Origin of the sequence: Acidithiobacillus sp. IBUN Pt1247-S3 (genome assembly GCF_041146875.1) — a bacterium.
In the GTDB taxonomy this organism is placed as follows: domain Bacteria; phylum Pseudomonadota; class Gammaproteobacteria; order Acidithiobacillales; family Acidithiobacillaceae; genus Igneacidithiobacillus.
In genome coordinates this window covers 1-55,831 of record NZ_JBFRXP010000001.1, presented here as the reverse complement: position 1 = coordinate 55,831, position 55,831 = coordinate 1, and the positions used below count along the sequence as shown (strand labels likewise).

61 protein-coding genes, 1 tRNA gene and 1 other RNA gene (1 of these 63 cut by a window edge) are annotated in these 55,831 nt (G+C 58.2%); 21 read left to right on the top strand and 42 right to left on the bottom strand.

The window, feature by feature from the left end; translation table 11 throughout:
• The 11 genes from AB4090_RS00315 to AB4090_RS00265 all read left to right on the top strand — a co-directional run.
• Positions 1–993, top strand: partial view of an efflux RND transporter permease subunit gene (locus AB4090_RS00315; RefSeq protein ID WP_369571859.1) — the 3' portion only. 2,523 nt of this gene lie to the left of the window's left edge; 993 of the gene's 3,516 nt are visible here — the last part of the coding sequence; its start codon lies off the left edge, out of view; its stop codon occupies positions 991–993.
• A gap of 20 nt (positions 994–1,013) precedes the next feature.
• Positions 1,014–2,114 carry a hypothetical protein gene (locus AB4090_RS00310; RefSeq protein WP_369571858.1) on the top strand — a complete coding sequence of 367 codons (1,101 nt, stop codon included), beginning with the start codon at positions 1,014–1,016 and terminating at the stop codon, positions 2,112–2,114.
• Between the two features lie 55 nt (positions 2,115–2,169).
• Positions 2,170–2,703, top strand: a complete 534-nt coding sequence (locus tag AB4090_RS00305; protein WP_369571857.1) for a hypothetical protein — start codon at positions 2,170–2,172, stop codon at positions 2,701–2,703.
• A gap of 63 nt (positions 2,704–2,766) precedes the next feature.
• Positions 2,767–3,372 carry a tetratricopeptide repeat protein gene (locus AB4090_RS00300; RefSeq protein ID WP_369571856.1) on the top strand — a complete coding sequence of 202 codons (606 nt, stop codon included), beginning with the start codon at positions 2,767–2,769 and terminating at the stop codon, positions 3,370–3,372.
• Between the two features lie 17 nt (positions 3,373–3,389).
• Positions 3,390–3,938: a hypothetical protein gene (locus tag AB4090_RS00295; RefSeq protein WP_369571855.1), complete on the top strand. Its 549-nt coding sequence runs from the start codon at positions 3,390–3,392 to the stop codon at positions 3,936–3,938.
• The gene (locus AB4090_RS00290) at positions 3,938–4,468 is read left to right on the top strand and encodes a DUF948 domain-containing protein (protein WP_369571854.1); all 531 of its coding nucleotides are present in this window, start codon (positions 3,938–3,940) and stop codon (positions 4,466–4,468) included. The genes AB4090_RS00295 and AB4090_RS00290 overlap by 1 nt, the downstream gene beginning before the upstream one ends.
• Positions 4,465–4,980, top strand: a complete 516-nt coding sequence (locus AB4090_RS00285; RefSeq protein ID WP_369571853.1) for a hypothetical protein — start codon at positions 4,465–4,467, stop codon at positions 4,978–4,980. Before AB4090_RS00290 ends, AB4090_RS00285 begins: the two co-directional genes overlap by 4 nt.
• Positions 4,977–6,098 (top strand): sigma-54 interaction domain-containing protein, encoded by a 1,122-nt coding sequence (locus AB4090_RS00280; protein ID WP_369571852.1) that lies wholly within the window; start codon positions 4,977–4,979, stop codon positions 6,096–6,098. The genes AB4090_RS00285 and AB4090_RS00280 overlap by 4 nt, the downstream gene beginning before the upstream one ends.
• Before the next feature lie 95 nt (positions 6,099–6,193).
• Positions 6,194–6,514 (top strand): hypothetical protein, encoded by a 321-nt coding sequence (locus tag AB4090_RS00275; protein WP_369571851.1) that lies wholly within the window; start codon positions 6,194–6,196, stop codon positions 6,512–6,514.
• A gap of 8 nt (positions 6,515–6,522) precedes the next feature.
• On the top strand, positions 6,523–7,338 hold the full coding sequence (locus tag AB4090_RS00270) for a DUF692 domain-containing protein (RefSeq protein ID WP_369571850.1): 816 nt from the start codon (positions 6,523–6,525) through the stop codon (positions 7,336–7,338).
• A complete protein-coding gene (locus tag AB4090_RS00265; protein ID WP_369571849.1) occupies positions 7,316–8,086 on the top strand; it encodes a putative DNA-binding domain-containing protein in 771 nt (256 codons plus the stop codon). The genes AB4090_RS00270 and AB4090_RS00265 overlap by 23 nt, the downstream gene beginning before the upstream one ends.
• Here AB4090_RS00265 and AB4090_RS00260 read toward each other — a convergent pair.
• From AB4090_RS00260 to AB4090_RS00245, 4 genes are read right to left on the bottom strand one after another with little or no spacing between them, the layout of a single operon-like run.
• Positions 8,037–8,762, bottom strand: a complete 726-nt coding sequence (locus tag AB4090_RS00260; protein WP_369571848.1) for a PspA/IM30 family protein — start codon at positions 8,760–8,762, stop codon at positions 8,037–8,039. The two genes, AB4090_RS00265 and AB4090_RS00260, sit on opposite strands and share 50 nt — an antisense overlap.
• A gap of 18 nt (positions 8,763–8,780) precedes the next feature.
• The gene (locus AB4090_RS00255; RefSeq protein ID WP_369571847.1) at positions 8,781–9,599 is read right to left on the bottom strand and encodes a heavy metal-binding domain-containing protein; all 819 of its coding nucleotides are present in this window, start codon (positions 9,597–9,599) and stop codon (positions 8,781–8,783) included.
• The gene (locus AB4090_RS00250; protein WP_369571846.1) at positions 9,596–10,564 is read right to left on the bottom strand and encodes a heavy metal-binding domain-containing protein; all 969 of its coding nucleotides are present in this window, start codon (positions 10,562–10,564) and stop codon (positions 9,596–9,598) included. The genes AB4090_RS00255 and AB4090_RS00250 overlap by 4 nt, the downstream gene beginning before the upstream one ends.
• 10 nt (positions 10,565–10,574) lie before the next feature.
• Positions 10,575–10,955 carry a hypothetical protein gene (locus AB4090_RS00245; protein WP_369571845.1) on the bottom strand — a complete coding sequence of 127 codons (381 nt, stop codon included), beginning with the start codon at positions 10,953–10,955 and terminating at the stop codon, positions 10,575–10,577.
• Between the two features lie 144 nt (positions 10,956–11,099).
• Between AB4090_RS00245 and AB4090_RS00240 the strand changes: the two genes are divergently transcribed.
• Together AB4090_RS00240 and AB4090_RS00235 are read left to right on the top strand one after the other, a co-directional pair.
• On the top strand, positions 11,100–11,300 hold the full coding sequence (locus AB4090_RS00240; RefSeq protein WP_369571844.1) for a type II toxin-antitoxin system VapB family antitoxin: 201 nt from the start codon (positions 11,100–11,102) through the stop codon (positions 11,298–11,300).
• Entirely contained in the window at positions 11,297–11,677 is a 381-nt protein-coding gene (locus tag AB4090_RS00235; protein WP_369571843.1) for a type II toxin-antitoxin system VapC family toxin, read from the top strand. Before AB4090_RS00240 ends, AB4090_RS00235 begins: the two co-directional genes overlap by 4 nt.
• Here the strand turns inward: AB4090_RS00235 and AB4090_RS00230 are convergent.
• Together AB4090_RS00230 and pabB are read right to left on the bottom strand one after the other, a co-directional pair.
• Positions 11,671–12,687 (bottom strand): lysylphosphatidylglycerol synthase transmembrane domain-containing protein, encoded by a 1,017-nt coding sequence (locus AB4090_RS00230; protein ID WP_369571842.1) that lies wholly within the window; start codon positions 12,685–12,687, stop codon positions 11,671–11,673. The two genes, AB4090_RS00235 and AB4090_RS00230, sit on opposite strands and share 7 nt — an antisense overlap.
• Positions 12,688–12,705: 18 nt before the next feature.
• Positions 12,706–14,076, bottom strand: a complete 1,371-nt coding sequence (gene pabB, locus AB4090_RS00225) for an aminodeoxychorismate synthase component I (protein WP_369571841.1) — start codon at positions 14,074–14,076, stop codon at positions 12,706–12,708.
• 138 nt (positions 14,077–14,214) lie between these two features.
• On the opposite strand from pabB, the gene AB4090_RS00220 reads away from it, so the two are divergent.
• Complete coding sequence (locus tag AB4090_RS00220; RefSeq protein WP_369571840.1) at positions 14,215–14,658, top strand: N-acetyltransferase family protein; 444 nt, start codon at positions 14,215–14,217, stop codon at positions 14,656–14,658.
• A gap of 48 nt (positions 14,659–14,706) precedes the next feature.
• Entirely contained in the window at positions 14,707–16,050 is a 1,344-nt protein-coding gene (locus AB4090_RS00215; RefSeq protein ID WP_369571839.1) for a TolC family outer membrane protein, read from the top strand.
• Here the strand turns inward: AB4090_RS00215 and AB4090_RS00210 are convergent.
• Positions 16,032–16,154 carry a hypothetical protein gene (locus tag AB4090_RS00210; protein ID WP_369571838.1) on the bottom strand — a complete coding sequence of 41 codons (123 nt, stop codon included), beginning with the start codon at positions 16,152–16,154 and terminating at the stop codon, positions 16,032–16,034. The two genes, AB4090_RS00215 and AB4090_RS00210, sit on opposite strands and share 19 nt — an antisense overlap.
• Before the next feature lie 22 nt (positions 16,155–16,176).
• Here AB4090_RS00210 and AB4090_RS00205 point away from each other — a divergent pair, with 22 nt between their 5' ends.
• Entirely contained in the window at positions 16,177–16,911 is a 735-nt protein-coding gene (locus AB4090_RS00205; protein WP_369571837.1) for a hemerythrin domain-containing protein, read from the top strand.
• Positions 16,912–16,931: 20 nt separating this feature from the next.
• On the opposite strand, the gene AB4090_RS00200 is transcribed toward AB4090_RS00205, so the two are convergent.
• The 31 genes from AB4090_RS00200 to rpsU form a co-directional block, all read right to left on the bottom strand.
• Positions 16,932–17,789, bottom strand: coding sequence for an Hsp33 family molecular chaperone HslO (locus tag AB4090_RS00200; protein ID WP_369571836.1), 858 nt, complete (start codon positions 17,787–17,789; stop codon positions 16,932–16,934).
• On the bottom strand, positions 17,786–18,559 hold the full coding sequence (locus AB4090_RS00195; RefSeq protein ID WP_369571835.1) for an ATP-binding protein: 774 nt from the start codon (positions 18,557–18,559) through the stop codon (positions 17,786–17,788). The genes AB4090_RS00200 and AB4090_RS00195 overlap by 4 nt, the downstream gene beginning before the upstream one ends.
• Positions 18,552–19,514 (bottom strand): D-glycero-beta-D-manno-heptose-7-phosphate kinase, encoded by a 963-nt coding sequence (rfaE1, locus tag AB4090_RS00190; RefSeq protein WP_369571834.1) that lies wholly within the window; start codon positions 19,512–19,514, stop codon positions 18,552–18,554. The genes AB4090_RS00195 and rfaE1 overlap by 8 nt, the downstream gene beginning before the upstream one ends.
• A complete protein-coding gene (locus tag AB4090_RS00185; protein WP_369571833.1) occupies positions 19,495–20,817 on the bottom strand; it encodes a UDP-glucose/GDP-mannose dehydrogenase family protein in 1,323 nt (440 codons plus the stop codon). Before AB4090_RS00185 ends, rfaE1 begins: the two co-directional genes overlap by 20 nt.
• Positions 20,814–21,221, bottom strand: coding sequence for a holo-ACP synthase (acpS, locus tag AB4090_RS00180; RefSeq protein ID WP_369571832.1), 408 nt, complete (start codon positions 21,219–21,221; stop codon positions 20,814–20,816). Before acpS ends, AB4090_RS00185 begins: the two co-directional genes overlap by 4 nt.
• Complete coding sequence (gene pdxJ, locus AB4090_RS00175; RefSeq protein WP_369571831.1) at positions 21,218–21,943, bottom strand: pyridoxine 5'-phosphate synthase; 726 nt, start codon at positions 21,941–21,943, stop codon at positions 21,218–21,220. Before pdxJ ends, acpS begins: the two co-directional genes overlap by 4 nt.
• Positions 21,940–22,674: a DNA repair protein RecO gene (recO, locus tag AB4090_RS00170; protein ID WP_369571830.1), complete on the bottom strand. Its 735-nt coding sequence runs from the start codon at positions 22,672–22,674 to the stop codon at positions 21,940–21,942. The genes pdxJ and recO overlap by 4 nt, the downstream gene beginning before the upstream one ends.
• Positions 22,664–23,572, bottom strand: a complete 909-nt coding sequence (gene era, locus AB4090_RS00165) for a GTPase Era (RefSeq protein WP_369571829.1) — start codon at positions 23,570–23,572, stop codon at positions 22,664–22,666. Before era ends, recO begins: the two co-directional genes overlap by 11 nt.
• Entirely contained in the window at positions 23,562–24,257 is a 696-nt protein-coding gene (rnc, locus tag AB4090_RS00160; RefSeq protein WP_369571828.1) for a ribonuclease III, read from the bottom strand. The genes era and rnc overlap by 11 nt, the downstream gene beginning before the upstream one ends.
• A 54-nt stretch (positions 24,258–24,311) precedes the next feature.
• Positions 24,312–25,181, bottom strand: a complete 870-nt coding sequence (locus AB4090_RS00155; protein WP_369571827.1) for an efflux RND transporter periplasmic adaptor subunit — start codon at positions 25,179–25,181, stop codon at positions 24,312–24,314.
• A complete protein-coding gene (locus AB4090_RS00150) occupies positions 25,178–25,378 on the bottom strand; it encodes a DUF1656 domain-containing protein (protein WP_369571826.1) in 201 nt (66 codons plus the stop codon). Before AB4090_RS00150 ends, AB4090_RS00155 begins: the two co-directional genes overlap by 4 nt.
• A complete protein-coding gene (locus AB4090_RS00145) occupies positions 25,368–27,551 on the bottom strand; it encodes an FUSC family protein (RefSeq protein WP_369571825.1) in 2,184 nt (727 codons plus the stop codon). The genes AB4090_RS00150 and AB4090_RS00145 overlap by 11 nt, the downstream gene beginning before the upstream one ends.
• The gene (locus tag AB4090_RS00140) at positions 27,548–28,993 is read right to left on the bottom strand and encodes an efflux transporter outer membrane subunit (protein ID WP_369571824.1); all 1,446 of its coding nucleotides are present in this window, start codon (positions 28,991–28,993) and stop codon (positions 27,548–27,550) included. The genes AB4090_RS00145 and AB4090_RS00140 overlap by 4 nt, the downstream gene beginning before the upstream one ends.
• Complete coding sequence (miaA, locus tag AB4090_RS00135; RefSeq protein ID WP_369571823.1) at positions 28,990–29,925, bottom strand: tRNA (adenosine(37)-N6)-dimethylallyltransferase MiaA; 936 nt, start codon at positions 29,923–29,925, stop codon at positions 28,990–28,992. Before miaA ends, AB4090_RS00140 begins: the two co-directional genes overlap by 4 nt.
• 4 nt (positions 29,926–29,929) lie before the next feature.
• Positions 29,930–31,726, bottom strand: a complete 1,797-nt coding sequence (gene mutL / locus AB4090_RS00130; RefSeq protein ID WP_369571822.1) for a DNA mismatch repair endonuclease MutL — start codon at positions 31,724–31,726, stop codon at positions 29,930–29,932.
• Between the two features lie 2 nt (positions 31,727–31,728).
• Positions 31,729–32,199 carry a tRNA (adenosine(37)-N6)-threonylcarbamoyltransferase complex ATPase subunit type 1 TsaE gene (gene tsaE, locus AB4090_RS00125; RefSeq protein WP_369571821.1) on the bottom strand — a complete coding sequence of 157 codons (471 nt, stop codon included), beginning with the start codon at positions 32,197–32,199 and terminating at the stop codon, positions 31,729–31,731.
• Entirely contained in the window at positions 32,196–32,657 is a 462-nt protein-coding gene (locus tag AB4090_RS00120) for a CBS domain-containing protein (protein ID WP_369571820.1), read from the bottom strand. The genes tsaE and AB4090_RS00120 overlap by 4 nt, the downstream gene beginning before the upstream one ends.
• Complete coding sequence (gene bioA / locus AB4090_RS00115) at positions 32,654–34,003, bottom strand: adenosylmethionine--8-amino-7-oxononanoate transaminase (protein ID WP_369571819.1); 1,350 nt, start codon at positions 34,001–34,003, stop codon at positions 32,654–32,656. The genes AB4090_RS00120 and bioA overlap by 4 nt, the downstream gene beginning before the upstream one ends.
• A complete protein-coding gene (locus AB4090_RS00110) occupies positions 34,000–34,839 on the bottom strand; it encodes an NAD(P)H-hydrate dehydratase (protein WP_369571818.1) in 840 nt (279 codons plus the stop codon). Before AB4090_RS00110 ends, bioA begins: the two co-directional genes overlap by 4 nt.
• A gap of 5 nt (positions 34,840–34,844) precedes the next feature.
• Complete coding sequence (locus AB4090_RS00105) at positions 34,845–36,065, bottom strand: ammonium transporter (protein ID WP_369571817.1); 1,221 nt, start codon at positions 36,063–36,065, stop codon at positions 34,845–34,847.
• 47 nt (positions 36,066–36,112) lie between these two features.
• The gene (gene recR, locus AB4090_RS00100; protein WP_369571816.1) at positions 36,113–36,715 is read right to left on the bottom strand and encodes a recombination mediator RecR; all 603 of its coding nucleotides are present in this window, start codon (positions 36,713–36,715) and stop codon (positions 36,113–36,115) included.
• A 3-nt stretch (positions 36,716–36,718) separates the two neighbouring features.
• Positions 36,719–37,045 (bottom strand): YbaB/EbfC family nucleoid-associated protein, encoded by a 327-nt coding sequence (locus tag AB4090_RS00095; RefSeq protein ID WP_369571815.1) that lies wholly within the window; start codon positions 37,043–37,045, stop codon positions 36,719–36,721.
• A 13-nt stretch (positions 37,046–37,058) separates the two neighbouring features.
• Entirely contained in the window at positions 37,059–38,675 is a 1,617-nt protein-coding gene (gene dnaX / locus AB4090_RS00090; RefSeq protein ID WP_369571814.1) for a DNA polymerase III subunit gamma/tau, read from the bottom strand.
• A 23-nt stretch (positions 38,676–38,698) separates the two neighbouring features.
• Positions 38,699–38,795: signal recognition particle sRNA small type (ffs, locus tag AB4090_RS00085), an RNA gene on the bottom strand.
• Between the two features lie 362 nt (positions 38,796–39,157).
• Positions 39,158–40,045, bottom strand: a complete 888-nt coding sequence (locus AB4090_RS00080; RefSeq protein ID WP_369571813.1) for a phospholipase D-like domain-containing protein — start codon at positions 40,043–40,045, stop codon at positions 39,158–39,160.
• A 431-nt stretch (positions 40,046–40,476) separates the two neighbouring features.
• Positions 40,477–40,553 (bottom strand) — tRNA-Ile (locus tag AB4090_RS00075).
• Between the two features lie 39 nt (positions 40,554–40,592).
• Entirely contained in the window at positions 40,593–42,494 is a 1,902-nt protein-coding gene (gene rpoD, locus AB4090_RS00070; RefSeq protein ID WP_369571812.1) for an RNA polymerase sigma factor RpoD, read from the bottom strand.
• 77 nt (positions 42,495–42,571) lie between these two features.
• Positions 42,572–44,308 (bottom strand): DNA primase, encoded by a 1,737-nt coding sequence (dnaG, locus tag AB4090_RS00065; protein WP_369571811.1) that lies wholly within the window; start codon positions 44,306–44,308, stop codon positions 42,572–42,574.
• Positions 44,309–44,311: 3 nt separating this feature from the next.
• Positions 44,312–46,651: a Smr/MutS family protein gene (locus tag AB4090_RS00060; RefSeq protein ID WP_369571810.1), complete on the bottom strand. Its 2,340-nt coding sequence runs from the start codon at positions 46,649–46,651 to the stop codon at positions 44,312–44,314.
• Positions 46,652–46,653: 2 nt separating this feature from the next.
• Positions 46,654–47,103 carry a GatB/YqeY domain-containing protein gene (locus tag AB4090_RS00055; protein ID WP_369572158.1) on the bottom strand — a complete coding sequence of 150 codons (450 nt, stop codon included), beginning with the start codon at positions 47,101–47,103 and terminating at the stop codon, positions 46,654–46,656.
• Positions 47,100–47,315 carry a 30S ribosomal protein S21 gene (gene rpsU / locus AB4090_RS00050; RefSeq protein ID WP_215871904.1) on the bottom strand — a complete coding sequence of 72 codons (216 nt, stop codon included), beginning with the start codon at positions 47,313–47,315 and terminating at the stop codon, positions 47,100–47,102. Before rpsU ends, AB4090_RS00055 begins: the two co-directional genes overlap by 4 nt.
• Before the next feature lie 267 nt (positions 47,316–47,582).
• Here rpsU and AB4090_RS00045 point away from each other — a divergent pair, with 267 nt between their 5' ends.
• Complete coding sequence (locus AB4090_RS00045) at positions 47,583–48,461, top strand: RNA polymerase sigma factor RpoD/SigA (protein ID WP_369571809.1); 879 nt, start codon at positions 47,583–47,585, stop codon at positions 48,459–48,461.
• On the opposite strand, the gene rdgB is transcribed toward AB4090_RS00045, so the two are convergent.
• The 4 genes from rdgB to AB4090_RS00025 all read right to left on the bottom strand — a co-directional run bounded on the left by rdgB (position 48,458) and on the right by AB4090_RS00025 (position 51,838).
• Positions 48,458–49,069: an RdgB/HAM1 family non-canonical purine NTP pyrophosphatase gene (gene rdgB / locus AB4090_RS00040; protein ID WP_369571808.1), complete on the bottom strand. Its 612-nt coding sequence runs from the start codon at positions 49,067–49,069 to the stop codon at positions 48,458–48,460. The two genes, AB4090_RS00045 and rdgB, sit on opposite strands and share 4 nt — an antisense overlap.
• Positions 49,048–49,782, bottom strand: a complete 735-nt coding sequence (gene rph / locus AB4090_RS00035) for a ribonuclease PH (protein WP_369571807.1) — start codon at positions 49,780–49,782, stop codon at positions 49,048–49,050. The genes rdgB and rph overlap by 22 nt, the downstream gene beginning before the upstream one ends.
• Positions 49,783–49,792: 10 nt before the next feature.
• Complete coding sequence (locus tag AB4090_RS00030) at positions 49,793–50,455, bottom strand: YdiY family protein (RefSeq protein ID WP_369571806.1); 663 nt, start codon at positions 50,453–50,455, stop codon at positions 49,793–49,795.
• 192 nt (positions 50,456–50,647) lie between these two features.
• Positions 50,648–51,838, bottom strand: a complete 1,191-nt coding sequence (locus tag AB4090_RS00025; RefSeq protein ID WP_369571805.1) for a carbohydrate porin — start codon at positions 51,836–51,838, stop codon at positions 50,648–50,650.
• A 519-nt stretch (positions 51,839–52,357) separates the two neighbouring features.
• On the opposite strand from AB4090_RS00025, the gene AB4090_RS00020 reads away from it, so the two are divergent.
• The 4 genes from AB4090_RS00020 to AB4090_RS00005 form a co-directional block, all read left to right on the top strand.
• Positions 52,358–53,002, top strand: coding sequence for a Plug domain-containing protein (locus tag AB4090_RS00020; protein WP_369571804.1), 645 nt, complete (start codon positions 52,358–52,360; stop codon positions 53,000–53,002).
• Entirely contained in the window at positions 52,912–54,663 is a 1,752-nt protein-coding gene (locus AB4090_RS00015) for a TonB-dependent receptor (protein ID WP_369571803.1), read from the top strand. Before AB4090_RS00020 ends, AB4090_RS00015 begins: the two co-directional genes overlap by 91 nt.
• Positions 54,664–54,720: 57 nt before the next feature.
• Complete coding sequence (locus AB4090_RS00010) at positions 54,721–55,461, top strand: tetratricopeptide repeat protein (RefSeq protein ID WP_369571802.1); 741 nt, start codon at positions 54,721–54,723, stop codon at positions 55,459–55,461.
• Positions 55,458–55,831, top strand: a 374-nt coding sequence (locus AB4090_RS00005; protein ID WP_369571801.1) for an alkaline phosphatase family protein, incomplete at its 3' end; no start/stop codon positions are given. The genes AB4090_RS00010 and AB4090_RS00005, both read left to right, overlap by 4 nt.

The window sequence follows — 55,831 nt, the reverse complement described above, 5'->3', positions numbered from 1 at the left end:
CAGCGCGTCGCCGCCAAGGCACCCATCTATCAGCAGGATCTGCGACCAGTGCAATACGTGATGGGTGATAGTCAAGGCCGCCTGGATGCACCCATCTATGGCATGCTGGAGGTGGAATCCGCGCTTAGTCATTATCTCGCGCCCACTGGCAAGGCTCTGGGCATCGACTGGATCAGCCAACCCAGCGGTGACAACGCCACAATCAAATGGGGCGGCGCGTGGACGGTCACCTATCGCACCTTCCGTGACATGGGCGCCGCGTTCATGGTCGCCCTGGTGTTGATCTACATGCTGGTGGTCTGGGAATTCGGCAATTTCATCATCCCGGCGATCATCATGGTACCGATCCCCCTCACCCTCATCGGCATTCTGCCCGGACACTGGCTCTTTGGCGCCAGCTTTACGGCCACCTCGATGATTGGTTTTATCGCCCTGGCTGGCATTATTGTGCGCAACTCGATCTTGCTGGTCGACTACTCACAGCAGAAGGTAGCCGAGGGCTATCCCGTCCTCGATGCCCTGATCGAGGCCTGTGCTACGCGTACCCGGCCCATCGTGATCACTGCCTTGGCGTTGATGCTGGGCTCGGCGGAAATCATCACCTCGCCGATCTTCCGCGGCATGGGAATTTCACTGCTCTTTGGGGTGATGGTGTCGACCATCCTCACCCTCCTGGTCATTCCCATGGGCTGTGTGAGCGGACGACGCGCCTTTTGCCCCGCCAGCATCGATCTGGGCGATGCCAGCCATGCCGGTCAGGCGCCCTTCCCCATGAGCCAGCGTAACTGGATTGTCGTAACCCCCGGCGAGATGCCACTGACCCGCAGTGAAGTGGCGGCCCCCAACAGTAGTCGTTCGCAGCCCGCGCGGAAAAAATCGTCCGCTGCTTCCCCCGTCACTCTCATCGCCTTGGTGTTACGGAGCTTTTGGGAAGATCTCTGTGTCTTTTTCGCGGCTTGGCGCCGTTTTCTGTCGCGCCGATTTGGCAAGTAACCATCCTGAGGAGAACATTCATGATCCAAAAAGTTTCGCCGTATCGCCTACGCGCACTCACTCTGACCTTCACCCTCTGTTGCTTTGCCAGCGGCAACGCCGTTGCAGCGCCATACTTTGCCGCAAACCTCGCACCCTCGGGTGACAATCCTGGCGTTGGCGATGGCGCAGCAAGCGGCACTGCTAACGTTGAGATGATTTCCTGGCAAGGCAGTCCTGGGCAAATAACGACTTCGGAGATGCCTACACCGAATGTCAATCCAGGACCTGCACCTGCGTGGCCCGAGGGATATGCCCCCAGGCCCGCCCCACAATTACCGTATGGCGCTTACGGGCAGATGCAACCGCCACCGCAAGCGGAGCCTGTGGCTTACGTTCCACCGCCACCGGGCCCTTATCCGGTATCACCGCAAGAATTGAGTCAGGGTGCCAGCGGTGCACCACAGGCAGAACAACACCAGGCCTACGGCGCAGCTGCGGGTCCCATGCCTTATCCCGGCTGGGGAGCGCGGCCCGGGCCCGGCATGCCGAGCGTACCAGCTGGGTACGGGCCACAAAGTCCTTATCCGCCGATGCCACAGGGCAATCCATACGGTCCCACGCCCATGCCGCATCCCGGAATGATGCCACCAGGCTATGGTCCGCAACCGGGGCCGGCAGGGTACGGACCCCTGCGGCCAGCACCCTATCCCATGCCCCCGCATTGGGCAGGGCCGCAGCCTTATGGTCCACCGCCAGAGGCCTATGGTCCGCCACCGCGCGGTCCTTATCCGCCCATACCAGAGATGAACGGTCCAGCTCCGTATCCTGCCGGAATGCCACCAGCACCTGGTTATGGACCCATGCCTGAGCAGTACGGGCCACCCCCCGAAGGTCCCTATCCACCGGTACCCGAAATGCGTGGAAACCCTGGCGGCGGCTGGTCAGGACCAGTTGCGGCCACACCTCCGCCCGTGCCTTACGGGCCCCCAGCTACGTATGGGCCGGGGCCTGTCTACGGACCACCGCCCGCCTATGGACCAGGACCGGCGCAGCCAATGCCCTATCCACCTAGCCCCCCCATGGCCAGCGGACCGTATGGACCACCCCCTTGGGTAAATGGTCCCTGGGGACCGAGATAGAAGCACAGCAATGCAAAAATGCATTACTGGCCTGAACACGAAGAGGTGAATGATCATGAAGAAGACAAGAGTAGTCGTAGCAATCGCTGGTGCTTTGACTTTGGCTTTGCCCCTGAGCGCCCTGGCCTGGGGACCCTGGGGCGGCGGCGGAATGCCCTGGTCTGGAGGTGCTCCGTGGGGCGGTGGCGGATACAGCAATCCCTGGGATAGCGAGTCTGGACCCTGGAGCGGCTATGGTGGACCGGGCAATGGCAGCTTTGGCCCTTGGAGCATGGGTAGTTTCAACATGCACTTTCCGCATGGCGGACCGATGAATTTCTCTGGTGGGCCTTGGAATGGCTGGGGTCGCCCTTGGTCCGGAGAAGGCGGTTCGCCTTGGTCTAGTTGGGGTGGCGGTGGGATGCCTTGGGGTGGCGGTGGTGGAATGCCTTGGGGTGGCGGCGGGATGCCTTGGGGTGGCGGCGGGATGCCTTGGGGTGGCGGCGGGATGCCTTGGGGTGGCGGTTCACCCTGGGGCGGTAGTCCGTGGTCAGGTTGGGGTAGCCCGATGTCACCGTGGGGGGCGATGTCACCCATGGGTTGGTGGTAAGACATCCCACCCCCTTCTAGTCCTTTTCAGCCATGAAACTGACAGCCGGCGAGGAGTGCTGATATGCGAGCTTTTATTGCGCGTTTGATTTTTCTCGTGATTCTGGTGGCCATCGTACTATTTGGCATCGTCGCCATCCAGCATCCAGATACCTGGCAACACGACTGGAAGGTCGTGCGCAGCTTCTTCGTGCGTCATTGGGAGGGGCTGCAGGGTCAAGTGCCCAACCACGAAGAAGCAGTAGCGGCGAAAACGAGCACCCAGTCGAAAGTGGCTCCCCCGATCGCGGTTACCCCCACAATGCCTACAATATCGGTGGCGCCAGTCTACCTTCCGCCGCCAGCTCGCCCGCAAAGCCGACTGAATGACCGGCAACTCACCCTGCTCATGGCAGCAAGACGGGCATTTTGGATAGGCGATTTTCCTGTTGCCATCGGCGATTATCGGGCGCTGATTACAGCCGACCCGGACCAAGCGGAGCTGTATGGCGAGTTAGGGAATGTGCTCTGGCGCTCTGGACAGCGTATTGCCGCTGCCACTGCCTATGCCCACGCCGGGCATCTGTTGCTAGCGCAAGGGAATTATAGCCAGGCAGCGGCGCTCATTCCCATCCTCACGCGTCTTGACCCCGAGGCCGCCGAACATCTGCAGGAGGGCCTTGCCCGATGAGAGTACGGAGAATACACATGGCACATCCAATAGTCTTTCGCTTTACGCAGCTCGCGGTTTTGCTGAGCCTCGCGACTGGCTCAGCGACGGCGTTGGCCGCAGAGCCGGCAAAAACAACTCCGGCGAAGCCAGCTGCAGAGACCACGCCAACCGTGCATCCGGCGGCGCCAACAAAGAAACCCGTGCCCGTAAAAAAAGCAGCGCCAGTACAGAAAGTGGCTCCCGCCAAAGCCGCCCCGAAAGTAAAAAATGCCACTATCGAAGCCTTGGTGAATCAGACACGGGCGGCGTACTGGCATGGCAATATCGCGGGCGCCATTGCAGGGTATCAGAAACTGATCAAGCAACACCCACAGCCACGCTGGTATGGCGAACTGGGCAACGTTTATTTGCAAAAGGGGCGTCCGCGCCAGGCCGCTGAGAATTATTACCATGCTGCCCGCGCGCTCATCGCCGCTGGTCGGCCGCTGGAGGCTGGGGCACTGCTCCCAACCCTCCAGCGTCTCGACCCGCCCCTCGCGGCCAAGCTGCTAGCTAGCGAATCCCACCATAAGGAGCCTCACTGATGGCGCAGGAGCCACAACAAAACTCGCTGGAACATCACAATCTCGCCGGCCTTTCCGATCGTCAGCTACGCATGATCGTTTTTGCCGGCTTGACCGCGTTTCTGGTTTTGGCCGCCTATGAATTTTACCTCGCGGTAGAGATGAGCAGTGACTTACGCGCCATGACTAAGCAGGTACAGGCCCTAAGCCCCAATGTGCAACGGAATATGGACAGCATGGCGCAAAATATGCGGCAGATGACGGCCTCCACCAACTACATGGCACAAGCCACCGGGCAAATGCAGGCCGATTTCTGGAGCCTGAACAAGAACGTTTCTCCGCCATTCTCCTTCTTCTCTGGTCTGGTACCCTGGGCGGGACAGCGTAGCCCATATTCAGGACCCGCGCGTCCTTTGCCATTGCCGCCGCGGCCGGACTATGCTGGTCGGTATGGTTCGCCGTCCAACAATTATCCCAGCCCAGAATATGCGCCGTATGGCTCCTACGGTTATGGGATAAACCGTGGCGCTCCCGGCCCGGAGGGAAGATGACAGACCTCGATAGCAAAGCCTTTGAAATCGTCTGCGCGGTCATGCCGCAAATCATGGAGGGCATGACCTTTGGCATGATGGTGGCGGATCCGCAAGGTAAACTCCTGTATCACAATCCAGTAGCGGACCGCTTTCTCGGCATCAATTCCGCGGCGCAGTTGCGCGACATTCCCAACCTGCAATTACAGAAGGAAATAGTGCGTGCCGCCATTTCTGCTGGCCATGACGATGCCGTAAGCCGCCCAGCCGAGAGTTGCATCAGTTGGGATCGTGTTGTCACCGTCAACAACGAAACGCGCATCCTTGCTCTTCGCACGCGGATGGTGCGGCAACGCGACAAAAAATACCGCGTTTTTTTCCAGGAGAGTCGGCGTGCTCAGCAGGCCTTTTCGCGCGTCGTTGCGCGATCGGCCTTGCGCTGCCGACCAGATAATAGGCCCCAGCCGTCCCGGTCACCGGCGCACCGTCACGCCCTCGTTGGGGCGCAGACGGCGCACTCGTCTCCCGAATGACTTATCGGCAACCATGCGGCACAGCACGCGCCTGCACTCCCAGCTTCGCGGTCGTTTCGGCGGATGCAGTTCGCCGCGTTGCCTACTGGGGACTACTCGCCCCCGCTTCGCTCTCCAGGCTCGCAGCGATAGAAGACGTGACCACCTTGCGGCAGGCAGAACGCAGCCTGTCGGGTGAGGCGCGTGCCGGAATCCACAGCAAGGATCCACAGATGTTGCGGGCGATCGATCTGATCGAGCAGGTGGCACCCAGTGACGCCAGCGTGTTGATTCAGGGGGAGTCTGGCACAGGCAAGGGGATGCTCGCGCGGCTGTTACACGACAGTAGCCAACGCTCGCGCAAGCCGCTGGTGGAGGTGAATTGTGCTGCCATTCCGGAAAACCTCTGGGAGGCAGAATTTTTCGGTGCTGTGAAGGGTGCCTATACCGGCGCCGTGGGTGACCGCATGGGACGTTTTGCTGCCGCCGACGGCGGGACGTTATTTCTTGATGAAATCAGTGAATTATCCAAGCCGCATCAGGCCAAGCTCTTGAAGGTATTGGAAGAACAGGCCTTCGAGCCAATCGGTTCGATGAAGACTTGCAAGGTCGACGTGCGGGTGGTGGCAGCCACCAATCAGGGTCTGAAAGAGGCGGTCGAACGCGGAGACTTCCGCGCGGATCTTTTCTACCGCCTGAATGTGATTCCCGTGAATGTGCCGCCGCTACGCGAGCGTCGTACTGACATTATCCATCTAGCGGAATACTTCCTCGCCAAATTTGGCGGTCGGGACGCGCGTAAGCTGCGCTCGGAGGTTAAACACTTGTTATTGGATTATCCCTGGCCGGGGAACGTACGGGAGCTGCGCAACATCATGGAATACGCCAACATCTGTGCGAACGGGCCAGAGCTAGCAGTGGCTGATCTACCACAGGATTTTGTCGAGCGGGCGCAAAAACGGGCGCCCGCACCCGGTACCAGCGAGCAAAATGGTGAAGAAGAGCGCGACCTGCTCGTCAACCTGCTACAAAAACACAGCAATAACCGCAGTGCGGTGGCACGCGAGTTGGGCATCGATCGCGTTACCCTGTGGCGGCGCATGACTCGCTTGGGCTTGAGTAACGTCAGCGAGGTTTAACTGGATTCCTCCCTACATCCGTGCTACCCTTGGTAAGCGCATGGCCCTGGTATTAGGTATTAGGCTTGAGATTCATACGACGTGGAGGAGATAAAATGAACAGTTCGACAAAACTCGGTTTGGCTTCGCTCTTTGCTCTGAGTCTGGGGAGCTTGCCCCTGGCGGCCGACGCCACGACCGCAGCCCCCATGAACGGGCAACAACAGATGTCCGCAAACGGCATGCAAAAGAGTGAGGGAAACTGCTCGCGGAAAATGGGTGAAGGCAACTGTTCCCGCAAGATGGGTGAGGGAAATTGCTCGCGTAGTAAGGGCAAGATGGGGGAGTCGCATTGCACCAGCAAGGCACAGATTCGCGCCCACGACGGTAAGTGCGGCAAGGCGCAGATGAAGAAAATGCAACAGGGAAGCATGTAAAATTTTCCGTGACGAGCTGGGGACTGGGCCTACGGCGCGAGTTTTTGACGGAGTTTGCCGAGCGCTGCACGTCCTTACCCGTAGACTTTGTCGAGATCGCCCCGGAAAACTGGTTGGATTTTGGTGGGCGCGCGGCGACGGAACTGCAGCGCGTACTAGAGCACAAGCCTCTATTTTGCCACGGACTCTCCCTGTCGATAGCCGGCCCCGAGCCGATCAACTGGGACTTTTTGCATAGGCTACGCGGTTTTTTGCGCGAGCATCATTCCATAATGTACAGCGAGCACCTTGCGTACTGCCAAGACGCTCAAGGCTATCTGCACGATTTGCTGCCCATCCCCTTTCACGAACAAAGCCTGCGTTGGACAGTGGAGCGTATTCAACAGGTACAGGACTTTCTTGGCCAGCCTTTGGTTCTGGAAAATACCGCTTTTTACGGCAGCTTTCCCGAATCCGACCGCAGTGAGCTGGATTTCCTCTTGGCGGTGCTGCAAGAGAGCGGCTGCGAGTTGCTGCTCGACCTCAACAACCTTTTTGTCAACAGCCGCAATCATCAATATTCTGCTGCAGATTTTCTCGCGGCGCTGCCCGCCGAGCGCATCCGCTACTATCACATCGCTGGTTTCTATCAACACCCGAAGGGGTGGTTGATAGATACCCACGACAGCAGCGTCAGTCTTGAGGTAGTTTCGTTGTTGCAAAAGGCTCAGAAACGATTCGGTCCGCGCCCAACCCTGCTGGAGTGGGATAACGACATCCCGCCCCTGGATACGCTGCTCGCCGAGCTGCAACGCTTACGCCATGGACTCGAAGACTCCCACTGAGTATTCGGCGCGGCTGCGGGAGATCGCAGGCAGACTGCGGCAGTTGGAGGGATCCGCTCCGCCAGGGATGACGGCGGACATTTTCACCCTGTATCGCGAGATGTTTCGTGCCAGCTTTGCCGCAAGCCTGGTCGATGCGTTCCCCGAAAGCTGTCGTCATCTTTCTCCCGAGATCTGGGAGGCTCTAGTCGATAATTTTTTGGCCGGCGGTGAATGCCCGAACCCCAGTTTTCACGCCGTACCCGATGCCTTCTTTCGCTTCGTGATACAACACTTTGCCGACGACCCCCCGCTACCGGATTATCTGCCCGCATTATTGCATTGGGAATGGCTCACCCTGACTTTGGCGATTGCCCCCAATGATATAGAGGAATGCTGCGCAGCAGACCTAGAACAGTTACCAATGCAGTTAGCCAACACGGCGCGTCTACAGCACTATCCCTTTGCCGTTCATCTGGCCGTAGAACCCCCACAAACACCTAGCCAACGCGATTGCTATCTACTGGTCTACCGCCATCGCGACGGCGCAGTGTTCAGTCGAGAACTGGAGCTACCTGAGGCGCGCCTCGCTGCTGCCCTGGCTAATACCGCACGCACAGCAACCGACGCTCACGCCCTCGCCTTCCCCGCAGGCGAATATGCCGTGGCGTGGGCGCGCAAACGGCTACAAGAATGGTGCGCTGCAGGGATTCTTCAGACTACGACCCCGAACTCTTGTCCGCCTCCGGCTTCGCCATCTCCGCCTTAAGGCGCGCCAAGTCGGCATCGACACCACCTTGTTCGCGTAGCTGCGCCATCTCCTTATCGGTGTGACTGCGATGGTCCAGGGGGTCGTCAATGGCGCCGGAGTCCATCAGCGACTCCATCGCTTCGGCTTTGCTTTGCGACTGAGCCACGCGATCCTGAACACGCTGCATCGCCTCACCGGCATCATTCATGCCCTTGCCCAGACCCGAGAGCGAGTTTTCCGCCTGAATCTCTGCCTGCGACGCCGCCAGTTCGCCTTTCATCACCTCTTTTTGGGTGCGGAAGGATTCGATTTTGTCCTGTAACTTGGTCTCAAAATCTGTGAGTTTATCTACCTGTGCGGCAATTTTTTCGTGAGCATCCTGCAGCGACTGCAGCTTCACCAAGGCCGTCTGCTTTTGCGCCAGCTCGGCCTTGGCCAAGTCTTCGCGATTGGCCTGCAGTGCAGTACGCGCATCTGCATCTGCTTGATCGGCAGTCTTTTTTGCATCGGCCATTTGATGTTCCAAGCTGAGTTTTTCCGTGGCGACGTCAGCCAGATGGCGCTTGGTATCCTGCAGATTGCTCATCATCTTCTCATACGAGAGATCCAGTGTTTCTGACGGATTTTCTGCATTGTCGAGAAAATGATTGATGCGCGCCTGCATGATTTCTGAGGCGTGTTTGAATAATGACATGGTCACTCTCCTGCAAATTTAATCGTTGACGGGCAATACCAATTGCGGCCGCAAGGCGTCCACTCGCGTATCGGCATCATCCATGGCCTTTACCGCCGTACCCACGGCAAAAAACTCGATTACGTGCGGCTTCCAGTTATGACTGCCCTCATGCAATTGCACACCGGTAATGCCATCGGCTTGTGCATCCGCTGCTTCCTGCTGCATACGTTCCATCGCCAGCTCGCGGGCGTCATACATGGCCTGGGTGAACTGCTCTAGCTCCGTGTTGCGGCCGATGTTCCCCATGCTCCGCAGCACGCCTTGGTGCGCAACATGGTAAACGCAGGAACCCATCACCATTTCCATGGGGCGGTAGCCCGCCTCCAGCAGCATCCAGAAATCCTGCCCGGATAGGTCGCTGGTGAAGGGCTTGCCACCCACACCCTTAAAACCTGTTTGGCCAGAGCGATGGGCAATGGCGGTGCCAATCGCCATAAATTCGAGGATGTCTTGGTCCCATTCCATGCGCTTGACCTCCAGGCGCACCCCCACCACCCCATCAGCCTGCAGAATGATGGCTTCCTGCTCCATACGGCTCATCGCCAGCTCACGAGCCTGATACATCGCCTGAGACAGGACATCCATCTCCATGTTCTGATTCCAATTACCATATTGGATACCCATGTGATAGATGCAGGAGCCAACAACCAGGCCCAAGGGCTCGAATTCGGCCTTGCGCACCATGACGAATTCATTGACCGACAGGTCGGAGGTAAAGATACCTTCATGGCTGCCTTGCGAGCGCAGACCCTTGAGGCGTTCAACGGCGTGGGGGGCAATCACTTCTTCAGTCATAACAGATCCTTGCGATGGGGACGGAAAGAACGCAACGGGCCACCCAGGGAAACCGTAGGCAGCAATTCATGTTGCGGGGCAACGGCAGGCTGGTAACTGACAGCGGTACCGATGGCGATGTGGCGGCAGAGAAAGCTCTCGCCCTGCTCGGCATTGACGCGGAACAGTTGGGAATACTGGGTGTGCGCCAAGACCCCAGCGCCCAATTTGCGTCCATCCTGTTGCAGATTATAGAGGGCGCGGCGACGGACGTTTTCCTGAAAGCTAGAGAGGTCAGGAATTTCCATATTCCAGTAGCGGGCAGCAAAGGGCGCGGCCTGGTTGGCCTGATCGAGCATCGTCCCACCCCAAGGTTGGTACCAGTCATACTCGGCACCAATGGCAATGCCTACCGGCACCACCCCCTCCTCCAGCAAGCGCACAAATTCCAGGGAAGAGACCGTCGCCACGGCGGGTTCCCAGGATGCCGGCAGATCCTGAATGCGCACCGCCGTGCCCATCAGGGCATAGTCCATATCTTCACCGTCGCCATGGCGCACGCGCATGTCGACATTCAAAACGGCATTAGCACCCATGGCTACCGCTTCCAGGCGTAGGCGATCGATTGCTTGGTGCCAACCATCGTAGTGTCCCTGCGTCCAGGAAAAACCAAAGTGATACCAGCAGTTGCCACCGACCATACCCAGGGGGTGGATACCATGGCTACGCTCCATGAGCAGGGCCGCCACTGGGCCGCTTTGAATCCACGGACGTTGTCCTGCAGCCGTGGCGCGCAGGCGATCTTGCACAAAACTGGGCAAGCGTCGCTGTTGCAGGGCCGCTTGCCATTCAAAAGCACGCTGCTGCGCCGCAGCGCTAGGGGCAACATTCACTGATCCCACCTGGCTCGCAACATTGGCGACTGTTTTTTCCAGGTCTTCCGTAACTTCGTGCAGTCCTTTTTGAATCTTATCCCACAGCGACATAGGCACCTCGCTACTGCAATAAAAAGTCGTGCAGGGTCTGGCTCGCAGCCTGCATTTCCGTAGAGATCGCCGCCGCATCCTGCAACAACGACTTCAACCAATCCCCCAAAGAGAGAATGTCACGCTTCAGCACTACACCACGCACCACCCGCGCACGCAGGGTTTCCACATGGGTACCGTCAAAATTCAGGTGGTAATCGAACTCACCAGCATGCACCAAGAGATGCACCAAATGCTGATGATGGGAAAATAGCCCGTCTTTTTTACGATCTGCCTCTACAAAGCCCGGCATACCTTGTTCAAGCCGCTCGGCCAACGCCTCCAGAAATGCCTTCATATCGGTTTGCGAGCGGCGAATCCAAGCTGCGCTCTCGTCAAAGCTGATGTCCACACGGTCTCCTCGCAGATATGCGTTATAGATACAGACCACACGATTAGATTGTAGTTCGCTTACCGTTTTTCTGCCGCGCAGCAGCTTGCCAGGCGCATCCATTTTGATGAATACTCACATCAAAATGGATGCCCGGAACTGGAAATGAGAACGACCGTAACCATTGATGATGGCTTGTATAAGAAGGCGCTCGAAGTAGCCGATCCGAGCATGGACAAGGCCGACCTTTTTCGCGAGGCAGTGAAAGTATTCGTGCGGGTACAGGCGGCGAAGCGCTTGGCTGCCCTGGGAGCCACCGAGCCCCAAATGCCGGAGATTCCGCGACGTAGAACAGAATCTCGATGAACGGGGTTCTGGTGGATACCTCCGTCTGGGTGGATCATTTTCGCAACCGTAACAATGCTCTGATCGAACTGCTCGAGCTAGATCTAGCGATGATACATCCAGTAATTATTGGTGAAATCGCCTGCGGAACACCGCCATACCGCAAAAAAACGCTAGCGGACCTCCAGACCTTACAACCGTCTCAGCAGGCGAGCGTGCACGAAGTCATAGATTTTATTGAACGTGAGCAGCTGTTTGGGCAAGGTTGTGGCCTGATCGATCTGCAGCTACTCGCGTCCACACTAATGACACCAGATATCGTATTGTGGACGTTAGACAAACGCCTGAGCACCTTGGCAGAGCGCTTTGCCATCAACTACAGCCCTGTCCATCATTGAAGTGTTCCCGCATCACCGACGTGGCCACGCTGCGCCAGCGGATGACGATGGATACCCAGCCAGAGCCAGGCGCCCGGCAGGCTGGCCAGTAATACCGTCGTCCCGGAAAGCAGGGAGAGGGCAAGGGCTTGATCATGCCCCATCTGTAGTGCCCCTAGGTACAGCACCAATAGGCCCTCGCGCAACCCCCAACCCGCCAGGGAAATCGGTAACGCCAAAAACAGGCTCACCACCGGCCATACCACCCAAAGGGCAACGGCATCGGGCCGCTCGCCCAGGGAATGTGACAAGGCCCAGAACATAAAAATGGAACAAACTTGCACAAAAATCGATAGCAGCACGGTCGCAGCCAATGCCGTAGGATTACGCAACAACATTCCCATGCCCGCACGAATATCCCGTAGTTTGTTTCCCAATTTACCTAAACGATCTTCGAGAAAACCGAGACCGGGGCTCAGAATCAGGGTAATGATTACCACGTAACCCGCACTCAGGATTGCCACTGTCTCGCCCATGCCGGGTAACCGATGCAAAGCGTGACCGCTAAGCAAGTATCCCAGCAGGGCAATCCCGACGAGGGCACCCATGCCAATGAAACGGTCGGCAAACACCACCGCCAAGGCCAAGGTCGCCGAGCCGGTCTGCGGGCGGGTGTACCAGGCGCGCAATACATCCCCAGATACCGAGCCCGGCAGCACTTGGTTGAAATAGGCACCGACCCAGTTCAAACGCAGAAGCCATGCTGCAGGAGCGTGTTTTTTAGCGGCCCTAATGATCACTCCCCAGCGTATGGAAGAAACGGAAAGGTTCACCGCGTAAGCCAACACCGCCAGTAAAAACCACGGAATGCGTATCTCGAGAAAGCGTTGTTCGAGAGCCGTCCAGTTGGTCTTGTGGAACAGCCAGACAAAAATGGAAATGGTAACAACGATCTGCAGCAATAGGCTCCAGGGGATTTTTTTTCGGTGTTTTTCTGCCCTTATGGGGCTGGACTGCGGTTCAACGGGCATTGGCAAGGCGCTCCCAAATCAGCGCGTTACTCTAGCGCAGCCCAAGCCTTGCGGCAAAAATTCTTCCAGCACCGTGCGAATCATCGCGACCTTCTCCTGGCTCTCGGCATATTCACTGGCGCAATCCGAGTCGGCCACGACTGCCCCGCCACCAGAAAAGCGCAGACTACCACGCGCATCCAGCTCCAGGCTGCGGATCAGGATATTCCAGTCCATGTTTCCGGCGGCGGCCACATAACCAAAGCTGCCACAGTAAAGTCCGCGGTTGTGTGCTTCCAGTTCGGCAATGATCGCCATCGCCCGGCGCTTGGGTGCGCCGGTAATCGATCCACCCGGAAAAGCGGCGCCCAGGGCATCCCAAGCATCGAAGCCGGGGGCCAACTCTGCCACTACGCTACTGACCAGATGGTGCACCTGATCGTAGGATTCCAAGGCAAAGAGTTCGGGCACGCGCACGGAGCCAGTGCTTGCCACATGCCCAAGATCGTTGCGTAGCAGATCAACGATCATGACATTTTCTGCCTGGTCTTTCTCGCTCGCCAGCAATTCTGCTGCCAGTGCGCGATCTTGCTGCGGATCTTCACTACGTGCCCGGGTGCCCTTGATGGGACGTGCCTCCAATTGGCCATCCTGCAAACGCAACAAGCGCTCCGGCGACACACTGAGTAAGCTCCCCCAAGGATGGCGAAAAAATGCCGAGAATGGCGCTCTGCTGACGCTACGCAAGCGGGCGTAGAGTGGCCAGGGATCACCCAGCCAAGAGCTGGTAAATGTTTGCGTGAGATTGATCTGATAACAATCGCCCGCACGAATGTACTCCTGCACCTGGGCAAAAGCAGCGGCATACTCTGCGTAGCTCCAATCATTAGCGATGGGCTCTTGCAGGATAAAAGAGGACGCAGAGGGCGGAGAAGCCAAAACGGCATGCCAGGATTCCTGCGCAGGCGAATCACCGATGATCCAAGCACGCTGTTGGCGATGATCCTGCGCGAGTCCTTGGTCATAGAGAGCAAAGAGCGCCAGCGGCTGTGTTGATTCCCCTTTGCCGCCAAGTTTGTGGCGCATGCCCCACTCATAAGAAAGGTAGCCGCAAACCAGAGGGAATTGTGGTAGCTCGCCAGGGCTTACCGGTAAGGACTCGCCAAGCACCCGCCGCAAAATCGGAAAGAGCGCCTGATCCTGCAATTCGGGCAAGCCATCGGGCCTCTGGCACCAAACGCCATTTCCATCTTCCCAAACCCACAAACGCGGGTGGCGTAGAAGTAAATCGAAATGCCGCTGTGGACCGGAAGCCAGACCACTATCCAGGAAAACCGCACCCGGCTCCGCCGCAAAACGGGCGAATATCTCTGCGCCATCGCGGTGATAGGCAACTTCTTGGCGCTGCATCCGCACCCCTATTTCATCATCTGATGCAGAAGTCTTGCCTGAGCTGTTTGCTGTTGTCTACACTTTCGGGATGATTCATCTGCTACTCCCCACACCCTTGGTGTAGATTGCAGATCCATAACAGGCAAGAGGCAAGCCATGCAAATCCGCCCGGCACAAACAGACGACCTTCCCGCCATACTGCAGCTCTATGCCCAACCGGGCATGGATGATGGCAGTGTCCTCGAACTTGCGGAAGCGGAGGAAATTATCGCCCGCATAGCGCATTACCCTAATTACCGCATTTTCGTTGCGGTGGACCACGATACAGTTATCGGCAGCTATGCTCTACTGATCATGGATAATCTTGCCCACCGCGGCACGCCCTCTGCCATCGTGGAAGACGTGGTGGTCGACCCACAGCGGCAGGGTCTAGGCATCGGCAAACAGATGATGGCCCACGCCATGGAGATGGCCAGAGAAGCCGGTTGCTACAAGCTGATGCTATCCTCCAATGCCAAGCGCGAGGCTGCGCATGCCTTTTATGAGTCGATAGGGTTTTCCCGGCATGGCTACAGTTTTCGTGTCGATCTTGTAAACTGACCGGACGGTCAGTACACTAGCGCAAGATTTCGACGGAGCCAGTTGCCCATGTCTGCTTTGCGTCGCACCATCGTTCCCGGCCTTGTGCTGTTATTTGCAAGCCCTGCGATTTTCGCGGAAGACTTGCTTACGATCTATCAACAGGCGGTGCAAACAGACCCGCGCTTGGCTGAGGCCCGTGCAAACCTGCAAGCCGCTGAGCAGGACAAGCCACTGGCACGCTCTGCCTATCTTCCCCACCTCGGCTTAGGCGCCAATGTTGGCTTCAATACCGGTAGCTTTTCTGGCTTTGCGGGTCTCAACATCAGCAAGGCGTATCTCTCCAACAGCTACAGCGTTAGCCTGACGCAAGCCGTATTCAACGGTGCTGCTCTAGCAGCCATGAAAGAGGCTGGCAGTCAGATTCAGACAGCAGCAGCGGGGCTTGCCTACACCGAACAAGACCTGGCGCTACGAGTGGCCAAGGCCTACTTCGCGGCACTCGAGGCGCAGGCCCAAGAGGCCATTGTCAAGAAACAACGCAAGCTGTTGGACAGCATCTACAAACAAACTGAAGCAACCCTGCAAATCGGTACCGGAGACATCATATCCGTGCGGGAGGCGCGAGCACGACTGGATGCCGCCCAGGCCGACGAGATTCAAGCAGAGAATGCCACACAAATTGCCCGCCAGCAGCTCGAACGTCTAACGCATCAACCCATCGGCCAGCTCGCACCACTGGAACACTACCAAGCCCTTGGGCCCGAGCCAGACAATATGCAGGATTGGGTGGCGAGCACCATGAAGTCTTCGCCGCAAATCCTCCAGGCCGAGGCGCAAACCCAAACTGCACAAGAAGAAGTCGAGGTGCAACGTCGCGCCCGGTGGCCCAAGCTGGAGCTGCAAGGCATCGCGCAGCACACCCATGGCAACCCCTTCCCAGGCTTTACCGAAAACCAGGCGGGCGTCAGCCTGAATCTCTCCATGCCGCTCTTCGAGGGCGGGCAGATCTCTAGTCAGGTACAGAAGGCGCAGGCACAGAGTATGGCAACGAGCGACCATCTGGGCAGTGTACGCGATGCTGTCAAGCTCAACGTGGAGAGCGCTTTCCTCGACCTCAAAAATAGCGTCGCCCAGCTGCAAGCAGCCAAGGAGTCGGTGCAGTCAGCCAAGGTTTCGCTAGAGGGTACGCGCAAAGGCTACGAGGTCGGCACACGCTCCATTATCGACCTTCTGCAAACCGCTACCGACTACATCCGCTCCGAACAACAGTACAACGTCGCGTTCTACCGCCAGATCACTGCGCGCGTGGCCCTCAAGGCCGCTTCGGGCCAGTTGAATATTGGCGATCTTGGCGCAATCAACGCCCTCCTGCAGAAGTTCAGCCCCGCAAATCACGCCAACAACCAATAGTAAAGCGCGGTCTTCAGCAGGGTGACAAAACCATTGACCGTGCCGAGAACATCGGTGGCAAGCTGCGCTGCCATGCTGTTCGGCGTATAGTATTGGCCTGACAATACGACTTGCGAGGAGATGATAATGGCGGAATCGGCGGAACTGAGCACTCTATCCCTGGACCTGCGTGGGGTTCCCGATGCCAAGGCTGGTCCTCTGCTCTTCACTGCGGCGCAACGCCTTGGGCTAGGACAAAAAATCACTCTACAGATCGATCGCGATCCCCATACCCTGCTGCGCGCCACTGCCTTCCAGCTCCGCGATGCCATTTCCTGGACAGTAAACGGTGCAGGTCATGATTGGCAGGCCGAGGTACTCCCGCGCAAGGAGGCCGAGGCCAAGGACGTCGTCGATCTTCTTACCTGGGATCATTACCGCCTCGACCGCCAGTTTGCTGATGTCCTCGCCGCCGCCAATGGCAACCGCATTCAGGAGGCTGAGAGCATTTTTCAGGACTACTGGATTGGTCTGCGCCGTCACGTGCATATGGAAAATTATATTCTTGGCCCAGTACTTGGCGGTGGTGAGAAGAAAGGGCCGTTGGCGGACATGCTCTTCGAGCACGATAGCATCATTCACCAGTCACGGCTCGTAGACGAAACCTTTCAGGAACAGGACTACGGTATGCTACCGGCCATCTGCGCGATGCTGTCCGGCTCACTGGCCAAGCACGAAAATCGTGAGGAGAACACCCTCTTCCCCATTTGGCAGGCTGCCAACAATCAAGACAAGTTGCGGGCCGAAGAATTTTTGCTGGAGACCAAGGCCCTGCTTGCCGGCGCCGATGACGCTACCGTGAAGGAACGCTTCCCCGACTGACGGAGAAATACTGTCGCGGTTTAGTGCAGCGCCTTGCCCGACGCAAAAAGCGCGGCAACGGCAGCTGCATCGAGGCGATACACCTTCTGGCAATACTCGCAGGTGACTTCCACTTGTCCCTCGGCCGCCAGTGTTTCCTCCACTTCTAGCTCCCCCAACGCCACGAGCATGCGCTCCACTCGCTCCCGCGAACAGCTGCACTGAAAATGTAGCGCCTCCGGGTCGCGCAGGCGCACACCTACACTTGGGAAAATTTCGGGCAAGAACTGCTCGGGTCGCGCCAACAATAACGATCGGTCCGACCCCACGGCGAGGAAACTGGTGGCCGTTTCCCATTCTTCCGGGGTGAGAATGCCCGGTAGGCGTTGCAAAAAATATCCTCCGGCAAGTCCCTGTTCGCTGTCGACCACCAAACGAAACCAAGCGGGCGATTGTACCGATTCTGCGAAATATGCTTCCAAGGATTGCGTTAACGTGTTGCGCAACTGAATCAACCCCTGATAGCGGTCGCGATCCATACCCATATCCGCGGTCAGCGCCAACAAGGCCTCGGGCAAGGCAGCCAGATCAAGGCTTTCCTCTTCCCCACGCCAGCGTGCGTAGGCGCGCATGCCGCCACTAGCCATCATCTCTGCCACCAAGAGTTGCAAACTACCCTGGCTCTGGGCCTGCAGAATAAGCCGTTCAAAATGCTTCTGCGTGCTCGAAATGAGGGCCAGGCCGACCAGGATTTCTCCCAGCAGCTGCCGTAATTCGGAGGGTCCAGACAAATCCCGCACTACCCGCTGAAAAATGGTATCGACACGACAACGCGCACCCCGTAGGGGCAGGCTTTCCCAATAAAAGCTCTGCAAAAAATCCGTGTTTTCTTCGCTCACGCTGGCAGCTCCCGCGCCATGAGCGGCTGCATGGCTCGCAACAACTGTTTGAACAAACGCGGATCGCGCTCTTCTTGCGCAGCAAGCAATTCTTTCATGCGCTGACGCTCGGTTGGATGACGAAAACAGGCAGGGCAATTTTCGATAATGATGGGTAGAGCTTGGCCCTCGGCATAGGCGCTGGTCTGACGCTCGCGGCAATATACCAGCGGGCGAATTACCCGCAGATCCCCTTCGCGCACCGCGTAATGCGCCTTCATAGTGCGCAATTCTCCATTGTAAAACATAGACATAAAAAAACTTTCCGCAAAATCATCCAGGTGCTGGCCGAGAGCAATAACGTTGTAGCCCTCGCGCCGCGCGCAGGCATAGAGCACGCCGCGGCGCATACGCGCGCAAAAACTGCAATAGGACGGACGTCCTAGATGTTTCTGTGCCCGTCCAAAGATATCCTGCCGCTCCCAAAACCAGGGCAAGCCGAGGCCGTGCACGTGCGCACCCAGGGGCTCGGGATCAAAGTCCGGACTCTGGGGATCGACGGTAGCAACGCCGAGATCGAATTGCAGCGGGCTATGCCGCTGCATTTCCGCAAGCAGCGCCAACATGCTCAGGGAATCCTTGCCACCGGACAAGGCCAACAGCACCCGATCTCCAGGCCGTATCATGCGATACTCCTGAATGGCCTTGCCCATACGCCGCGCCAGCAAGCGCGGCACCGGCAAGCGATGCTCCTGCGCCTCCTCACTTACCGAGGATGCCAGCTCAGCCATTTGTACCGTCGCTGGCGGCCGCCAGTTCTTCCCGCGACACCGTCGCTGCCCCCAACTTGCCGACGACGATGCCAGCGGCGCGATTGCCCAGCTCTACCGCCCGATCCAAGGGCCAGCCCGCCGCCACCGCCGTGGCAATGGTGGCAATTACGGTATCGCCAGCGCCGGTCACGTCAAAAACCTCGCGCGCCTGGGCCGGGTGATGGTGGATGCCATCCGCCAGAAAGAGGGTCATGCCCTCCTCGCCCCGGGTCACCAACAGGGCTTCCAGTTGCCAGGTCTTGCGCCAACGCTCTCCCAGCACACGAAACTCTTCCTCCGAACGCCAGCCACCGACCACAGCCTGAAACTCGCTCTTATTGGGAGTAATCAGGGTGGCACCCGAATAGCGCTCGTAATCTCGTCCCTTCGGGTCGATCAATACCGGAATCTGGTGTTCGCGCGCCAAACGAATCCAGGTCTGCGGACTCTGGACTGCACCCTTGCCATAATCCGAGAGCAACAATGCCGCCGTACCCGCAAAAAAATCCTCCCCCGCCTGCAACAGATCGCGCACGGCCTCATCATCAGGCCGCTCTTCAAAATCCAGGCGCAGCAACTGTTGCTGATGCCCGATGACGCGCAGTTTGACGGTGGTAGGGAGCTGGTCCAACAGCAAAAAACTGGTTTCTACCCCAGCCTTCTGCAGTAGCGCAGCGAGGCTCCCACCCGCACTGTCCCGACCCACAGGTGCGCGCAGGCGACAATGGGCACCCAGCGCTGCGATATTGAGGGCAACATTGGCGGCCCCTCCGGGCCGTTCCTCTTCGCGCCCCACCTGCACCACTGGCACCGGAGCCTCGGGAGAAATGCGCTCAACGCGACCAAACCAGTAGCGGTCAAGCATCACGTCGCCGAGTACGGCAACGCGCGCCCGGGATAGGTGATCTAGAGAATCATGGACGTCCGATGGCACGATATTGCAGTCCTGCAGCTTGCGGTAAACGTGGATCGTAGAGGTTACGACCATCGATGATCAAGGGATGGCGCAAGCGCCGTCGGAGTTCGGCAAAATCCGGGCTGCGGAAGATCTGCCACTCGGTGCAGATCACCAAGGCATCCGCCCCGTCACAGGCCTCATAGGGATCGTTACAGAGTTGCAGATCGCTCGCGCTGCCATAGACACGCCGCGCCTCTTCCATAGCTACCGGATCATACGCCCGAATTTCGCCACCGCGACGACGCAGACCGTCGATCAGGGTGCGGCTGGGTGCCTCGCGCATGTCGTCGGTGTTGGGCTTGAAGGCGAGCCCCCAGATGGCAATGCGCTTGCCATGCAGATCCTCTCCGAACTCCGCTACCAGCTTACGCTCAAGCACCTGCTTTTGTGCATTGTTGACGCTTTCCACGGCACGAATCAGCGACGCATCAAAACCCAACTCCCGCGCCATGTGTTCCAAGGCGCGGACATCCTTGGGAAAACAGGAACCGCCATAGCCACAACCAGGATAAATAAAATCAAAACCAATGCGCGGATCGGAACCAATGCCGATCCGCACGTGCTCGATATCTGCCCCCAGGCGTTCCGCCAGACCCGCCAACTCGTTCATGAAAGAGATTTTGGTCGCGAGCAAGACATTGGCCGCATATTTGGTCAGCTCGGCCGAGGGAAGATCCATCACCAGGACGCGATCGTGATTACGGTTGAAGGGCGCGTAGAGATCACGCATGCGCTGCGCCACCTGTTCATCATCGGTGCCCACAATGATGCGATCCGGCTTCATGAAGTCACCGACCGCTGCCCCTTCTTTGAGAAACTCCGGGTTGGAGACCACCGAAAAGGCGAACTCCACCCCCCGTATATCCAGCTCCCGCTGAATGGCGGCGCGCACCTTTTGCGCCGTACCCACCGGGACGGTCGATTTGTTGATGATGATACGCGGCTGGTCGAGATGTTTGCCGATGTCTGCCGCCACCTGGAGCACGTAGCGCAAATCTGCAGAGCCGTCTTCATCGGGAGGCGTGCCAACGGCAATGAAGAGGAACTCGCCATGCGCCACGCCCTCGGCAATATCGGTACTGAAGTGCAGGCGCCCACCGTCGATGCCGCTGCGCACCACCTCCGGCAGATCCGGTTCATGGATCGGGATTTCTCCTGCCTGTAAACGCGCCACCTTTTCAGCATCAATATCGATGCAAAGGACCTGATTACCGACCTGAGCCAAACAAGCACCCGTGACCAGCCCAACATATCCTGTACCAACCACCGTTATTTTCATCGCTCTCTCCCCACTGCTTCGCTGACCAGCTCTTCGATGACTACCGTGGCCGTGGCGTACTGATGTTCATCACTCAAACTCAGCCACAAGCGTGGCTGCCGGGCACACTGCTCAAGGCGCGCTTGCGCCGCACCACACAAAACCAGCTCTGGGCGGCCGAGGCTATCGTGGCTTACCTGAATTTCTCCCCAGGAGATCCCGTTGCGCAAGCCGGTGCCCAGCGCCTTCAATGTTGCCTCTTTGGCAGCAAAACGACGCGCGAGAAAGGCGGCCCCCTGCGCTGATGGAAACTCCGCTTGCTCCTGCTCGCCCAAAACGCGTTGCAGGAGCCGCTCCCCCCAACGCTCCAGCAACCCCGACATGCGCTCAACAGAGACCAGATCCGTGCCTAAACCAACAATCAATGGCGTGCCTGCCGCATCAAGCGTTTCATTTCGCGTACCGCACTTTCCAGACCATGAAAGATGGCATGCGCAACAATCGCATGTCCGATATTGAGCTCCTCTATTTCCGGGATTGCCGCAATGGCTTCCACATTGGTGTAGTCGAGACCATGCCCAGCATTGACTTGCAAACCAAGACTCTGCGCCAGTCGTGCCGCCGAGCCAAGCAATTTCAATTGCGTCAGCAACTCCGCACGACTGCGCGCATTGGCGTAGCTTCCGGTGTGCAGCTCGATGACCGGCGCGCCCGTAGCTGCGGCTGCCTCAATTTGCTTGGGGTCAGGATCAATAAACAAGGAAACGCGCACCCCCGCTGCGCTCAGACGCTCGCTTGCTGCACGCACCCGCGCCTGTTGTCCGACCACGTCCAAACCACCTTCCGTAGTAAGCTCAGCGCGACGCTCGGGTACCAAACAACAGTCGCTGGGCCGCAAACGCTCGGCAATCGCCAGCACATCCTCGTTGACCGCCATTTCCAGGTTGAGGCGGGTACGCAGCGTCTGCTGCAATAACTCCACGTCGCGTTCCTGAATATGGCGGCGATCTTCCCGCAAATGTGCAGTGATGGCGTCGGCACCAGCGCGTTCTGCCACAAATGCTGCCTCTAGGGGATCGGGGTAGCGCGTACCGCGCGCCTGGCGCAAGGTGGCGACATGATCAATATTTACACCCAAGGCTATCATCTGGCTCCCGTCCCTCCATTACTGCCCCGCCGGCGCTGCAAGTATGCCGCAAGTAGGCGACGGCTCTCCAGTGGCCGTCCGGCCAGGGTCTGATCCAGCTCTCCAGCCAAATAAGCGCGCAACTCCCCCCACAAGGCTCGCTCAGGTGCCGATTGCATGTCACTGGCGAGCCAGGTCAGCGCCGCCAAAGGAAGCGGCTGCGCCAGTGCTGGCCGGTGCAGGGAGCAAAACATGCCCGCGCCAGCACTGGCATAGGATTCCGCGTCCGTGAGGGGGATGCCGCAATGGGCGCAGTACGCGAGATCCGCCGCCCAGCCCAGGGCCTCCAGCAAACGACGTTCAAAACGCCGCAAGAGCCAATATTCCTCCGTCCCCTGCGCCAAGGCGTGCAACGTACGAGAGTATTCTACAAAGATCTCTGCCTGTGGGTCGGCACGTTCGGTCAGACGTAGCAAGAGTTCATTCAGGTAGAAGAGCAAGAGTGCCGGTACAGGACAATGCGTCAATGGACTGGGAAGCTCTTCTGCGCCCTGCAAAACTGGGAGTTCACCGTGGCCAGCCCAGCGCACCCAGTAAGGGCGCCCAGCCTCCAAGCGCCCACTGCGGCGTTTCCCCCGCGCCAGGACTCCCAGACGGCCATGATGCTCCGTAAACAATTCGAGAATCAGGCTACCGTCGCCAAAAGGGTGATGATGCAGTACCCAGACCCGCTCGCCGTGATTACGCTCCATAACCCATGTCGCGCAGAATACCGGGCTGGCGATCCCAGTCTTCGCGCTCTTTTACCCACAGCCCCAGCCATACCCGCGCTCCGGTCTGCTGAGCGATGCTCTCCCGCGCCCGCGTGCCAATGTGCTTCAGGCGCTGTCCTTTTTCACCCAGGAGAATGGCCTTTTGTCCTGGTCGGCGACAATAAATGGTTGCCTCGATTTCATGACGGCCATCCGCTGCGATGCTGTACTTTTCGATGGCCACGGCAGTCTCGTACGGGAGTTCGGCACTGAGTTGGCGAAAAATCTGCTCACGCACGGCCTCAGCAGCAAGAAAACGCATCTGCCGGTCGGTTACCTCGTCTTCGGCATACTGCGCCGGACCCTCGGGCAGGAGGGGCAATATGACATCCGCCAGATGCTCGACGTCGTCCGGTCGACGGGCGCTCATGGGGATGATCTCGACAAACCTGGCCTGCTTGCCCAACTCTTGCAAATAGGGAAGCAAGCGCTCTTTTTGCGCAATCCGATCAATTTTATTAGCCACCAGAATCAGCGGCAATTCCCGCTGCTGTAACCAGCGCAGCGCCTCGGCATCGCCGGCTGTCCACAGCGGCGCCTCTACCACCAAAACGCCAAGGTCGGCGGCATCCAGGGCCGAGCGCGTAGCACGCAGAATGTGGCGGTTGAGACTACGATAGCCTTGATGCACCCCAGGGGTGTCGAGGAAGAGAATCTGGCCGTTGGGCCGGGTGTAGATGCCAAGGATCTGATCGCGGGTGGTTTGCGGGCGCGGTGCGGTAATGCTGATTTTTTGCCCGATCAGATGGTTAAGCAGAGTCGACTTGCCAACATTCGGGCGGCCAATCAGCGCGACACTGCCACAACGATGAACTACTGCGGGTTCGTCAGCCGACATGGCGTTGTGTACTCAACAGTCCTTGTAACTGATCAAGCATGAGCTGCGCCGCCTGCTGCTCTGCCTTGCGCCGACTGCTGTCTTCCGCTTCCGTAGATGCCGTGCCATCGACGCTACAGCGCGCCACGAAGCGCCGTTCGTGCGCCTGACCTTTTTCTTCGATCAATTCGTAAAAAGGCAATGCGCGCCCTTTACCTTGCAATAACTCTTGCAGACGGGTTTTCGGATCGCGCAGCTCTTCCGCCCCCAGAGCATCGGTAATCAGCGGTACAATGAGATGATCGACGATGGTTTCCGCGGCGGCAAAACCACCATCAAGATAGGCAGCGCCAAGGATGGCCTCTACTGCATCGGCACGGATGGAGACGCGGCGAGCGCCACCACTGCGCAATTCCCCGGCGCCAAGGATGAGTGCATCTGCCACACTAATGGACTCTGCCACTTGCGCCAGCGTTTCTTCACGCACCAAACGCGCCCGCATGCGCGATAAATCACCCTCGCTGACCTTAGGAAAACGTTCATATAAACGGGCAGCGACGACAAAATTCAGTGCTGCATCACCGAGAAACTCTAAACGTTCATTGTGTAGCGCCGCGGCGCTACGATGGGTCAGAGCCTGACGCAATAAAGCGAGGTCCTGAAAACGATAGGCAATGCGATCTTGCAGGCGGTCTAGCATATTCATGCGGCCAGTATACCTGTTGGTACGCAAAAACGGGAGATGGAACCCGCATAATCTCTACGAAGTATTTTTTCCTTCAATTACCACGGAACAAATCATTCCCGCCGTCAGCGGCAAATTTTTCGGTTTCTGCAGCAATCTAATACGAACCGGAATACGTGCCGGCAAACGTACCCAGTTGAAGCTGGCCCGCACGTCTGCTTGCAAGCGCTCGCCGGTTCGACTCTCGCGGTCGGCAATTGCGGGCGCAATGCCCTCTACTATCCCAGGCAAAGCATTTGTGGCGCCAAGCAGCTTTATCCGCGCGCGATCGCCGGTATGCACCCCATGCAGACGGGTCTGTTCAAAATAGGCATCCACCCAATAGCTATCCGACTCTACCAATGCCAGCAGCGGCTTGCCGGTATCCGCATAATCCCCCACCCGTAAGCGTAGATGCGTAATAATTCCCGCCACCGGCGCGCGCACCGCGGTGCGTGATAAATCATATTCTGCCAAGTTGACCCGCGCCTGGGCCGCACTCAGTTGAGCCTGCGCCACCCGCACCGCCAGTATGGCATCCGAGCGTGCCTCTGCCGAAACGATATCCGCTGGTAAACCAGTACGCCGCGCCGCCTGCTCTTTGCGCAATGCCAATTTTGCGCTGGCCTCCGCGAGCGCTGCCTGGGCGTTGGCTAGCGCCAGGCGATAGCGGCGCGCATCGACGCGGAACAGGAGCGCACCCGCATTCACCGTCTCGTTGTCCTTGACGTATAGGTCGATCACCCGGCCACTGACATCGGCATTAATCTCGGCGATCTGCGCCTGCACCACGGCATCCCGAGTCCAGGGGCGATCCATGTAGGCATGCCAAAGGCGCCAGCCCAACCATCCTGCCAGCAGCAGTACCAACAGGGTCATGAGCACGCGCAGCAAGCGACGAATCATCCATATACTCCCAAACCCAACAGGGCAAAAACACACGCGAAAAGCGCTAGGCGAAACAGCGCTGGGTGCCATACCCAGCGATCCAGGTCCCAACGGCTCGTCAATTTATCCGCCACCAGATACAACGCGACACTGAGCGCAAAAATGGGCAAGAGCGTTGGTACCAGCGCGCCAAAAACACTGATCTCAACGGGCATCGCTGTCCTCCAGGATGGTCGAAAGGCGTCGAGAAACGCTGGCGATCACATGCACATAGACGCGAAATAGAGCATCTGGCGGCAAAATTGGATGCAAAGAGGGATCGATTTTTTCTTCCGGGAGATGTTGTACCGCATCGAGGATGGCGCGCAAACGCTTGCGGTAGTCTGCGGTCATGACAGCAGAGTGCCGTTGCTGAATGCTCTGCAAGAGCGGCTCGACATACTCGTCGGCATAGACCTGTAACGGATGCTCGCCGCCCTCCTCGCCACGCGCGTGCAGCAAAATACGCAGTTGCAGTATCCCTTCGGCCAACTCATTCAGACGCATCGCCTCGCGTAGCACTTGTGCATCCTGCGCCTGCTGCGGGGAAAGGTCAGCGGCGAGGAGACGCAGATACTCGCGACTCTCGGCGGCATAGCGACTGCGCAAATTGGGCAGCGGGGCACTCGCCACTTCGCGTACCAAGGCACGAAAACGCTCCAACAGGCGACTGCGTTCCCAGCGGTTGCCCGTAGGAAAAATTAGAAAAAACGCAAGCCCAACCAAAAACACCGCAATCAGCTCGGCAAATCCGGTATTGAACATAGTGGTGTAAGCAAACACCTCATCATTGTTGGGAATAGCCAGCTGCGGGAAGAAGATACCAAAGCCCGCCGCTGTTCCCGCCCAACGGGTTCGGGTCAGGAGCCAAGGCGAAATCAGAAAAAACGGGAGCAGGATCAGCGCGAGCATGGGAAAACCCTGCACTCTGGGCAAGAGCTCCAAGGAAAATAACAATGCCGCAAAAAACGCGAGCGAAATACCCACGCCCATCTGCCGCACGGCAGCAACCGGGTTGGGAAAAGTGGAAAAGAGCGCGCTGATGACCACGGCAATGATCAGCGCCGCAGGGCCAGAAGGCCAGCCTGTGCGCAACCAGAAAAAAGCAACCAAACCGAACACTACCATACTGCGCAAGGCGGCACCCAGCGGCTGGATGATTTCGGTTGGTGGGCGATCGAAGTTTGCCTTCCAGCGCTTGTCCCGAACTTGATCGATGGTCATGGGCAGAGGCAACAGGGCAACCTCCGCCTGCGGATATAGAAAGCGGGCATAACTCGCAAGATAACGTCGCAATTCTGCCAAATAGCGAGTGAGCAGCAAGATAAAGCTGTCCAAGGCCAAGGCCTGGAGGTCATCTAGCTGGTGACGCAAATCTCTACGCATTAGGGCAAGTTGTGCAACAACATCTTCCTGCACGTTTTGTAGTCGCAGCTGCGCGCGGGCCATATCGCTTTCCTGTATGGCATCTTGCAGGTCAAGAAATTCCTTTTGCAACTGATCCAACAGTTCTTTCGTAGCGTCTCGTACGCTAGCAAGGTTCCGCCGTCGTAGGCGCCGGACATGGCTATTGAACAGGTAGAGGGTGCCAGAGGCAAACATCATGTCGGCAATCATCTCTCCTACGCGTTCATTTTGCCGATGCCCCGCGGCACTCTCAAAGATGGAACCGGAACGATAACTATCGAGTTGCAGAGTCTCCTGGGTGGCAGCCAAATGTAGAAGAGTCCAATCGGCGCGCGGCACACCGCCATCCAACACGCGCAGGGTATTGCGTAAAAAATGCTCCAGGCGGCTTTTCGCAGTCTCTTGCAGTAGCTCGCTCAGAGGCTGGGGGAATACCACCGCACTCACCACGGACGCAATGAGGATTCCCAACATCACATCACTCAGGCGCGCAATCCCGATATAAACGGCATGACCGGGGTCAAGGGCGGCAGGCAATCCGACCAAAGCGGCAGTGTAGCCAGCCAGGACAAAGGCATAGGCCTGAAAATTACGAAAATAGCGCGCACCGGCGGTACAAAAACCTACCCAAAGGGCCAAACCGGCAAGAAAACCCATGCGCGCATCGGGAAACGCCACTACCAGGAGTATGGCGACTACAGAACCCACGACAGTACCAATCGCGCGATAAAAACTCTTGGCGAGTACCATGCCGTTACGCGACTGCATAACAATAAAAACTGTCATAACGACTGTACTGGGTGAGTCCAATTGAAAACGGTAGGCCAGCCATAATCCGAGCAACGCCGCAAAAGCGGTTTTACCCCAGAAAAACCAGGTTTGTAGGTCCTGGCGATAGAAAGTCTGCCAGACCTGGCGGCGAGCAAGGGCAAGGCTCGTCATGAGCCCGCTGCGCTGTCCGACCAGGTATTGGCCACCACCCGCCCCCCCAATGCAGCGTAAAGGTTGACCAGAGTTTGCTGTGCATGGGTATTGAGCCGTATCTGCTGCAATTGATTATCGATGACCGGCAGTTGTGCCTCCAGGACTGGCAGGGCGTTGTTCAGTCCCGCGTGGTAACGCTCCTGCTGTAGCTTTTCCGTACGCTGCAACACAGCCTCACGCTGCTTGAGGCTCGCGCGCTCCTGTTGCGCGGCTTGCAGTGCCGTCAGGGCTGCGGCCACCTGCTGCAACGCATGCAAAAGGCTTTTGCGATACTGCGCCAAGGCGATTTGATAATTGGCTTGGCTGGCATCAAAATCTCCGCGCAAACGTCCGCCGGTAAAAAGCGGCAGGCTGATGGCCGGCCCGATGCCGGCTTGCAACGAACCGGGATGCAAGAAGGTAAACAAAGCACCGGCGGCCGCTAGACCTCCGGCAAAGGCGACAATATTAATATTGGGATAATAGGCATCGCGCGCCACATGCACTGCCGCAGCGGCGGCCTCGATGGCACTGCGTCGTGCCAGAACGTCGGGCCGCTGCGCGATCCATTCAGCAAGTACTTGCCTTGGGCTTTTCCAACCCGACTGGAGCAAATTCATCTCGCCATCAGCCAGTGGCATCGGCAGGCGCGTGCCCTGCCCACAAAGTACCGCCAAGGCCTCGCGGTTGCTCTGACGTTTTTCCCTTTCCACGTCGATCTCCCGGTGCAGGCTGGACAGGCGAGCGGCGGTCCCAAGGGCCACAAGCGAGTCACTGAGACCATGCTGCTCGCGTTGCCGCTCGATATTCTCGACTTGCTGTAAAATCCGCTGCTCGCGTTGTAGCTGCGTCAGGACAGCATCATTGCCGGAAATCGCTAGCATCTGCTGCAAGGCGGCATTTTCCAACACCAGCGTTGCCGCTCGCTGTTTTTCTTCCATCACCTGCACATGCAATCGCGCTTCTTTTACGCGCTCTTTTTCTTTACCCCAAAGGTCTAAATTGTATGAAAAATCAAGCTTCAGTGAATTATTCCAAGAGGTTTCTCCCGCATAGGGAGGCAGATAAAACTGATTTTCCGTCCAGCGACTGACACCAACATGGCCCGCCGCATTGATCTGCGGCGCAAGTTCGGCACCGGCACCGCGCAACTCTGCTGTCGCCAGGCGCACCCGACCCTCGGCCACTGCCAAATCGGGATTATCGTGCAACGCTAGCTGGAGAATTTTCTGTTGCTCGGCATTGAGCAAAGGCTGCCACCAAGTTGCGGTAGCAGCGAGCGTAGATTTCTGCAAATCCAATCCGGTACTGAGCTGCAAGTCCTGCAAACTGGCCGGCGCCGCGAGCTGCGGCATCCTCGGTGCGCAGGCGGCGAGCGACAATAGTGCCAGTACCCAGCCAGCAATGTGCCAAATCTTCAAGCGTTATTCTCCCGCAATCGCTTCTGCAATTCTGCCAGAATCTGGAGCACTTGCGTGCTGTCTTCTGGATGCAGGAGCCAATCTGCGGGCTCGGCACGAAACCAGGTTTCCTGGCGCTTGGCGAGTTGCCGGGTGGCGTAGAGGGCTGACTGTTCGGCCTCGGGCAAGGAGCACTCCCCGCCCAGCCAGGCAAAGAGCTGCCGATAACCCACCGAACGACAGGCGGGATAATCGGCTGTACCGTAGCGCGGGAAGAGCGCCTCGGCTTCCTCGCGAAAACCGGCGGTAAACATCGCTTGCAGCCTTTGCGCGATACGCGCGTGTAATTCTGCGCGGGGATGTTGCAGCGTGATTTTCCAGATGGGCCCGGTCAACCCGCCGCGCCACGGGCTGCTTGTCGCGTTGCCTTGCGCGAGGAGTTCGAGGGCACGCTGAATGCGCTGCGCGTCGTGGGGATGGATAGCGGCGGCGCGTTGCGGACATTGTTCTGCCAGACGTTGGTGCAAGGCGGGCCAACCGTCGCGCTCAGCCTCCTCCTGGAGCTGCTGACGGAACATCAGATCAGCCGCAGGCAAGTCGGCAATGCCCCGTTCCAGGGCACGAAAATACAAACCCGTGCCTCCCACCAGCAGCGGAATCTGCCCGGCAGCATGGGCGGCAACGACTTCCACCGCCGCATCGCGGGCAAAATCTCCGGCAGAATACGCCTCCTCTGGCTCGCGAATGTCGATCAGGGCGTGCGGGTATCGCGCCTGCACCGCCACTTCCGGTTTGGCACTGCCGAGATCGAAGTGCCGATAGACAGCCAGGGAATCGACGCTGATCAAGCGCACCGGAAATACATCTGCTAAGCGCAAGGCTAGGCCAGTCTTGCCACTAGCCGTCGGCCCTTGCAGAAAGAGGGTGGGCAGTTCAGGAGACTGGGGAGGCATGTCCCTAACGCCCACGCAGAAAGAGGCGATCGAGCTCCGCAAGATTCCATTGCACAATGGTGGGACGACCGTGATTGCATTGGGTATAGCGCGGCGTTGCCTCGAGCTGACGCAAAAGGGCATTCATTTCCGCGAGATTCAGGGCATGATGGTCCTTGATGGCGGCATGGCAGGCCATTTCTGCCAGACGTTCGTCCCCCTGCCCCACCTGCCAGGAAGGCTCTTCGGCAAGGCAATCGGCAACCAGATCAGCGATCGCGGACTGCGGAAAATTCGCAGCACAGGCATGCACACGCAGACTCGTCGGGCCACTACGCGACCAATCCAGACCCGCTTCATCCAACAATTCGCTGCGATCTTCCAGCCGATCTGCTTGTGCCGGGCTGAGATCAATGCTCAGCGGCAACAGCAGCGTCTGCTGCTGTCCGGCCTCGCGCTGCGCCTTGAAACGTTCGTACAGAATCCGCTCGTGGGCGGCATGCTGATCGATCAGCAGCATACCCTCTACATTTTCGGCAACGATAAAACGCTGATGGATCTGGCCGATCGCGCGGCCCAGTGGATAGCCCCCCCAGCTTTTGTCTGGCGAAGGTGATGGAAGGTTGGCGGGCGTTTCTCGTTGATAGCTGGGGGCAACCAGCTTTTCCCAATAGGCATCTGCCGCGCCCTCCCGCACCTGGGGTGCGGCAAAATCTGGTAGTCCGGCTTGATAACCAGAAAAACCGGTGGCAGACGCAATCGCACTTAGCTTGCCGGTATCCGCTGGCGTAAAAGATGGCGCCCGCGGGCGCGCCTGATCGGCGATGATTTCTGCAAGGCTGTGGCGGACAAAATCGTGCATCTGCCGCGCCTCCTGAAAGCGGACTTCCGTTTTCGCCGGATGCACGTTTACATCCACCAGATCACTGGGGAGCTCCAAAAAACACACGGCCACCGGTTGGCGATCCTGAAAGAGAACATCGACGTAGGCAGACCGCAGGGCGTGGCGCAGGCTGCTATCCTGCACCGCCCGACCATTGACGAAAAAGTATTGCTCATCGGCGCGCGGGCGATTGAAGCTTGGCAAGCCCAGCCAGCCCCAGATCCGCCACGTGCCATGCTCCTGGGAGAAGCGCAGGGCATTACGGAGAAATTCATCACCGAGAATTGCGGCCACTCGGGCGTCCTGATCCAGTTCGGTTCTGGCTGCGGGATAATGGGCCAGCAGACGTTTTCCCTGCTGCAAGCGCAAATCCACCGGAAAGGCACTGAGGGCAAGCTGACGCCAGAGCTTCTGGATGCGTCCTAGCTCCGTGCTCGCTGACTTGAGGAACTTGCGCCGCGCCGGGACGTTGTAGAACAGGTCTTCCACGCGCACCGTGGTGCCCGGCGCCCGCGCTGCCGGGGCATCTTCTTCGAGGATTCCTGCCGCCAAGCGCAGACGCCGGGCGGCACTTGCCCCCGCCACCCGGCTGGTAATTTCCAGACGTGCTACCGAGGCGATGGCGGGCAGGGCCTCACCGCGAAAGCCAAAGCTGTGGATCTGTTCCAGCTCGCGGTCATCGTAGAGTTTGCTGGTAGCGTGACGGGAAAGCGCCAAGGGCAGATCTTCTGCCTCAATACCCATGCCATCATCCTGAACTTCCAGCACTTCGATGCCGGCCCCTTCCAAGAGCACATCGATGCGTTGCGCGCCAGCATCAAGACTGTTCTCGACCAGTTCCTTGAGCACCGAGGCCGGACGTTCCACCACCTCGCCCGCGGCAATACGATCCGCAAGTTGCGGACTCATCACCTGCACCCGCCGTCGTGCCTCTGTCATCTTCACCGCTCCTCTAGCACGCTGGGGAGCGCCGTCAGCCAACCCTCGCCGCGCGCGCTTTCTGCCTGCGCCTGCAAGCTGTGGGCACTAGCTTCTGCAAGAGACATCTGCACCCGTAAATCGGGCGCGGGGAGATATCCCGAGCCACGCTCAGGCCACTCCACCAGCCATAAGGCGGATTTTTCCAGATAATCGCGCAGGCCGATGTATTCCAACTCTTCTGCCTCGAGCAAACGATAGAGGTCAAAATGCAGGATCAGGCCTGCCGGGGTGTCGTATTCCTCCACCAGGGTGTAGGTGGGGCTGCGCACCACGGCCGTATAGCCCAGGGCGTGGATCAGGGCGCGCGCCAGGGCCGTCTTGCCGGCACCAAGGTCACCCTGTAGGTACACAATTCCCGGAACCGGCGTTAGCAGCGCAAACTGACCTGCCCAGGCCTCAGTGGCGGCAAGGGTGGGCAAGTCCCAGATCATGACTGGGCCAACAGCCCTCGCAGAATATCGGAGCGACTGACCATACCGAGGAGCTTGCCGTCGGCATCCACCACCGGCAGGGCATGCAGATGATGCTCGAACATACGATCCGCCACCGCATCGACGCTCTCTTCCGGGCGGGCCAATTGCAAATGGCGCTTGGTGGCCAAGCCCTGTGCGTCTACCGCCGTCACCTTGCGCAGTTCCTCGGTGTATTCATGCATACCGGAGATGGGAATGACACTGTCGAGAATGGAAATCACGGTCGGTAGATGCACCTGGCGATGGGCATCGATGAGATCGCGTTCGGTGATGATACCCGTCACCCGGCTACTACCATCAACAACCGGCAGGCTGTGATGCCCCGCCGCCAGCATCTTCTTGCCCACTTCTTCCACGCCGTCGCTCTCTTGCACGGAGACCACGTTCGTTGTCATCAGCCCACTGATATTTTTCATACTGTACATTCCTCAGCCATGCTGTTTTGCAATACTTGCAGGATAAGTTCTATTTCTGCGGCTGTCACCGCGAGGGGGGGGACGAGGACGATGCTGTCTCCCAGGGGGCGCAGGTAAACGCCTGCCTCCCGCGCGCGCCGGCAGACGGCGTATTCGCGTCGCTCGCCATAGGGGTAGACGCTCCCCGTTTGGGGATTGCGCAGGGGGACGGCCGCCATGAGACCGAACTGTCTCGGCATTGCCGAGTAGGGCAGTGAGGCAAATCTGTCTAATCCCACACGCAACTGGGCAACACGTTCGCGCACGCGGACAAGGAGGTCGTTCTCGGCAAACAATGCCAGATTCTCCAGGGCCACGGCGCAGGCAAGAGGGTTCGCCGTGTAGGTATGGCCATAGTAAAACTGCCTGGCCTCGCCAAAGGGGGCGAGAAAGGCAGCGTAGATGTGTTCCTGCGCCAGAGTGGCAGCAAGGGGCAGGTAACCGCCACTAATCCCCTTGCCTAGCGCCAGCAGGTCCGGGCTGATACCTTCCTGCTCACAGTAGAACATCGTGCCACTGCGGCCAAAACCGCTGGCCACCTCATCGACAATCAGCAATACCTCATATCGACGACAGAGATCTGCGGCTCCCGCCAGGATTCCACGGGGATACGGCAAAATTCCCGCGGCCCCCTGCACGCCGCCCTCGAGAATCAGAGCGATGATCTCTTCGGATTTCTCCCGCAGGGTCTCTTCCAACGCCTGCAACCACTGTCCACAGGCCGCGCCGGCATCGCCCTGCAACTGCCCTTGCAGCAGCCAGGGGCTGGGCAGCCTGTGTACCGGAAAATGCAAGTGGCCATAGACGCCATGAAAAAGCGGAAAGCCTCCCAACGAACTGGCACCGACGGTATCGCCATGATAGGCATCATCCAGCGAGAGGAAGATACGTTTCTTCTTGTTGCCCAGATTCTGCCAGTATTGCGCGGCAATCTTCACCGCCACTTCCACCGCTTCGGCGCCATCTTCCGAAAAAAAGACCCGCTGCAAGCCGGGCGGCGCAATCTCCGTCAGCGCCTTCGCCAGCCGAATGGCGGGCGGGTGGCTGGCGCCCAGGACCGTGCTATGCGCGACCCGCTCCAGTTGCGTGCACAGGGCGGCGTCAAGACGCGGGTGCCGATGCCCATGCACGTTGCACCAGAGGCTGGCGATGGCATCCAGGGCCTTGCGTCCGCGGATGTCGTAGACATAGTTGCCGTCGCCGCGCTCAATGATCCAAGGGTCGTCATCCCCCCAACAGGACATCTGCGTGAAAGGATGCCAAAAATGCTGCCGGTCCCAGTCGCGAAGCCGTTCTTCTTCCGTCAATGCTGTCTCCAGTTTTGCAAAATTTTTGGGATTTGCGTAATGAGATCGCGGGCAAGGAGGCTCGCTTCGCCGAGCTCGGCGGCAGCCAGATCACCGGCCCGCGCGTGGATACAGACGCCTAGGCTCGCCGCCTCGATAGCCGTGAGACCCTGCGCCCAAAGGCCAGCGATGAGTCCAGTAAGAACATCACCACTACCGCCCGTCGCCATGCCGGGATTCCCCCAGGGGCAACGGCCAAGGAATTTACCGTCACCAACCAGTGTTCCCTCGCCTTTCAGTACCCAGACCCCGCCATAACGAGCGACGAGCTGAGCGATGCTCGCCACGCGATCAGCCTGGATGGCAGAGGTATCGCTATGCAAGAGACGCGCAGCCTCCCCCGGGTGCGGGGTGAAAATACGTTCGGCTTGCCCCAGCAAAATCCCCGGCCCAAAACGGGCGAGGATGTTGAGGGCGTCGGCATCCCAGATCTGGCGTTGCGGCAGCGTTGCCGCCTCACGTACCAGGTCATGGGCCGCCAGACCTTGCCCCAAGCCCGGGCCAAGGGCAAGAACGGCATGCCCAGACAAACGATTGGCAAAGCGCGGCGGCCAATCCATCCAAGTGGCCTCGGGCAGAAGGGCGGCAAGATAGGCGCGCGCATCGGGATGACCGATCCCCGTCACCAATCCGGCACCCGCACGGTACGCAGCCAGCGCTGCAAGACTCAGGGCACCACCCATCTCCGGCCCCCCGCCTAGCACATAGACGTGGCCAAAGCTACCCTTGTGCGCAGCCAGTGGCCGTTTCGGCAGCGTGGGAAGGGTATCCGGCAGCAGATCGTGGGGCGTGGGCATGGTCCTCAGGCCTTCTGAATGTCCTCCTCAGGATAGGCGCTGACATGGTGGATCGCCAAATCCGGGCCGAGATACTCGTCTTCTTCGTCCATACGAATCCCGACAAACTTGCGCAGCAGACCATAGACGATCAAGCTGCCGAGCATGGCGATGACCAGGCCAAGAGCCGTACCCAGGATCTGCGATAGGATACTGACGCCGCTGGCACCCCCCAGGGCGCGCAGCCCAAAGATACCAACGGCAATCCCGCCCCAGGCACCACAAACGCCATGCAAGGGCCAGACGCCCAGCACATCATCTAAGCGCAGGCGGTGCTGCACGAAGGTAAAGAGATACACGAAGATGGCCCCAGCAATGGCACCAATAGCGAGGGCACCGATGGGCTGCACAACGTCGGACCCGGCGCAAATCGCCACCAGCCCCGCCAGCGCACCGTTGTGCACGAAACCCGGATCTCCCTTGCCCAGGGCCAAGGCGGCAAGCATCCCACCCACCAGCGCCATCAACGAATTGAGCGCAACCAAGCCCTGCACCGCCTGCAACTGCTGTGCACTCATTACATTAAAGCCAAACCAGCCAATAATCAGAATCCAGGAACCCAGCGCCAGGAAGGGGATGTTGGAAGGTGGCATGGGATGAATACTGCCATCGCGTCCATAGCGTCCGCGCCGCGGCCCCAGCAACCACACCGCCATCAGCCCCATCCAGCCACCAACCGCATGCACCACTACCGATCCGGCAAAATCATGAAACGGGGCGCCAAACAGAGCAGTAAACCAGGCCTGGATGCCATAATTGCCATTCCAGACAATGCCCTCGTAAAAGGGATAGACCAATCCGACCAAAAAGGCCGTCGCCAGGAGTTGTGGCACAAAGCGGGCGCGTTCGGCGATGCCGCCGGAGATAATCGCCGGTACGGCGGCAGCAAAGGTGAGCAAAAAGAAGAAACGCACCATGGCAAAGCCTTGATCCGTGCCGGTAAGCTGCTGCACATTGCCAAAGAAACTGATCCCGTAAGCGATGTGATAACCAATAAAAAAATAAACGATGGTAGAAATGCCAAAATCGCTGATGATCTTTACCAGGGCATTCACCTGACTGCGACGGCGTACGGTACCGAGTTCCAGAAAGGCAAAGCCGCCATGCATGGCAAAGACCAGAATGGCCCCCATCAGCAAAAAAAAGACATTGTCCCCGGGCAAGGGGGCAGATGGTGTGGTAATCATGGTGTATTCTTCCTCGTCGTCGTTGCGCTGGTCTTATTGCTGATCTGCTACGGATCGAGGGCACCGCGTCCGTGCACGGCACGCCCCAGGGTACTGCGATCCAGATATTCCAGTTCCCCGCCCATGGGGATACCGCGGGCAATGCGGGTCACGCGAATGCGCTCTGGCACTAATGCAGCAACAAACTGCGCCGTTGCCTCCCCCTCCAGGGTGGAATTGGTGGCAAAAATTACCTCTTGCAGCCCATCTTCCTGTAGGCGTTTTTCCAGAAGATCGAGATGTAGGGCGTCCGGGCCGATACCATCCAGGGGCGAGAGATGCCCCATGAGCACGAAATACTCGCCGCTGTAAGCACCAGAGTCTTCAATGGCGAGCAGATCCGCGGGAGATTCGACAATGCAGAGCGTGCCGCGGTCGCGTCGCGCACTACTGCACAGGACACAAAGCTCGTCCTCGCAGAGATTATTGCAGCGCGTACAATGACGGATAGCACGATGCGCCTGCTCCAAGGCCTGCGCCAACTGCGGCATCAGCTCGCGTTTGCGCAGCAGGAGGTCGAGGGCAATCCGTTGCGCCGAGCGCGGACCGATGCCAGGCAGGCGCCGCAATAATGCGACGACCTTGTCCAGGGAAGGAGTGCTACCGGCCATAGATCAGAACGGCAGATTCAATCCTGGGATATTCATGCCACCGGTGACCGTGGACAAACGCTCGGAGCTGGTCTTCTCGGCATTGCGCAGAGCGTCGTTGACCGCCGCCGCCACCAAATCTTCCAGCATCTCCTTGTCGCCATCTTCCAATAGCGAGGCGTCGATGCGTACTCGGCGCACGTCATTTCGGCAGGTCATGGTCACCTCTACCAAGTTGCCACCGGCATGACCCTGGACTTCCACATGCGCCAATTCTTCCTGCACCTGCTGCAAACGCTCCTGCATCTGCTGCGCCTGCTTCATGATATTGCCCAAGCCACCCTTCATCATTACTGTTCCTCCACTAAGAATTACTGACCCTATCAAGAATCTCTACCCGCAGCAGGCGTGCCTGCAAGGTCTCCTGAAACTCCTGCAAGCGCGGGTCGGCCATGGCCTCCGCCTCGATCGCTGCCCGTCGCGCCTGCTCGCGTGCGGATGCCTCCTGCGCCAGTGTTCCGACCGCCGAGTCCGCCTCCAATACCGTCATCTGTACTTCGGTGGCACCCTGCCAATAGGCCTGCACGGCGGCACGCAAGGTAGCCTCGTCCTTCCGCATGAGGGACTCATAGGCCGGGTCAAGAGCGAGATGGAGCGCGTCCTGATCACAACGCAGCGCCCGACTATGACGCAAGAACTCTTGCAGTGAAGGGCTCAGGGATAGTTTGGAGAGCAGTTCTTCCCAGGCTTGCTGCGGGACTGTCGCAGGCCGCGACAGACGCTCGTTCGCCTGTTCCGGTATTGGTGGCGGTAGAACCAGATCAGCTTTGGCAGTCTGTCGTGGTCGCGGTGCATCCACTTCTCGCGTAACTACGGTCTTGCCCTCCCCCTTCGGCCCCTCGGGCAGCAGAAAGGCCAAAAGGCGCAGCAATGCCATCTCAATAGCCATACGTGGATTGGGATAGAGGGCAAAATCGCGCCGCGCCGAGAGCAGAAGGTGATACCAGGATTGCAACAGCATAGGGGACTCCCGGCGCAACAACCCCTCTATTTGCGGGGTCAGCGCTCGCTGCTGCTCGGGCAACCACTGTGCCAGACTCAGGCGGTGCAGTTCCTCGATCAAGGCATCAAGTAATGCCGCCGCATCCTGCCCTAGCGCCATCTGTTCACGCAGCAATGCAAAAACCTGAGCGCTGTCACGCTGCAAAAGCGCGACGAGAAAATTTGCCGCGACATCTTGCGGGCAGAGGCCAAGCATAACGGTTACCGTATCGGCATCCACGCGCCCCGCGCCCTGGGCAATGGCCTGGTCGGTCAGGCTCAGGGCATCGCGCAGACTACCGTCCGCTGCCTGCGCCAGAGCCTCCAACCCGGCATCGGCGGCCTCCACCTCTTCCGCCGCCAGAATCTGGCGCAGGCGTTGCACGATTAACGGTGCATCAAGCCGGCGCAGATGAAACTGGATGCAACGGGAGAGGATCGTCGCCGGTATCTTTTGCGGATCGGTAGTCGCCAAAAGGAATTTCACATGCTCCGGCGGCTCTTCCAGGGTCTTCAGCAGGGCGTTGAAGCTATGGGTGGAGAGCATGTGTACTTCGTCGATGAGATAGACTTTGTAGCGCCCACTACTGGCCGCGTATTGTACGTTGTCGAGCAGCTCGCGGGTCTCATCGACGCGGGTACGACTGGCGGCGTCCACTTCCAGCAGATCAACAAAGCTACCGGCGGCAATACTCTTGCAGGCACTACACTCACCACAGGGTTCGCTGCTAACGCCGCGCTCACAATTGAGGCACTTGGCCAGCAAGCGTGCGAGGGTAGTCTTGCCTACCCCGCGCGTGCCGGTAAAGAGAAAGGCGTGGTGCAAGCGCCCGGAATCCAGGGCATGGCGCAGCGATTTCACCACCGTGTCCTGGCCGACAAAATCGGCAAAGGACTGCGGTCGCCAGCGTCGCGCCAGGGCTTGGTAGACGCCAGCCATCAGTCGATCAATAGGGAGGCGACGCCAACCAGCCGCACCCCGGCACCTGGATCAGTAACTGCCGCTGCTCCCTTCCGGGCCTGACGGGGTTCATCACCTACCACTGCGAGGGGACCGATCTTTGTCGCCATAGAGAAAATGGCATTGCAGAAACTGACGGAGAGGGTGGGCCACTCCAAATTGAACAGCACGTACTTACTTAACATGACGTTACAAAGGTGCTTTTCGCGCTTTTCGTACCACACCCTTGTACCTCACCATCCATGAATCCGCAAAGCATAGCACCTCGCCAGAACCGATCCAAGCGCAGGTCTGGAACGTATCAAAGACGACGGGTAGGAGTGGAATCTTTGGAGGAAAAAATGAGAACCGACGCATGCACAAAGTGCAGAGGCGCTGATCATACGACCTCCAGACGCGGCGGATATTTCGTCTGGCCTTCGGCTGCCGGTTCCGTGGCAAGTGCGCCATTCCCGCTCCGTTTAACCAGCGGCCCGCACCCAGTCTCGATTAAATTGCCCTTGCAACGTCGAGATGTCCGTGCCGGCCAGTAGTAGCCCCATTTCCCGGTTGTCCTCAAGACTGGTCTCGGTGAAGTTCTCCGAACCAACGAAAGCCTCACGACTTCCCACAATCATCTTGGCGTGCATGTAGATGGGCTTCTTCGGCAGTAAGCGCACCTGGCAACCATGGGAGCGCAGGTAAGCCACATCCTGCTGGTCCGTGCTGTTTACGCTCGCCGGCAGAATGAACCGCAGGTCTCGGCCCTTGGCCGCCAAGGCGTCCAGAATGGGCTTGTACGGCCCCAATTCCTCGCTTTCCACGTCAATGGGGCCGGGCTGATTGATCACTTGCAGAAGTTGCGCGGCGGACGTGCCCGGAGAGAGAACCAATACCCGATGCGCCAACGCGGGTGCGCGACGGTTGGTCCAGTCGGCGTTAAAAACAGCGTGGACCGCCTGGACCACGGCAGGATTCGAGGTGACATACAGATACTCCCGATTGCGGTGAAAAGCCGACCAATCGAAATTGGCCGTGCCAATCTCACACTCGTGCCCGTTACAAACATACTTGGCATGGTAAAAAGCGTACTGATCGCCGTGGCTCGTGAAGCGATAGGGGGCCAAGCGTAGCGTAGCCCCCGTGGCCCGGATGGCTCGCTCTTCCTTGCGGACTTGCCAGGACTTCATGCCGTAGGGTTTGCCTTCCACGATGATCCGCACGTATATGCCCCGCGCACGAGCGGCGCGGAGGGCGTTCAGGATGGGCCGATCCGACAGGTAATAGACACCCACGTCGATTTCCCGTTTGGCTTGCCGGATGACGTGAATAATAGGCACCGGACCGGCATCAGGTTCGATATACAACATGCGGCGTCTTCCTTTGGCGATCCGACAAAGACAACTGTCCAAGCGGTTCCGCCATATTCAATTCAATCGTCGCAACGACCAAGGCGGCACGATACTGCTGCACAGGGCGCTTCGTATACGGAAACGGCACCTTTACCACATCCCAGGCTTTACAATTGCCCATACGCTCGCCTGTCCGCATCACCATCCCATTCCGAGAAGATCGCGAAAGGATTCTCATCCATCCCAGACCGCGCCTTCGTCGAAGATCACCCGACCGTCTTCGATATGATAGGCGATTTCATCGCGTTGCTGCCAGCAAAATCCAGCATCAGGGATTTTTAGGACACGCGGATGTTTGGCCCACCGATCGGGCGGGATTTCACTGCGCCAGTTGCTGTGCCAATGGCGTTTCTGGTCAGCTTTTTTGTATCGTAACTCACTATTTTATATGGTGGGCCCACCAGGACTCGAACCTGGGACCAAGGGATTATGAGTCCCCTGCTCTAACCGACTGAGCTATAGGCCCAAAGCTGGGCGCCTCCGTGCGGAGGAGCGCCCAAAATCATCAGGTAAGGATGGTGACTTCGCCGTCAACGAAACTCTTGAGACGATCGGAGCGCGAGGGATGACGCAGCTTACGCAGGGCCTTGGCCTCAATCTGCCGTATACGTTCACGGGTCACGTCGAATTGCTTACCCACTTCTTCCAAGGTGTGGTCGGTGTTCATGCCGATACCGAAGCGCATACGCAACACCTTTGCCTCACGCGCGGTCAGCCCGTTATCAAGAAGCTCTTCGACAACTTCGCGAATGGCCGCGTTGATTGCCGAGTCGGTAGGCGCCGCGACATTCCGATCTTCGATGAAATCCCCCAGATGCGAGTCTTCATCGTCACCAATGGGCGTCTCCATGGAGATGGGTTCCTTGGCGATCTTGAGCACCTTGCGAATCTTGTCTTCCGGCATTTCCATGCGCTCGGCAAGTTCCTCCGGGCTCGGCTCACGCCCCATCTCCTGCAGCATCTGACGACTGATCCGGTTCAGTTTATTGATCGTCTCGATCATGTGTACCGGGATGCGGATAGTACGCGCCTGATCGGCAATAGAGCGCGTAATGGCCTGGCGAATCCACCAGGTCGCATAGGTGGAGAACTTATAGCCGCGACGGTATTCAAACTTGTCCACCGCTTTCATCAAGCCAATGTTGCCTTCCTGGATCAGATCCAGGAATTGCAGACCACGATTGGTGTACTTTTTGGCGATGGAGATCACCAGACGCAGGTTGGCCTCGACCATCTCTTTTTTCGCTCGCCGCGCCTTGGCCTCGCCAATGGACATCAACCGGCTGGCTTCCTTGATCTCGGCAATCGGCAAACCGGCACGTTCCTCAATGTCGCCCATGCGCTGCATGACGGCGAGGATATCCTCACGCATTGCCTCGAACTTGTTCGCATAGGCTTTACCAGAAGCAATTTGCTCGTCCAACCAGCGCGGATCACTCTCGCGCCCAGGGAAACTGCGCACAAAGTCCTTGCGTGGATACGCCGCACGTTCTATGCACAGATGCATGATACGTCGTTCTGCTTGCCGCACCTCTTCGGTGAGCGCACGCAGAGCATCGGCCATATGATCGATCTGGCGGACATTGAGCTTGATTTCCAGAAAGCGGCCAGCAAGCACCTGGCGTTGCTCCTGGTACGACGCGCTGCGCCCCTCACCGCGCGCGCGCAGCGCCATCAATACTTCATAATCGGCGCGAATCGCGGCAAACCGTTCCAAGGCTTCTTCCATCTGCGGGCCTTTGTCGGCTGCAGACAATGCTCCCCCCTCGCCGTCTTCCTCTTCGTCCCCATCATCCGTCGCTTCGTCACCCGCCTCCAGACTCATTTCTTCGTCTTCGGCTTCCGCGCTTTCTTCGATGGCATTGGGGTCGATGAAGGAATCAACAATTTCGTCGAGGCGCAACTCACCGCGCTCCACCCGTTCCGCCGCTTCCAAAAGCAGGGAGATCGTGGTTGGGCAAGTAGATACCGCACGCAGCACTTGCAAAAGACCGTCTTCAATACGGCGCGCGATCTCGATTTCCCCTTCGCGAGTGAGGAGCTCTACACTGCCCATTTCGCGCATGTACATGCGCACTGGGTCGCTGGTACGGCCAATGTCCGCTTCAACAACGGCGAGGGCTTCTTCCGCCGCTTCTTCTACTTCTTGCGACGCAATGACCGCCCCTCCCTCGTTATCACCGAGGAGAAGACCGTCGTCTTCCGGGGCCTCTTCGTAGACCTCAATCCCCATGTCGTTGATCATGGAGATGACGTTTTCCATTTGTTCAGGATCAAAGATCTCTTCAGGCAAGAGGTCATTGATCTCGCGATAGGTCAGGTATCCCTGCTCTTTACCCCGTGCAATCAGGGCCTTGAGCTCAGAACGCTGGGATTCTGCATCCAAAGAAGTTTCGTTGTCTGTCATAGGGGATCCAACGGCACGCATAGCCGCCCATTATATAAAAAAACTAACGCTTGTGAAAAGATGCCAGACATTTTTTTCTAGCTCCTCGCGGCCTTTGCGCCGCGCTTACGTTGTAAGTTCCGCAGCAGCTCCGTTCGCTCTTCCGCGCTCAGAGCACCGACTCCCGCACGGTCGCCCAGCTTGCCTAATGACAGGCTACGCAAGCGCCGTAATTCTGCATTGGCACGTTCTACGGCTATGTCGATCTGCAGTTCCTGCGTCACATCCTCCACGCTATCACTTGCCATCACCAATGCCAGATAGCGATCGCCATCCGGCTCTGCTGCCAGCGCCAAACATAGGGCCTGACTGCTTAGATGGGTAATCTTGGCAGAAATTTCAAGGGCACGCCGCAGCGCGTCCAACTCCGCGCGCTCGCCGGCGAAACGCTGCAATAGCTCTTGGTCGAGAGCTGCCCAGGCAGGGTCAGCAGGGAAACGCAAAAAGAGGGCGAGATGACGGGCCAGTTCTCCGCGCCAACTTACCGTTTTTCGCATGATTGCGGGAACGTTACTTGTCGGCGAAACAGAGCTTGGGTGCGATTGCAGTTGCAAACGTTGTTGATAGACCGCGCGCAGATCTGGATCTGCCAGCTTGTCGAGAAACTCACGCGCCAGGCGCCGGTATTGTGCCAACTCGTCCGCCCGCTGCAGATCGTACTCCGTAGCAAGGAAATCCAGATAGACATCAACCGCCGGTTGCGCGCTGGCCAGCAAATTTGTAAAGACCTCAGCACTTTGATTACGCACCAGGGAATCCGGGTCTTCTCCATCTGGCAGGAAGAGTACGCGCAGCAACCGGCCTGGACGCAGATGTGCCGGACTCAGCGCTACCACTCGCTGTGCCGCGCCACGACCGGCACGATCACCATCGAAACAGAGGATTACCTCTTGGCTCGCACGAAAGAGGGTTTCCAGTTGGGTTTCGCCAAGCGCAGTGCCACTCGCGGCCACCACATTATCAACTCCCGCCTGATGCAAGGTAATGACATCCAGATAGCCTTCCACCAATACGACCTTCTCCGCGCGCCGAATACCCGCACGCGCGCGATCCAGACCGAACAATACCTGTGCCTTGTGGTATAGGGGGGTTTCGGGAGAATTAAGATATTTGGGCTCACGACCATCAATACTACGCCCCGCCAAACCGCTCAGACGACCGCGCCCATCGCGAATGGCAAAGATGATCCGGCCACGAAAACGCTCATAGAAACGGCCGTCGGCGCTCTTGCCAAGAACTCCAGCGTCCACCAGCAACTCCCGATCGTGCGCGGTTTTTCCCAATTGCGCGAGAATGCGCTGTCCTTCCGGCGCGTAGCCAAGGTCGAAGTGCTCGATGCTTTGGGCAGTTACACCGCGCGACTGCCAGTACTGCTGCGCTTGCGCAGAGTCGGAAAGTGCCTGACGATACACTTCGAGACTTCGCTCCAACATTTCTCGCAGAGCGGGAAAACGCTGGTCGGGAACTGCTGCATCCTGATCCTTGGGTAGCTCCACGCCGGCCTGATCGGCAAGCATCTCCAGGGCTTCCACAAAGCCGAGACGCTCATAGGCGATAAGAAAATCCAGGGCATTACCATGTACGTGACAACCAAAGCAGTAGTAAATCTGCTTGTCGGCACTCACCGAAAACGACGCGGTCTTCTCGTGATGGAAGGGACAGCAGGCCCAATAGTCCTTCCCCTTTTTCTTGAGGGTGACGCGCGCGTCAATCAAACGTACCAGATCAGTACGCTCCAAAACGCTGTCGATGACTTGTCGGGAATAGCGGGCCATGTTTCAGCGTAGTTCCAATTCGGAAACGCCGCCACCCCCTTGCTCGGGGCGCGCCATTCGCCAGGAGGCCACCCGCGGGTCCTGCTCGGCAAATTCGCGCACCAGTTCCGCCAGTACGCCATTACCCTTGCCATGCAACACCTCAATTTGATTGCGTCCAGCCGCCACTGCCGCGTCCAGATGGCGAAGCAATGCCGCTTCGGCAACGTCTCGTCGTTGCCCGCGCAGGTCTAGCTGCCAGGGATGCTCCTCCGGCGCCACATACTGACTACGGCCCTCTTCCCTGGGCAAGGCAAGCCCGGCATCGGCTTGAAATTGACCCAGCGGAATCCATAGCTGCTTGCCGCGCAGATCGACCTGCAGACGTTGGCCGGCCACGTCGACACGCCGTACCTCTACTGGCTGCCGCAGAGGCAGGAAGAGCCCGCGGCTTCCGGGCGTGGGCAGCTCCGGTTCTGCGGCAGACGTAGCACCCAGGTGCTGATCGAGACGATCGAGGGTCTCGGTTGCCGCTTGCGTATTCCGCCCTTGCTTGAGTCCGGCAATCGCTGTACGCACTTGGACACGCGCGTCAGCAAGCATCTTCTGCCATTCCTTGCGCGCCTCCTCTTCCGCGCGCAAGCGCAGTGCGGCAGCTTTATCCAACTCTTTTTGTACTTGAACGCGCAGGCGAATCTGCTCTTCGGCGGCGGCCTGGGCGCTTGCCGCTTGTTCTTCCGCATTTCGCAATAGCGAATCCCGACGATCTTCCCAGCTCTCCCAATTTTCCTGCTCGCCCGCATGAATGGCGTGAGCCAGGGCAAGCACTTTGTCGGGCAACCCGATCTTGCGCGCTATCACCAACCCTTGACTCGCGCCAGCGCGGCCAAGCTGGAGCTGGTAAGTCGGTTGCAAGCGCTCCAGGTCAAAGCCCATTCCCCCCAGGAGCACGCCGTCTTCGCGCAGGGCGTAGCGCTTGAGCACCGCCATGTGACTGGTGAGAATGGTTACCACCCCGCACTCACGCAAATCCGCAGCCACCGCCTGCGCCAGAGCGGCACCCTCGCGTGGGTCAGTGCCATTTCCCAACTCGTCGAGAAGCACCAGCGTGTCGTTGCGCACCTGCGCAAGGATGTCACGCACCTGCCGCATTTGCCCCGAAAAACTGGAGAGATCAGCCTGCAGGTCTTGCGCATCCCCAATCACCGCGTAGATCGATGGAAAATAACCCAACTCCCCTTCCGCCGGGATCGGTAATCCCAGATAGGCCGCCAGATGTAACAGGCCCACGGCCTTGAGCAAGGCACTTTTGCCGCCGGTATTGGGTCCGGTGATCAATAACTGTTTCGCTTCCTCACCCAGCGCGAGATCGTTACCAACGATGTCGTCAAAGTGCCGCAGTACCAGGAGCGGGTGGCGCAAAGCGCGCAGGTTAAACGAGGCCGATTCGCGTACTGCCGGGATACTACCGCCCCAAACGGCGGCGAGTTCCAGGCCAGCGCGGATCGCTTCGAGCCGGCCCATGCGTTCGAGGGTAAGCAGCAGCCGCTCGGTCTCGCTACCCAGAAGGGTGGTGAGGCCGCGCAGAATGCGTTCTTCTTCCTGACGCTGCGCCGCTTCCAGCTCAACCAGGAGGTTGTTTTGTTCCACCACGCCGAGAGGCTCAATGAACAAAGTCTCACCGCTGGCAGAGCGATCGTGCACAATGCCGCGCAGGCGCCCCTTGAAGTTGGCCTTCACCGGCAAAAGAAAGCGCCCACGGCGCTGCACGACATGAGGATCCTGCCAAATTTCCCGCCGCTCGCGTTCGCGCAATAACCCTTGTAACTGCTGCTGCACCTGCGCGCGCTGTACCCGCAGCTGCTGGCGCAGTCGCGCAAGCTCCGGGCTAGCCTGATCAAGCAATACGCCGTCGAGATCCAAGCTATCCCGGAGTCGGCCGAGGAGGATGGGATTGGGCGTGAGGATTTCCGCGTCGCCGAAGAGGAAGTCGTCTATCGGTTGCAGAAAGCGGGCATATCCTGCCGCCATCTCCAGAACCCGCCGCACCCGTAGTAGCTCTATCCCGCTCAGGAGGGCGCCGGGCCGACTCGCGAGAGTGAGAATCTCAACAATATCCGGGAGTTCTGTGCTGGGCAGCCCGGGGCCATCGGCGAGACGCCGTTGCAAAGCGGCGCTGCGCGCTAGGCGCTGCTTAATCTCGACGACCGGGATCCAGGGATCTAGGGAGAGGACATGGCGTTTGGCATAGACATGCACGCAGCGATCTAGCCAATATTGGCACAGGAGAGGTAATTCGAGGGCAGTTTGCGCTGCCAGTCGCAGCGCATCAGGGGCCTCGTGCGCGGCGATCCCTGCATCCATGCTTAGGTGTTCAGGCGTGTTTTGACCTTTTCGGAAAGCACCGCCATGTCGACGCGACCCTGCACTTGCGGGCGCAATAGGCCCAGCACCTTGCCCATATCGCGCGGGCCTTGCGCTGCACTGTCCGAAATGGCGCTGCCGATGAGCGCGTCAATTTCGGCCTCACTGAGGGCGGCAGGGAGGTAGGGTTGGAGAAAAACAATCTCGGCGTCTTCCTTGTCTGCCAGCTCAGGCCGACCGCCATCACGGAATTGCCTTGCCGACTCCTTGCGCTGTTTGATCAGTTTTTCGACCACCGCCAGAACGTCCGTATCCGACTGTTCCCGACGCTCGTCCACTTCTCTTTGCTTAATGGCGGCGAGTAACATACGAATGGTACCGAGGCGCTCGGTTTCCCGAGCACGCATCGCCGCCTTCATATCTTCTTGGATCTGCTCGCGCAGGGACATCAGTACATCCGCACCAAACGCATCTGCTGCCGGCGCATCCGCTTGAGAGACCGCTTCCGCGCTGCCGCAGCCTTGCGCTTGCGCTCTTCCGTTGGCTTTTCATAAAACTCGCGACGACGGACTTCCGTCAGCACACCGGCTTTCTCGCAGGAGCGCTTGAATCGGCGCAGGGCAACTTCGAAGGGTTCATTTTCTTTGACGCGAATGGTTGGCATGAAAAGCGTTTCCTCTCCAAAAAAGGTCTGGTCTTGAGGCGCAAGAGGATACTCGTTACCAGATGACGAGTCAAAATTTTATACCTGCAAACAGGAGATTTTCCCAAATTGCAACGGTCGCCGTTACACCTGCAACAGCTTCTTGACATAATATCGCCAGAGGTTCCTAATACAGTTGGAAAGAAACTTTGTTGAATTAGGATATTAGAGGGCAATGTTGAACTCGGTTCTGAAAACCGGTAATCGCCACCTATTACGGAGTTAGGTATGCCAAAAACACATAGTTCGAAGAAAGCCGCATCGAACCCGGGCACTGAGATACCTGATTTGCCCCAAGCTCCAGCGCCAGATATCCCTGTAGAAGCTATTGCGGAATCCGGCCCTTTCCTCAGTGCCAAACAAGAAGCGAATCTGATCCAACGACTGCGTCAAGGCGATGAAAGTGCACGGGCGTCTCTGGTCTCGGCACACATGCCGCTGGTCCGATCCATCGCTCGCGCATACCGAAATAAAGGACTGAGCCAGGAGGATTTGATCCAAGAAGGCTACATGGGCCTGATGCGGGCGGCCGAGCGCTTCCGCGAAGGTCTTGGTACACGCTTTTCGAGTTACGCCACCTGGTGGATTCGGGAAGCCATGCAACGCGCATTGATTCGTTCGCGTTTTATTCGTTTGCCCGATTATCTTGCGAAGTCTCTGCATGCCCATACGCAGCGAGAGGACGAGAGCGCCTTAAGCAACAACGACGAGATTCGACAGAAGCGCGTCGAAGCGCTCGGCGTTCGTGAAAGCACTGTACGCGCTCTCGAATTTGCCGACATCCGTGTTTCATCACTCGACGAAGAAATCCAAGAGGGCTTTAGCCGGATTGATCAAATCATGGGGGTAATGGCTTCGCCATGCCAGGAATATGACCGCGAATCCTGTGCCCGAGCCCTGCGTGGGTTCCTGTCGGAGCTCAATGCCAAACAGCGAGAAGTGATGATCTACCGCTTTGGCCTGCACGGTGACAGCCCCATGACCCTTGAGGCGGTCGCCGAACGGCTGGGTGTCAGCCGCGAAGCGGTACGCCAGTTGCAAGTTCGCGCCCTGGGGAAGCTTCGCCAACTGCTCGTCGATGGAGGCTGGGAAGACAAAACGCCCTAGGCCGCATCTTGCTGTATCTCTGATAGTAGCTTCCGTAGCGCTTGCGCCCGATGGCTGCAGTCCTGTTTTTCTTTCAATGACAATTCCGCGGCGCTGCGTTCGCCCATGGCATAGGGAAGAAAGACTGGATCATATCCAAATCCACCAGCCCCTTTCGCTTCTTCGGCAATTTTTCCTTGCCAAACGCCGCGTGCAAAGCGTGGATCGGGATCCTCCGGGCCGCGCAGAAGCACCATCACACAAACAAAATATGCTTCTCGTTGCGCCCCAGTCAGGTGGCGCATACGTTGCAACAGTAGCTCATTGTTTTCCTGATCGAGTGCATCATCTCCGGCGTACCGGGCAGAGTACACCCCTGGCGCTCCGCCCAACGAGGGAACAGATAGCCCGGAATCCTCCGCCAGCACCCATTGCTGACAGCGTTCTGCGGCGTGTCTCGCCTTGAGTAGGGCATTTTCCAGGAAGGAAAAAGCCGTCTCTTCTGGGCTAGCAATATTCAAGGCGTCAAGACTGAGCAGCGTCCAACCAAGCTCGGCAAAGACAGGTTCCAACTCCCGCCGCTTGCCCGCATTACGTGATGCCAGCATTAGCTCGCGGGCTGCGACCAAGCGGGAAGTTCCTGTTGTTGGAAGGCAATGAGTTCATTGATTCCCTTGCGCCCGAGAACGAGCATGTCCGCCATTTGCGTGGCAGAAAAAGGGTCTCCCTCGGCTGTACCCTGTAGTTCGACAAAGTGCCCGGTATCGGTCATGACCAGATTCATGTCGACCTCGGCAGTGCTGTCCTCGGCATAATCGAGATCCAAAACGGCGTCTCCCCCCACGATGCCCACTGATACTGCAGCCACCCAATGACGCCAGGGGTTAGTCGTAAGTGCTTCGCGCCGGAGAAGCCCATCGATGGCATCAGCTAAGGCAATGCAGGCGCCGGTGATGCTTGCGGTACGGGTGCCACCATCGGCCTGTAGCACATCACAGTCCAGCCAAATGGTGCGTTCACCTAAAGCCTTCAGATCAATGGCGGCGCGCAGACTGCGGCCAATCAATCGCTGAATTTCATGGGTACGCCCGCCGATCTTGCCCTTCGCTGCCTCGCGCGGGATACGGGTCTGCGTCGCGCGCGGAAGCATACTGTATTCCGCAGTGATCCAACACTGCCCTGAACCGCGCAAGAACGGTGCAGTTTTCTCTTCCACACTTGCCGTACAGAGCACGCGAGTGTCGCCAAAGCTGATAAGAACCGAGCCCTCCGCATGTTTCGTGTAGCTCCGCTCTACACGCAGAATGCGGAGCTCATCCGCTGCGCGGCCAGACTGTCGCATACCTTCCCCCTTAAAAATGATAAACGAGATTTACCGCAGTCAGCGTATTGACTTGCTTATATCCCACTGGTACCCGGCTATTGTATGTCGCCAGAAAAGAAAACCGCATCCCCAGAGAACCAAGCAGGGGCGTATCCAGTGCCAACAGTGATTGGTAGTTGTTGGCACCACTTTCTACTAGGACTGCATCCACATCCTCGGTTAATCGCGCCCCCTTACTGATCTGCCAACGATATTTGGCAGAAAGCAGAGCTGTGGGATTGATGGCTGCGGCATACCCAATTCGGTGCGATTCCTGGGCACCCACGCCGGCCTCCAGTGCTAAGCGCATATTGTCGGATGGATACAGATAATGACCCACACCGGCAGACTCGTTTACACGGTAAAAATAACCATCGAAATGGTTGCGCACATAGTCCAGCAAACCGAAGGCATAGGTATTTTTTTCAAACAAATACTTTGTGCTGTTACCCAGCGCTAGACGATCCGCAGAAACCACGCCACTATTTTGCGCGTAGTTGTACGCCAAGGTCGAATCGTTAGACCACGGCCCACGCAGCCAATGCAGGGCACCTTCGGTGTTGAGACTTAGGGCCTGACTGGTGCCAGTGCTATTACTGAACCCCAAACCGAGATTCCCGCTAAACCCCTGCGGCTGAGACGCCGCTGCCATGCACAGAGCCGGGGCACACAAGGCCGAGACGAACAGCGTTGATAGCGTAATCTTCCTCAACATTTTTTCCCTCAAGGCGAAACGAGGAATGACCCTAGCATGATTGGAGAAAGATGCCAAAAAGGGTCCGGAACCATGGGGAAATGAGGGATAGCGCTTCCAAGGGTACGCAAATAGACAGCTAACGAACGCTCAGCCTTTTAGGGAATAGTCCCACCCCAAACGGACAATGGCGACCAGCGCGTTGGCCAGCCGGCTGCCAGGGACGTTGGCACCGGGGTTAATGATGTACTGCAGGTCCGGGGAGATATAGAGACCGTGGGAGAGGGGCTGGCGCCAGTTGATTTCCAGGCTGGTCTCCGCCCCCTGTTGCCGCTGCCAGGCCCGTGCCATGCCCAAACTCAGGGTGGCTTTGGGCACGGCGGGCAGAAAGTGCCGCAAACGCAGACCCGCGCCCAGATAGGCATTGATGGGGGAAACCGCCGCCACGTTGGGGGCAGCGCTCCCCTGGAGGAAGGCCCCCCACTGCATCCCCGAGCTTCGCCAACGATATTCGCCAGTGCCATAGAATCCACCTTGGCTGGGCGCAGGGCCAATACCAATATTCTGCGTAAGATATGAGCCGCTTACCTGACTATAGTATCCCCCAGCCTTGAGCATCATCTGCCCTGGTCCGAGCTTCAGACTCTGGTCGATCTCCCCGTACCAAATCGACCCATCCGCACCCCAGGGGCGACGGTAGGGGTGGACGCCATCGGCGCCAAACACGCCCGTCTGGATGGTGGTTCCACCCCATTGTCCAGCGGCCATGACGCCCAGACTGGAATAGGGATAGGTGGGGGTATAGGGAATATTGGCGGTGATGGTGGGATAGATACCAAAGGAGGCGTTGAAAAGGTCCCCCGCCACCCCCGTGACATTGAAATAATCATTGCGATTGATCAGGCCGATGCGCAAGGTATTCGGCCCCAAGTTTTGGCGATAATACGCCTTGTACAGGCGGGCGATATGGACATAGGGAGTGGTCAGGTTGGATACCCCTTGCAGGTCTCCCACATAGAGGCTGTTGGGTGCACCACTATTGGCGACCAAACCTTCCACCAAAAACAATCCACCAGACCACCAGCCGGCCCTGCCGGTGTGCAGACCCAGCCCCCCTTTCCACAAACCCGCAGCGGTGGTGCCCTGAGCCAACCCACCGCGCAAATTAGAAACGCTCTCAATGTCCAAGTGGTTGACCAGGGAAAGACCATTTTCCCAAGGTTGATGGGTCGTTTCGGGGATACTTTGGACCTTGCTGGAAGCCAGCACCGGCAGGCTACACAGCGCCGAAGCCAGGGCGGCGGCGGAAAGGATAGCGATACGCTGAGTCGATACAGGCATTGGGAGGCTCAGATCAATGGCAGATGAGGTTACCAGGGATCCGGTGACCGGCGCGTTTCCAGGCCCAAGGGCTGGGTGCTGAGGGCATGGCCACCATGTCGCAGCTGGCGGCTATGCCCGAAATACTCCGACAGACGAGTTCCCAGAAACTGAAGCCATTTCTTTGCAAAGCATTGTGTTGGTCCACAGCGGCTCTCTCTTATATTGCAACCATGTTGCATTTTATGGTGCAAGCTTTCCCTCAGGCTGTCAATGGTCCCAACCTGTTTCTCCAAGTTCATAACGCAAAAAAGAAAAATGGCGTACTCATTTTGGCATTATTTGGGTGCTTCGCATTAGGGTATTTCAAGGGATAGTCTCAATACCACTCTGGTTTTCCACCATAACAGCCGGCGGTATTCACGTGGAAAAACCGCAAAATATCATAATTTTGTCATCCAATGTTCATCAAGCTGTAACATTACTTTGTTACTCTCTCCCAACAATTTGGTAAAACCGCTACATGTTGAGGAGTACACGATGAATAAGCTGAACCCCTTGTTGGCTGCGCTGCTGTTGGCCCTCGCGCAAAGCAGCTTCGCCTATGCCCAGAGTGAACCGAGCGCGACAGATGCGATCCCCGCAGCAAGCAGCACAGGTAAACAGCCCGTCACCATTGGCGAGGTGGAAAAGACCGCACCCCCCGAGCGCGGCACCGGCTCTCTGACCAAGGAACTGGTCAAACACGCCAGCCCCAATGAGAACTTCCAGTCCATTTTGCGCAACATTCCGGGCTTTACCGTCATCAGCACTGGGCCGGGCAACCTTACCAGCTCCGACAGCACTTTTTCCTATCAGGGCTTTAACAGTGATCAGATGGGCGTAGAGTTTGATGGCGTGCCCCTGATCAATACCTTCCGCGGCGGCATTACCGGACAGGGCGATGATCATGCCCTGACGCCCATCGGGATGGGCCAGTTTTCGGGCGTCAAAGTCTATAGTGGCGCCAACACGCCCTCGGAAACCGGTATCAACGCCCTCGGCGGACCCTGGACTACACACCTACCCAGCCCAGCGAGAACTTCAGCGTCCAGGTGGCGGGCGGTGGCGGGGTCTATACCGGCGGTACCGGTGACAGTGGTTTTGGTGCCTTCACCATCAATTCTGGCGTTTTGCCTGATGTGAGCACCAGGATGGTGGCTTCCTACAATTATCAGCCGTATCAGAGCTATCTGAACTACGTCCATTCCATCAATAACAACTACTACTTTGCGGCGATACAGCCCTACGATCACGGGATGTCTCAGCTTTCTCTGTACATGATCTACAACCACGAGTTGGCCCAGTTTCCCGAGCGCGCACCCGTAGCCCTGATCAATAAATACGGGCGGGATTTCCAGTGGAATCCCAATGTCTACGCCAACTGGAACAACACCAGTTCCTTTACCACGGTGTTGGGTTGGAAATCCATCATCAACCAGTATCTCTTGGCCAAAGCCAAATTCTTCATCACCCACAACACCAATGATCGCACGGCCTACAGCAATGCGGCCTACAAAGGGATCTATGACGGCTATTTGCTGCCGACCTCTACCAAATCCTATGCCAACCCTTCAAAAACGGGGCGGCCAAGCAACACTTATGATCCCACTGCGCTCTTTGGTAACAGCTATAACGGGACCCAGTATCAGCGCTACATCGACAATTTTGGCAATGTCGGTTTCAATCCCATGCTGGATTTCCTGCTGCCGAATAATGTCGTGACCCTGGGTGGTGAATATATCGCCAGCGTTGACCACTCTGCCGAGTATTGGTACGGCAGCTACAATGTGCCCATGACTGATGGTTACAACGATGCCTGGGATGAGCATGACCAACGCCAAATTGCTGATGTCTATCTGCAAGACCGCCTGAGCCTCCTCAACCGGCATCTGACCATCACTCCCGGCGTGAAGTACTATATGGTGCACACCACCTGCAATGATATCGAAGGATATTATTACAATTATGGTGGCTCCGTGGGGAATAGCTTCTACTTTTGGGAGCCGTCCTTCGGGGTCAGCTATCTGATCAACAAAGATCTGGATGCCTATTTCCACTATGGACGGGTGTACAAGGTACCAAATATCAGTGCGTATTATGCCGTGATTGGTAACAGTGCGGTACCAGGTCAAATCCTTATCAAGCCGGAATATGTGGATAGTTTTGATACGGGTGTCCGTTACAACACTGGCCCATTGCACACCTCATTATCCTATTTCCTGCGCATGTTTCACAAAAAGTTTGGCTACTACTACGATGGTTTAACGGGCAAGACTTATCAGTACAACGTCGGTAGCGCCCTATATCAAGGCTTCACCGCCTCGGCGGATTTGCAGCTACCGGATCGTTTCAATGCCTTTGCCAACTACACCCTCACCGCTGCTCATTTCACCTCCAACTTTGACGCTGGCAAGGGGATCGCGGTGACGGCCGGGGAGAGCGTTGCGCGGGTACCCACCTACAATCTGAACTTTGGGCTGGGATACCATCAGGCGGGCTTCAGTGCCAGAGTTACGGACCATGTGGTAGGCGCGCAGTACATCAACACGAACAAAGGCGTGAACTCGCACCTCAGCTTACACCCCTACAACGTTACCGACCTGAATCTGGGCTACACCTGGCGTCCCATGGACATGGGTTTGAAGAAGGTCTATTTCAATTTGTACGTGGACAACCTCTTCAACGCCCAGTACTACAGTTCCGCCGATCTGTACCTGGGTAGCGCCGATCAAGGCGGCCATTTCGTGGAAGCTCAAGTCGGCGCCCCTACCTTCGTCGGTGCCGATGTGAAAGCCACCTTCTGATCTTGTATCCTCTTAGGGGCGGGCCTTTGGACCTGCCCCGGTACCCAGGAGCCGAAAATGCCTAAGCTTTTTGCAGGACTGGTCCTTTTTGTTGCCTTAACCGGTGTTGCCCAAGCGGCGCCAGTGATTGCCATGAGCAACACCGCCAACCCGGGCGCCGTTGCTGATGCCTATCTAACCCACGCCAAGGCGATTCGCCAGGCCGATGCCCCCATCGTCGCCCTGCTCAACCACAATGCCTACGCCCAGGCGCTGCCTCTGCTGAAAAAGGCGGCCGCAGACCCTGAAGACTTTTGGGCCGCCGATACCCTGGGGCACCTGTACCAGGCCGGCCTGGGGGTTAGGTCCAACCCGCAACTGGCCTTTCACTGGTATCAGCAGGCTGCCGAGGCGGGGGACCGCTTTGCCCAGCGCCAGCTTGCCAATGCCTACCTCAATGGCTGGGGCACCCCACGCAGCCCGGCAAAGGCAGCCTTCTGGTTTCGCCAGGGGCTGATGGTACCCCAGGTAGCCAATGCCGATTTTTGGCTGGGCAAGACCTATGCCGAGGGCAAACTCATGCCCCGCAATCTGCAAAAAGCGGCCTGGTACCAAGGCCGCAGCCGCCTGTTATTGCAGCAGCTCTACGCGGAAAAAGTGGGTGCCGCTGCCTATGATCTCGGTATTGCCGCACTGCATGGCTACGGGGTGCCCAAGGACATCGTCCAGGCAGAGCAGTATTTCCGTAGCGCCTTGGCCTGGCATTATCCGCCGGCAGCGGGCGCCCTCCAGCATCTGCAACAGGAGAAGCCTTCATGAGACGTCGTGAGTTTTTGCAAAGTATTGGGGCGGGCGCCAGTTTGACCGCCTTTTTGGGCAGTTCCGTCGCCCGTGCCGCCATGTTGCCCGCCAACTCCCGCTCGGGCAGCATTGAAGACGTCGAGCATATTGTGGTCTTCATGCAGGAAAACCGGTCTTTTGACCATTACTTTGGCCACCTCAGTGGGGTGCGCGGCTACAACGACCGCTTCCCCCTGCGCCTGCCCAATGGCAAGCCGCTGTGGTTTCAGGGGCGCATGGAAGACCCCAGCCGCCCCATCCTGCCCTTTCACCTCAACACCCAAAAGACCTCCGCCCAATTCATCCAGGACTTAGACCACAGCTGGCAATCCCAACATGGGGCGATTGC

What these genes read in the sequence shown, in the direction of transcription:
- AB4090_RS00310 (WP_369571858.1), top strand. Translation starts at nt 1,014, where the DNA reads ATGATCCAAAAAGTTTCGCCGTATCGCCTACGCGCACTCACTCTGACC.
- AB4090_RS00305 (WP_369571857.1), top strand. Translation starts at nt 2,170, where the DNA reads ATGAAGAAGACAAGAGTAGTCGTAGCAATCGCTGGTGCTTTGACTTTG.
- AB4090_RS00300 (WP_369571856.1), top strand. Translation starts at nt 2,767, where the DNA reads ATGCGAGCTTTTATTGCGCGTTTGATTTTTCTCGTGATTCTGGTGGCC.
- AB4090_RS00295 (WP_369571855.1), top strand. Translation starts at nt 3,390, where the DNA reads ATGGCACATCCAATAGTCTTTCGCTTTACGCAGCTCGCGGTTTTGCTG.
- AB4090_RS00290 (WP_369571854.1), top strand. Translation starts at nt 3,938, where the DNA reads ATGGCGCAGGAGCCACAACAAAACTCGCTGGAACATCACAATCTCGCC.
- AB4090_RS00285 (WP_369571853.1), top strand. Translation starts at nt 4,465, where the DNA reads ATGACAGACCTCGATAGCAAAGCCTTTGAAATCGTCTGCGCGGTCATG.
- AB4090_RS00280 (WP_369571852.1), top strand. Translation starts at nt 4,977, where the DNA reads ATGACTTATCGGCAACCATGCGGCACAGCACGCGCCTGCACTCCCAGC.
- AB4090_RS00275 (WP_369571851.1), top strand. Translation starts at nt 6,194, where the DNA reads ATGAACAGTTCGACAAAACTCGGTTTGGCTTCGCTCTTTGCTCTGAGT.
- AB4090_RS00265 (WP_369571849.1), top strand. Translation starts at nt 7,316, where the DNA reads ATGGACTCGAAGACTCCCACTGAGTATTCGGCGCGGCTGCGGGAGATC.
- AB4090_RS00260 (WP_369571848.1), bottom strand. Translation starts at nt 8,762, where the DNA reads ATGTCATTATTCAAACACGCCTCAGAAATCATGCAGGCGCGCATCAAT.
- AB4090_RS00255 (WP_369571847.1), bottom strand. Translation starts at nt 9,599, where the DNA reads ATGACTGAAGAAGTGATTGCCCCCCACGCCGTTGAACGCCTCAAGGGT.
- AB4090_RS00250 (WP_369571846.1), bottom strand. Translation starts at nt 10,564, where the DNA reads ATGTCGCTGTGGGATAAGATTCAAAAAGGACTGCACGAAGTTACGGAA.
- AB4090_RS00240 (WP_369571844.1), top strand. Translation starts at nt 11,100, where the DNA reads ATGAGAACGACCGTAACCATTGATGATGGCTTGTATAAGAAGGCGCTC.
- AB4090_RS00235 (WP_369571843.1), top strand. Translation starts at nt 11,297, where the DNA reads ATGAACGGGGTTCTGGTGGATACCTCCGTCTGGGTGGATCATTTTCGC.
- AB4090_RS00230 (WP_369571842.1), bottom strand. Translation starts at nt 12,687, where the DNA reads ATGCCCGTTGAACCGCAGTCCAGCCCCATAAGGGCAGAAAAACACCGA.
- pabB (WP_369571841.1), bottom strand. Translation starts at nt 14,076, where the DNA reads ATGCAGCGCCAAGAAGTTGCCTATCACCGCGATGGCGCAGAGATATTC.
- AB4090_RS00220 (WP_369571840.1), top strand. Translation starts at nt 14,215, where the DNA reads ATGCAAATCCGCCCGGCACAAACAGACGACCTTCCCGCCATACTGCAG.
- AB4090_RS00215 (WP_369571839.1), top strand. Translation starts at nt 14,707, where the DNA reads ATGTCTGCTTTGCGTCGCACCATCGTTCCCGGCCTTGTGCTGTTATTT.
- AB4090_RS00205 (WP_369571837.1), top strand. Translation starts at nt 16,177, where the DNA reads ATGGCGGAATCGGCGGAACTGAGCACTCTATCCCTGGACCTGCGTGGG.
- AB4090_RS00195 (WP_369571835.1), bottom strand. Translation starts at nt 18,559, where the DNA reads ATGGCTGAGCTGGCATCCTCGGTAAGTGAGGAGGCGCAGGAGCATCGC.
- AB4090_RS00185 (WP_369571833.1), bottom strand. Translation starts at nt 20,817, where the DNA reads ATGAAAATAACGGTGGTTGGTACAGGATATGTTGGGCTGGTCACGGGT.
- pdxJ (WP_369571831.1), bottom strand. Translation starts at nt 21,943, where the DNA reads ATGATAGCCTTGGGTGTAAATATTGATCATGTCGCCACCTTGCGCCAG.
- recO (WP_369571830.1), bottom strand. Translation starts at nt 22,674, where the DNA reads ATGGAGCGTAATCACGGCGAGCGGGTCTGGGTACTGCATCATCACCCT.
- era (WP_369571829.1), bottom strand. Translation starts at nt 23,572, where the DNA reads ATGTCGGCTGACGAACCCGCAGTAGTTCATCGTTGTGGCAGTGTCGCG.
- rnc (WP_369571828.1), bottom strand. Translation starts at nt 24,257, where the DNA reads ATGAATATGCTAGACCGCCTGCAAGATCGCATTGCCTATCGTTTTCAG.
- AB4090_RS00155 (WP_369571827.1), bottom strand. Translation starts at nt 25,181, where the DNA reads ATGATTCGTCGCTTGCTGCGCGTGCTCATGACCCTGTTGGTACTGCTG.
- AB4090_RS00150 (WP_369571826.1), bottom strand. Translation starts at nt 25,378, where the DNA reads ATGCCCGTTGAGATCAGTGTTTTTGGCGCGCTGGTACCAACGCTCTTG.
- AB4090_RS00145 (WP_369571825.1), bottom strand. Translation starts at nt 27,551, where the DNA reads ATGACGAGCCTTGCCCTTGCTCGCCGCCAGGTCTGGCAGACTTTCTAT.
- miaA (WP_369571823.1), bottom strand. Translation starts at nt 29,925, where the DNA reads ATGCCTCCCCAGTCTCCTGAACTGCCCACCCTCTTTCTGCAAGGGCCG.
- mutL (WP_369571822.1), bottom strand. Translation starts at nt 31,726, where the DNA reads ATGACAGAGGCACGACGGCGGGTGCAGGTGATGAGTCCGCAACTTGCG.
- tsaE (WP_369571821.1), bottom strand. Translation starts at nt 32,199, where the DNA reads ATGATCTGGGACTTGCCCACCCTTGCCGCCACTGAGGCCTGGGCAGGT.
- AB4090_RS00120 (WP_369571820.1), bottom strand. Translation starts at nt 32,657, where the DNA reads ATGAAAAATATCAGTGGGCTGATGACAACGAACGTGGTCTCCGTGCAA.
- AB4090_RS00110 (WP_369571818.1), bottom strand. Translation starts at nt 34,839, where the DNA reads ATGCCCACGCCCCACGATCTGCTGCCGGATACCCTTCCCACGCTGCCG.
- AB4090_RS00105 (WP_369571817.1), bottom strand. Translation starts at nt 36,065, where the DNA reads ATGATTACCACACCATCTGCCCCCTTGCCCGGGGACAATGTCTTTTTT.
- recR (WP_369571816.1), bottom strand. Translation starts at nt 36,715, where the DNA reads ATGGCCGGTAGCACTCCTTCCCTGGACAAGGTCGTCGCATTATTGCGG.
- AB4090_RS00095 (WP_369571815.1), bottom strand. Translation starts at nt 37,045, where the DNA reads ATGATGAAGGGTGGCTTGGGCAATATCATGAAGCAGGCGCAGCAGATG.
- dnaX (WP_369571814.1), bottom strand. Translation starts at nt 38,675, where the DNA reads ATGGCTGGCGTCTACCAAGCCCTGGCGCGACGCTGGCGACCGCAGTCC.
- AB4090_RS00080 (WP_369571813.1), bottom strand. Translation starts at nt 40,045, where the DNA reads ATGTTGTATATCGAACCTGATGCCGGTCCGGTGCCTATTATTCACGTC.
- rpoD (WP_369571812.1), bottom strand. Translation starts at nt 42,494, where the DNA reads ATGACAGACAACGAAACTTCTTTGGATGCAGAATCCCAGCGTTCTGAG.
- dnaG (WP_369571811.1), bottom strand. Translation starts at nt 44,308, where the DNA reads ATGGCCCGCTATTCCCGACAAGTCATCGACAGCGTTTTGGAGCGTACT.
- AB4090_RS00060 (WP_369571810.1), bottom strand. Translation starts at nt 46,651, where the DNA reads ATGGATGCAGGGATCGCCGCGCACGAGGCCCCTGATGCGCTGCGACTG.
- rpsU (WP_215871904.1), bottom strand. Translation starts at nt 47,315, where the DNA reads ATGCCAACCATTCGCGTCAAAGAAAATGAACCCTTCGAAGTTGCCCTG.
- AB4090_RS00045 (WP_369571809.1), top strand. Translation starts at nt 47,583, where the DNA reads ATGCCAAAAACACATAGTTCGAAGAAAGCCGCATCGAACCCGGGCACT.
- rph (WP_369571807.1), bottom strand. Translation starts at nt 49,782, where the DNA reads ATGCGACAGTCTGGCCGCGCAGCGGATGAGCTCCGCATTCTGCGTGTA.
- AB4090_RS00030 (WP_369571806.1), bottom strand. Translation starts at nt 50,455, where the DNA reads ATGGCAGCGGCGTCTCAGCCGCAGGGGTTTAGCGGGAATCTCGGTTTG.
- AB4090_RS00025 (WP_369571805.1), bottom strand. Translation starts at nt 51,838, where the DNA reads ATGCCTGTATCGACTCAGCGTATCGCTATCCTTTCCGCCGCCGCCCTG.
- AB4090_RS00020 (WP_369571804.1), top strand. Translation starts at nt 52,358, where the DNA reads ATGAATAAGCTGAACCCCTTGTTGGCTGCGCTGCTGTTGGCCCTCGCG.
- AB4090_RS00010 (WP_369571802.1), top strand. Translation starts at nt 54,721, where the DNA reads ATGCCTAAGCTTTTTGCAGGACTGGTCCTTTTTGTTGCCTTAACCGGT.